We start from the raw sequence: 55243 nt of genomic DNA, 5'->3' as shown, positions 1-55243 counted from the left end.
TCGCCTTCATCGCGCGGGTGAAGAAGCGGCTGTACAGCAGGTGCAGGATCGCGTGCTCGACGCCGCCGATATACTGGTCGACCGGCATCATCCGGTTGGCGACCTCAGGCGTCGTCGGCGCGCTCTCGTTCCACGGATCGGTGAAGCGCGCGAAGTACCAGGACGAATCCACGAAGGTGTCCATGGTGTCGGTTTCGCGCGTGGCCTTGCCGCCGCATGTCGGACAGGTGACGTGCTTCCAGGTCGGATGATGGTCCAGCGCGTTGCCCGGCTTGTCGAAGGTGACGTCATCCGGCAGCACCACGGGCAGGTCCTTGGCCGGCACAGGCACGACATCGCACTTGGCGCAGTGGATCACCGGGATCGGGCAGCCCCAATAGCGCTGCCGCGAGATGCCCCAGTCGCGCAGGCGGAAATTGACCTGGCGCTCGCCGACGGCGGCACCGCCGCGCTGTTCGGTCTCCAGCCGCTTCGCGACCTCGTCCTTGGCCTGCGCGATCGTCATGCCGTCGAGGAAGCGCGAATTGATCAGGCGGCCGTCGCCGTCGAAGGCGGTGTCGGTGATGACGAAGCTCGCCGGGTCCTGTCCTTCCGGGCAGACCACCGGCGTGTTGCCGAGGCCGTATTTGTTGACGAAGTCGAGGTCGCGCTGGTCATGCGCCGGACAGCCGAAGATGGCGCCGGTGCCGTATTCCATCAGCACGAAGTTCGCGACATAGACCGGCAGGGTCCAGCTCGGGTCGAACGGATGCACGGCGCGGATGCCGGTATCGAAGCCCTGCTTCTCCGCGGTGTCGATCGCCTCCTGCGCGGTGCCGATGCGCTTGATCTCGGCGATGAACGCGGCGAGCTCGGGGTTCTTGGCGGCGGCCGCCTGCGCCAGCGGATGGTCCGCCGATATCGCCATGAACTTGGCGCCGAACAGTGTGTCCGGCCGCGTCGTGAAGATCTTCAGCTCGGTCTCGCCGGCGGGCGTGGTCGCCGCATCCAGCGCGAAGCGGATCAGCAGACCCTCGGAGCGGCCGATCCAGTTCCGCTGCATCAGCCGCACCTTGTCCGGCCAACGGTCCAGCCCGTCGAGCGCGTCCAGCAGCTCCTGCGAGTACTTCGTGATCTTGAACACCCACTGGTTCATCTCACGCTGTTCGACCACCGCACCTGAACGCCAGCCGCGGCCGTCGATCACCTGCTCGTTGGCGAGCACGGTCATGTCGACCGGATCCCAATTCACCTTGCGCTTCTCGCGCTCGACCAGCCCCGCCTGCATGAAGTCGAGGAACATCTTCTGCTGGTGCTTGTAGTAGGACGGATCGCAGGTCGCGAACTCGCGGGCCCAGTCGAGCGACAGGCCGATCGAGCGCAGCTGCTTCTTCATCGCTGCGATGTTGTCGTAGGTCCACGCCTTCGGCGCGACCTTGCGCTCGATCGCGGCGTTCTCCGCCGGCAGGCCGAACGCGTCCCAGCCCATCGGATGCAGCACGTTGAAGCCCTTGGCGCGCATGAAGCGCGCCAGCACGTCGCCCAGCGTATAATTACGGACATGGCCGATATGGATGCGTCCCGACGGGTAGGGAAACATCTCGAGTACGTAGTATTTCGGACGCGGATCTTCGTTCTTGGTGGCGAAAATCGCCTTCTCGTCCCACTGGCGCTGCCAGCGCGGCTCGGCTTCACGGGCGTTGTAGCGTTCGGTTGTCATGAAAATCGCTTGTAATTTTCGAGGATTCGCGTCGTTTTCGACGGCGGACTAGGCCACAAAAGCAGCACGCGGGTCAATGGGGCGGCAGATGATGATACCATTCCGTGCAGCTGCTAACTGGCGCTAATCGCAAGTTATTTTGCAGGCTCCGGCCGCACTGTCGGAGGTGGGATTGAGGCACGGTTAAGACTTGAATGGGAGACTGAGTGCATATTCAAGTCTTCAGCCCGCATCCTTGGATCACTCCGCATCGTGTCCGGCGCTACGTTCGACGAGCTCGACTTCGAGTATGCGACGACAGTCGCAGAGAAGGCCATGCGTTCCATGGCCCAGCAGCGCGTACCCCCCACGCCGAACAACTTCCATCTGTGGTTCAAGTACTCGCTGGGGTCGGCGTCGGACCTGAAGCGAGCTGTCGACATTCTCGTCAGCAACAAGCGCAAGTTCGACAAGACGACCAATCAGGCGCTGTTCGATACCTATATCGGTCAGCAGGGAACGGAAGCGGCCGTCGTCCACAAAGTCTCGCAGCAGTTGCATGGCGTCATGGACTCCGCCAAGCAGTATCTGACCGCCGCCATCGCCGACAACCGCACGCACATGGCGGCGATCGACGGCGTCGCCGAGCAGAACGAGCAGGGCGTCGATCCGAAGATCCTGATCGAGAGTCTGGTCAGCGAGCTGGCGCAGGCCACCGCGCGCGCGGCGAAGCTGGAAGCGAACTTCGCCGAAAAGTCGCGTGAGCTCGACACCATCAGGGACTCGCTCAACAAATCGGAGCAGCGCGCGCGCACCGACACCCTCACGGGTCTGCCGAACCGCCGCGCGCTCGAAGAGTTCTTCCGCCATGCGCAGATCGAGGCGATGGAGCGCGACGAGCCGCTCGCCATTCTCCTGATCGATGTCGATCACTTCAAGCGGTTCAACGACAGTTACGGTCACGGCGTCGGCGACCAGGTGCTGCGGCTCGTGGCCAAGGCGTTGCGCGAGCGCGTCCGCGACAACGATCTGCCGGCGCGCTACGGCGGCGAGGAACTGATCGCGGTGCTGCCGCAGACCGATCTCGAGGGCTGCACGGCCATCGCCGAACGCATCCGCCGCACGATCGCCGATTGCCAGTTCACGCGGCGCTCGACCGGCGAAGTGCTGCCGCAGATCACGGTGTCGATCGGCGTCGGTCAATTCCAGTTCGGCGAGTCGATGGCTGATCTGATCGATCGCTGCGATCGTGCGCTGTATCTCGCCAAGAAGCTCGGCCGCAATCGCGTCGTCACCGAGCTCGAGCTCGACCGCAAACTGGCCGTCGGCTGATCAGCTCGAGCTGATCGGTTCAAGGCTGCGGCTCAGCCGGTGCGCGCCACGTCCCTGCTCGCATTTGCGACGTCGCCGAAGCCGTGTCCGACGACCGTGTTGCGTCCGCGATGCTTGGCGGCATACAGCGCGGCATCAGCCGCCTCGATCAGATCCGCAGGAGTCAGCGAATCATTGGGCAGTGTGCACGCCACGCCCACGCTGACCGTGACACAACGATGCGCCGACGTTGCGTGCGGCAGTTCGAGCTCCAGCACGGCGGCGCGCACCCGCTCGCCGATTTCGAGCGCCTGCCTCGCGTTCATTCCCGGCAGCAGCAGGCAGAATTCCTCGCCGCCATAGCGGCCGGCAAAGGCCATGGTCGAGCCCGCGATCTCCGCCAGCGTCTCGCCCAGCCGTGACAGGCAGGCGTCGCCTTCGGGATGACCGTAGGTATCGTTGTAGAGCTTGAAATGATCGACATCGATCATCAGCAACGACAGCTCGCTGCCGGTCTGCTGCGCCCGCGCCCATTCGATATCGATGCGGTTCTGGAAGCCGCGCCGGTTGGCGAGCCCAGACAGCATGTCGATCGACGCCATCACCGTCAGCCGGTCGTTGGCGGCGACCAGCTCACGCTCGCGCTGGCCGAGTTTCGCCGCCATTGCATTGAACGATCTTGCCAGCGGCACGAATTCCGAAGGGAGATTCTTGGTGGCGACGCGGGCCGACCAGTGACCCAGGCCGAAGCGCTTGGCCGTCGCGGCGAGCATGTTGACCGGCTTGACGATCAGCTTTTCGGCGGCGATCAGCGCGCCGAGCAGCACGATCAGGCACACCAGGCCGGCCTGCACATAGGCATTGTGGATCTCGCGGTCGATCGCCGCGGTGACGCGGGTCTCGTCGATGCTGACGATCAGACGCGAGCCGGTATCGGCGATGCGGGTGAAGGTGATGGCCCGCTTCGATCCATCCGCTGCCGTGAAGCTCAACGTCTCGGTCGGCTTGCTGGAGCTCAGGGCGGTCTCCGTCACCGCCGACAACAGCGGCACGCTGTCGAGCGGTCGGCCGATCAGTTCCGCATACCCGGCCGGCGCGGCCAGCACGGTTCCCTCGCTGTCGATCAGCACCGCGGTGATGCCTGGACGGTTGCCAAGATTGCTCATGATCTTGGACATCCATTCCAGGTTCACGCTCGCGAGCATGACGGCGTCGGGCTCGCCGGTGAACGCGGCGACCGGATAGGCGGCCATCACGATCGGCACATGCGTCGGCTTCGACAGCAAATAATCGGAGAAGACGAAGTCGCGCGCTTCCTGGGCGCCGCGGAAATAGGGCCGGTCGCTGAAATCCAGCCCCACATACTGATTGTTGGTCGAGCACTGGATGCGGCCGTCGCGGCCGGCGATCATCAGCGTGCGGATCCAGGGCAAGGTCGCCGGCAGGCTGGCGCGCATCATGTCGCAGCTGCGGCTGATGCCGGCCGCGGACGCGCGGACATAGGCGGTCGACTTCAGCACGGTCTCGACCGACATGATGACTTCGCGCTGCATGTCGGCGCTTTGCCGAGCGAGCGCAAAGAACTCCTCGGACGCGAGCGCGATCTGGCGGGTCCGGGCGCCTTCCAGGGAGCGGGCGCGTTCCAGCATCAGCGGCGCGACCAGGATCAGGGCGAGCAGCGCCAGCCGGGCGCGAATCCCCATCAGCCGGTTCAGCTTCACTCTATTGCGATTGAAGCGGATGCTTGGCATTTCTTCCCCCTACCCCCGGCTGTGCAGGGTAAGGAGAAGGGCTCAAGAACCCTTTCTCGAACTCCGTAAAATTGCAGCTAAACCCGTAAATCTACCGGACCCGCGGACCCCTGATCGTGACCGATGCCCCCAACGCCCTGTCTTCGTCATCACAGACCGCGCTCGCCGCCGTCGAGCAGCAGATCCAGCGCGCCTGCAGCGACGCCCAGCGCGCGCGTGACTCGGTGACCCTGATCGCGGTGTCGAAGACGTTCGCGGCCGAGGCGATCGAGCCGGTGATCACGGCCGGGCAGCGCGTGTTCGGAGAGAACCGGGTTCAGGAGGCCAAGGGCAAGTGGCCGGCGCTGATGACTGCGCATCCCGGCCTGTCGCTGCACCTGATCGGGCCGTTGCAGTCCAACAAGGCAAAGGAGGCGGTGGCGCTGTTCGACGCCATTCACTCCGTCGATCGGCCGAGTCTCTGCACGGCGCTGGCCAAGGAAATCGCGGCTCAGGGCCGGCATCCCCAGCTCTTCGTCCAGATCAACACCGGCGAGGAGCCGCAGAAGGCCGGCATCGCGCCCGGCGACGCCGACGCCTTCCTCGCGGCCTGTCGCAAGGATTACGGGCTGGAGATTTCCGGCCTGATGTGCATTCCGCCGGTCGACCAGGCGCCGGGACCGCATTTCGCGCTGACCGCCAAGATTGCCGCCCGCAACGGACTGTCGAATCTTTCGATGGGCATGAGCGCCGATTTCGCCACCGCGATCCAGTTCGGCGCCACCCATGTGCGCGTCGGCTCGGCGATCTTCGGGCACCGCTGACGGTGCATCAATGTCAGGCTCCGTTATTCGAACCTGACGGACACCCGCCCGAGGTCGCCGAAATCCGCTTCCATCACGTCCCCCGGCCCGATCGGCAGCGGCGGATGGCAGGTGCCGGTGGTGACCACCTGCCCTGCCCGCGCGGTGATGCCGAGCTGGCGCAGCTCGTTGACCAGCCAGGCCAGGGCGATCCGGGGATCGCCAAGCACGTTGCGGCCATGGCCGGTGAAGGTGTCGCCGCGCAACGTGATGCGCGGCCGCTCGTCGACCAGGTCGCGGCCGCGCCAGTCGGCTGAGGTCGGCGCTCCCAGCACGAACAGATGGGCGCAGGCGTTGTCGGCGATCAGCTGCGCCTCCCCTGCGCTGACGAAATCAGCGAATCGCGAATCCGGAATCTCGATCGCCGGGTGCAGCGTGTCGACGGCCGCGAGCACCTCGGCGGCATCATAAGGTGTCGGTCGTGGCGGCAGGTCCCGTCCCAGGCGAAACGCGAATTCCGGCTCCGCGACCCGCATCTCGTTGCCTGCCATGGACGCGATGCCGCCGACCGGCAGCACGGTCTCGGCCAGGATGCGGCCGGCCATCGGACCGGCGACATTGATATGGCGCTGTCCCGCTTCGCTGGTGGCCGCGATCTTCCAGCCGAACAGCGGCTGGCGCGATTGGCGCTCGATCTCGGCCTGGATGGCGTAGCCCTCGGCACGGTCGTGGGGACGAAGATCCGGCGGCAATGCCGCCAGCTTGCGGCCTGATGTCCAGTGGTCGTTCAGAATGCCGGAAGCGCCGGCAAGCCTGTCCGCTGCGCGCATGATGTCCTCCCCGTCTCTGACCCTTCTTTTATTGAATGACGATCCTGGTGCGCGGACCGATCCTTTGCAACAGCCGCAGCATCGCCGGCCGGGTCATCGCCACGCAGCCGGCCGTCGGCCCGAAATTCGGCCGTGCGAGGTGCAGGAACACCGCGCTGCCCCGCCCCGCAATCCGCGGACGGGTGTTGTGGTCGATCTCGATGATGAAATCGTACAAATGGTCCTGCCGCGCGAGGCGGTCTCCGGGCTGGTCTCCGCACAGCTTCACCGGCTGGTTATAGTGCCGGTCGGCGGTGTCCTCGCACCAGGCGTCCTCGGGTCCGATCAGCCGGACCGGCAGAAAGGTCCGCGGGCGGGCATGCCGGTCCGCCCGCCACCAGAGACGGCGGGGGTAGAATGTGCCGCGCGGGGTACCGCCATCGCCCTCGCGCTTGTTGGCGAGGACGCCGCCGCGGCCGAGCGCCACCGGAATGATATGGCCCCAGATTGTCAGCCAGCCGCGCTGGCGGGAGCCCGCGGCGGTCCGAATCGACACAAGGGCTGCTGGCATGCCACGCGGCGAATTTGCTAATGTCATGAAACAACGTGCCTTTTCATTGCCATGCATTGCCCGTGAATTGCCTTATTGTCGGCAAATGGTCCGCTCCGCGAGTCGAACAGGACATTCATCTCATTCCCTGCCCAATTCTGGAGTACAGTGCTGGGCGCTTGTGAATCGATAACAGCCCCCTACTTCAAGACGGAACAGGGCTGATGAGCCTGTTTGCCCACCGTTGAAGGCGCCACCCACCTGATCCCGCCGGCGCCACCTAGAGGATTGTACAATGGCCAATGCCCGCAAGATCCTGATCGTGGATGACGACACCGATCTGCGCGACACCCTGATGGAGCAGCTCTCGCTGCATGATGAATTCGAGGCTCAGGCCGTCGATACCGGTGCCAAGGGTGCCAGCGCCGCAAAGGCCAATTCTCCCGATCTGGTGCTGATGGACGTCGGCCTGCCCGACACCGACGGCCGCGAGGTGGTGCGCAGCTTGCGAAAAGGCGGCTTCAAGGCCCCGATCATCATGCTGACCGGGCATGACACCGACTCGGATACGATCCTCGGGCTCGAGTCCGGCGCCAATGACTACGTCGCCAAGCCGTTCCGCTTCGCCGTGCTGCTCGCCCGCATCCGCGCCCAGCTTCGCCAGCACGAGGCCAGCGAGGACGCGGTGTTCTCGGTCGGCCCCTACAGCTTCCGCCCGGGCTCGAAGATGCTGACCGGCGCCAACGCCCGGAAGGTCCGCCTGACGGAAAAGGAAACCGCGATCCTTCGCTTCCTCTACCGCGCCGGCCAGCAGCCGGTGTCGCGCGAGACCCTGCTGCAGGAGGTCTGGGGCTACAATTCCGGCGTTACAACCCATACGCTGGAAACGCATATTTACCGTCTGCGGCAGAAGATCGAGAAAGATGCCGCGAATCCCGAGATTCTCGTCACCGAGGCCGGTGGATACAAGTTGGTACCGTGATAGGTTCGGGGATGGCGGTTTCGCCATTTATGTTATTGGTTCCATTCCGCCTTCCCCGGGCCCTAGATGTCGATCGAAGACGATATTGCGCTATTGGAGCGCGTCCCAACCTTGCGCCTTTTGGGAAGCGACTCACTGCGCATGATCGCGATCGGCTCCGAGCAGCGTAACGTCCAGAGCGGCGAAACGCTGTTCCGCGAGGGCGACACCGCCGATTGCGGCTATGTCGTCCAGCGCGGCGCGCTGCGCATCAATGACGAAGCCGGTGCCGAGATCGTCGCCACGCCGACGATGCTGATCGGCGAACTCGCGCTGCTGGTCGAGATGCGGCGCCCGGCCACCGCGACCGCCTTGGAATATTCGACCGTGGTGCGCATCTCGCGCAGCCTGTTCCAACGCGTGCTCGAAAGCGATGCGATGGCCGCCCGGCGGCTCCGCGACGAGTTCGCCCACCGCGCCAGCCGGATCGCCAACGACATCATGATGGCCGGCGCGAAGCTGATGTCGTGAGCGCACGGCTGAGAGAGCGGTTGCACATCTGATCCCCCGTCATTCCGGGGCAAGGCCGCAGGCCTTGAACCCGGAATCCCGAGCTTGTCTTGCGCCCATTTCAACAAGCTCGAGATTCCGGGTTCAATCGCCAAAGCGCCGTCGCTTTGCGACTGCGCCTTGTCGATTGCCCCGGAATGACGGCGAAGGCGCCACGAGTCAGCTCACACCGAAGCGGCTAACTACACGTCCAGCGTCACCGTCACCGGCACATGGTCCGATGGCCGCTCCCAGCTCCGCGCATCGCGCAGGATCTTGAAGTCGCTGACGCGGTCCTTCAGCGCCCGCGATACCCAGATGTGGTCGAGCCGTCGGCCGCGGTCGCCGACGGTCCAGTCGGCGGCGCGGTAGCTCCACCACGTGTAGACCTTCTCCGACATCGGGATGCGCTCGCGCGCGACATCGACCCATTCGCCATGGCTCTGCGCCGCCAGCAGCTTCTCGGTCTCGATCGGTGTGTGCGACACCACCTTCAGGAGTTGCTTGTGCGACCACACGTCGTGCTCATGCGGCGCGACGTTGAGATCGCCGACCAGGATGTGGCGGTCGTCGCCGCGCGGATGCAGCGGCTCGCACGCCTTCATCTCGTCGAGGAATTGCAGCTTGTGCTCGAATTTCGGATTGAGCGCGGGATCGGGAATGTCGCCGCCGGCCGGCACGTAGAAATTATGCAGCACCAGCGGCTGCGCGAGCTGCGCCTTCTCGCCGAACGCCACGCTGATGTGACGCGAATCCACCTTGTCGCAGAAGGTCCGGACGTTCGTCGTCTCGAACGGCCATTTCGAGATCACGGCGACGCCGTGATAGCCCTTCTGCCCGTTCAGCGCGATGTGCTCATAGCCGAGCCGCTTGAAGCGCTTCAGCGGGAAGGCATCATCGATGCACTTGGTCTCCTGCAGGCACAGCACATCGGGCCGGACCTGCTTGATGAGCTTGGCGACGAGATCGATGCGCAGGCGCACCGAATTGATGTTCCAGGTGGTCAGGACGAGACGCATGAGATCTGCGATAGCATGGATTGCACTGCCGTCAGCGCCCGAGCCTGGGCCGTGGCGCGGCCGATTGACTGCACCACGAGGGCTTTTCCCCAACTAACTGGATTGCGTGTTCAACGCCGCTTGGCCTCGATCACGTCCCACACGCGCGCCGCGATGTCGGGGCCGCCGAGCCGCGAGATCGCGCGGATGCCGGTCGGCGAGGTCACGTTGATCTCGGTGAGATTGCCGTCGATGACGTCGATGCCGACCAGCAGCAGGCCGCGGGCGCGCAGCTCCGGTCCGAGCGTGTCGCAGATCTCGCGCTCGCGCGGGCTGAGCTCGGTCGCCTGCGCGGCGCCGCCGCGCACCATGTTGGAGCGGAGGTCATCGGCGGCCGGCACGCGGTTGACGGCGCCGGCGAACTCGCCGTCGACCAGGATGATGCGCTTGTCGCCGTGCTTCACCTCGGGAAGGAAGCGCTGGATCACCCAGGGCTCCTTGAACGTCACCGAGAACATGTCGAACAGCGAGCCGAAATTCATGTCCTGCGGCATCACGCGGAAGACCGCCGCGCCGCCATGGCCATGCAGCGGCTTCATCACCACGGCGCCGTGCTGGTCGCGGAAGGCGTTGATCTCGTCGATATCCCGCGAGATCAAGGTCGGCGGCATCAGCTGCGGAAAATTCATCACGAACAGCTTTTCCGGCGCATTGCGCACGCTGGCGGGATCGTTGACCACCAGCGTCTTCGGATGGATGCGCTCGAGGAAATGCGTCGAGGTGATGTAGGCGAGATCGAACGGCGGATCCTGCCGCAGCAGCACGACGTCGAACGAGGTGAGCGCGGTCGGCTTCGGCTCGCCGAGCGTGAAGTGATCGCCGACCTCGTCGCGCACCGTCAGCGCCTGCACCGGCGCGTACAGCTCGTCGCCGCGCAGCGACAGCTTGTCCGGCGTGTAGTAGCACAGCCCGTGGCCGCGCCGCTGCGCTTCGAGCAGCATCGCAAACGTCGAGTCGCCGCGGATGTTGATGCGCGCGATCGGGTCCATCTGGACGGCGACATTCAGTTTCATGGGCAGGTCCCGGTCTCTGTCGTGTGAGTTCTGGTCGTATGGCTCATGTCAGGTGCTGGCGTCGAAGGCTGCGATCAGATGGCGCGGCAGGCTGCGCGGCGCAACCAGAATCGCGTCGAACCGCAGCTCCAATTCGGCATGGTCGGGATGCGCCGCCAGCCAGGCCTGCGCGGCAGCGATGATGCGCTGCTGCTGGCGCGGCGTCACCGCGTAGGCGGCATCGTCGAGCGAGGCGCGGGCCTTGACCTCGACGAAGGCAACCAGGCCGCGCTTGCGCGCGATGATGTCGATCTCGCCATGCGGCGTGCGGAAGCGTTTGGCGAGGATGCGATAGCCCTTGGCGATCAGCAGCGCCGCCGCGCGCGCCTCCGCCGACAGGCCGGTGCGGAAGGCGGCGACGCGCTCGGGGGCGGCCGTCTTGGCGGGCTTGCCGGCCGCAGGCTCAGTCTTCGCCATCGGCCGTGTCCTTGGCGAGCTCCAGCGCGCGTGCGTAGACTTCGCGCCGTGGGCGGCCCGAGAGTTCGACGGCATGCATCACGGCGTCCTTGACGCTTGACCGCTGCAGCAGGTCTCTCAGGACCGCATCCAGCGCATCCTGCGTCAACACCTCGGCATCGCGCGGCGGCGGGCCGATGACCAGCACGAACTCGCCGCGCGTCTCGAGCTCAGCGGCCCCGGCCGCGAGCTCGCCGACGGGTCCGCGCAGAACTTCCTCGTGCAGCTTGGTCAGCTCGCGGCAGATCGCGGCGTTGCGTCCCTTCATCGCGTCGGCGAGATCAGCCAGCGTGTCCTGAACACGGCTGCCCGCCTCGAACACCACCACCGTCGCTTCGATGCGCGCGAGCTCCGACAGCCGCGTCCGCCGCGCCTGCTGCTTGGCCGGCAGGAAGCCCTCGAAGAAGAAGCGGTCGGTCGGCAACGCGGCCACGGTGAGCGCGGCGAGCACGGCGGAGGGTCCGGGCAGTGCCGTGACCGAGTGGCCCGCGTCACAGGCCGCGCGCACCAGCTTGTAGCCGGGATCGGAGATCAGCGGGGTTCCGGCGTCGGACACCAGCGCGATCGCCGCGCCCTCGGCCAGCCGCTGCAAGATCTTCGGCCTGACGGCCTCGGCATTGTGCTCGTGATAGGCGGCGAGCTCCGCGGACAGGCCGTAGCGCTCGGCGAGACGCCGGGTGATTCGCGTGTCCTCGCAGAAGATCATGTCGGCGCCGGCGAGCGTGTCCAGCGCGCGCAGGGTGATATCGCCGAGATTGCCGATCGGGGTTGCCACGAGATGCAGCCCCGGACGTGCCCTGGCCGCCGCAACGGCCTGCCCCGCCACCAGATAGGTCGGCGTGCTGGAAGATTTGCCGTCACCCGGCGGCGTGTTCGGGATTGCGTTGGCGCCCATCGCGGTAATTTAAAGGGCGCGTCGCGGGAATGCCATAAGGGAACGATCGGGCGGGCGGGTCGAAGTTCCCGGCCGCGCATGCCGTTCATCGCAGCTTCAAGTTCGAACCCGCACAAATCCGGTGTTGCGTGAGAGCAGGGGATAGCGCGTGCAAAACGCCGAATTGATCCGCCGTGTGGCGCTGACAGCCTTTTGTTTTGCTTAACTATTCGTCGACAATATGAGTGAATCAGCACGGCCTGGGGGGCGTGCGTTTGGGGAACTTCTGGCCGTAACAGGCCGAACGAAGAGATGCCATGGTGGGCCCGCGTGATCCCAACTCTCTCCGTCCGGGACCCCATGGGGTTGCCCGGCGAACGGCGCTGGGTCTGATCCTGGGCGCGCCGATCCTGTCGGCGTGCTCGAGCGTGCAGAACCCCTTCGAGCAGGCGACGGCGCCCGCCGGCCCGCCGCAGCAGCCGGCGGTGGCCGGCAACGGTCAGGTCAAGGTCGGTCTGATCCTGCCGCTGTCGGCGTCCGGCAATGCCGGCGTCGCGGCGCAGTCGATGAAGAACGCCGCCGAGATGGCGCTCGCCGAGTTTCAGAATCCCAACATCCAGCTTCTGATCAAGGACGATGCCGGCAGCCAGCCGGGTGCGCAGCAAGGCGCCCAGCAGGCCTCCGACGAGGGCGCCGAAATCATCCTGGGTCCGCTGTTCGCCGGATCAGTCCCCGCGGTGGCCCAGGTGGCGCGAACCCGCAACATCTCCGTGATCGCCTTCTCGACCGATTCGAGCGTCGCCGGGCGGGGCGTCTATCTGCTCAGCTTCCTGCCGGAATCCGATGCGACGCGGATCGTCGACTACTCCGCCGGCGTGGGCAAGCGCTCCTTCGCGGCGCTGCTGCCCGACAATGCCTATGGCACCGTGGTCGAAGGCGCGTTCAAGACCGCCGTCAGCCGGCGCGGCGGACGCATCGTGGCGTTCGAGAAGTATTCCGGCGATCGGACCGGGCCGGCGCGCACCGTCGCACAGGCGCTCGGCGGCGCCGATGCGTTGCTGCTCGCCGATGACGGCGAATCGGTTGCGGCCACCGCCGATGCGCTGACCGCGGCCGGCGCGAACCTGCGCAACATTCAGCTGCTCGGCACCGGGCTGTGGGACAATCCGCGCGTCTATGCCAGCGCCAGTCTGCAAGGCGGCCTCTATGCCGCGCCGGACCCGTCCGGATTCCGCGCCTTCGCCGGGCGATACCGCACGCGCTTCGGCGGCGACCCCGTGCGCACGGCGACATTGGCCTATGACGCGGTGGCGCTGGTCGCCGCGCTGGCCCGCACCCAAGGCGCGCAGCGTTTCGCACCGGATGTGCTGACCAATGCCTCCGGCTTCGCCGGCATCGACGGGCTGTTTCGCTTCCGCAGCGACGGCACCAATGAGCGCGGACTCGCCGTGATGCGCGTCGCCTCGGGTGGTGGTCAGGCCATCGCCGGCGCACCCAAGAGCTTCAGCGCCACTTGAGAGAGTGCGCCGTCAGGCCGCGAGATCGGCGACGACGGCGTCGAGCACCGGGAAGCCGTCCTGGGTGACGCGCAGCCGTCCGTCCGGCTCGACCGCGATGGCGCCCTCCTCGCGCAGCAGCGCAATGCGGCGCGGATCGAGTGTGCGGCCTGAGATCGCGGCATAGCGCTGGGGATCGATACCTTCGCGCAGGCGCAGCCCCATCAGCAGGAATTCGTCGGCGCGCTCCTCGCTGTTGAGGAGGTCGTCGGTCATCACGCCGTGCCCGTTGGATTCGACCCGCATCAGCCAGGCCTCCGGCCGCTTGTCGGTCGCGGTCGCGTGCCTCAGACCGTCGATGTCGAGCCGCCCATGCGCGCCCGGGCCGATGCCGGCATATTCCTGGCCGCGCCAGTAGACCAAATTGTGCCGGCACTCCGCGCCAGGCCGCGCGTGATTAGAGATCTCGTAGGCCGGCAGCCCATGGCGCGCGCAGACCTCCTGCGTGACGTCATACAGCGTCCGCGCGAGCCCTTCGTCCGGCGTCTTCAGCTTGCCGGCGGCGTGCAGCCCGAAGAACGGCGTGCCCTCTTCGATCGTGAGCTGATAGAGCGACAGATGCTCGGCCGCCTCGCCGATCGCGCGGTTCAGCTCCTCGGTCCACATCGCTGGCGTCTGGTCAGGCCGCGCGTAGATGAGATCGAACGAATAGCGGTCGAACGCGCCGCGTGCGATGGCGACGGCCTTCATCGCCTCTTCGGCCGTGTGCAGGCGTCCCAGCATCTTCAGCGACGCATCGTCCATCGCCTGGACGCCGAGCGAGACGCGGTTGACGCCGGCTGCGCGGTAGCCCGCAAAGCGCGTCGCCTCGACGCTGGTCGGGTTGGCCTCCAGCGACACCTCGACGTCAGCGGCGACGCGCCAGTGCTTGCCGATCGCATCGAGAATGGCGCCGACCGTCTGCGGCTGCATCAGCGACGGCGTGCCGCCGCCGAGAAAGATCGAGGTGACGGTGCGTGGTCCGGTCCGCGCCGCCGTGGTCGCGATCTCCCGGGCGAAGGCGCGCGCGAAGCGGTCCTGGTCGATGGCGGCATGCCGGACGTGGCTGTTGAAGTCGCAATACGGACATTTCGACAGGCAGAACGGCCAGTGCACATAGACGCCGAACGCTTCGCTGTCAGCGCTGCTCAAGACAGATCTCCGCGAGTTTCACGAAGGCGCGGGCACGGTGCGACAGGCCAAGGCCCAGCGGCGGCAGGCCGTGCTTCTCGATGCTCGTCATCTCGCCGAAGGTCCGGTCATGTCCTTCGGGCAGGAACATCGGGTCATAGCCGAAACCGGCAGTGCCGCGGGGCGGCCAGACCAGGGTGCCGTCCACCCGCGCCTCGACCTCCTCGACGTGTCCGTCCGGCCAGGCGACGCACAGCGCCGAGACGAAATGCGCGGTGCGCTTGTCGGCGGTGACAGCGCCGCGCTCCTGCAGCAGGCGCTCGATCTGCGCCATCGCCGCGGCGAAATCCTTGGTCGGTCCGGCCCAGCGCGCGGAATAGATGCCCGGCGCGCCGTCGAGCCCATGGACGACGATCCCGGAATCGTCGGCGAAGGCCGGCAGCTGGGCGGCCTCGGCCGCGGCCACCGCCTTGATGCGGGCGTTCGCCTGGAAGGTGTCGCCAGTCTCCTCGGGTTCGCCGAGCCCGAGTTCGCCCGCCGAGACGGCCTCCACGCCATAGGGCGCCAGCAACTCGCGCATCTCGACGAGCTTGCCGGAATTATGGGTCGCAATGACGATGCGGCCAGTGATCGGGCGGTGTGGGCTGCTCACGCGACCGCCATCTTCTGCAGGTCGACCAGGCGGGCGACGCCCTTGCGGGCCAGCGCCATCAGCGCCAGGAACTCGGCTTCCGTGAACGGGGTCTTCTCGGCCGTGCCCTGCACCTCGATGATGCGGCCGTCGCCGGTCATGACGAAATTGGCGTCGGTCTCGGCCTCGGAATCCTCGGCATAGTCGAGGTCGAGCACCGGCGTGCCGTTGTAGATGCCACAGGAGATCGCGGCGACGTTGGCGCGCAGCACCTCGGCCTTGAGCATGTTCCGCGTCTTCATCCATTTGATGCAGTCGGCCAGCGCCACCCAGGCGCCGGTGATCGAGGCGGTGCGGGTGCCGCCGTCGGCCTGCAGCACGTCGCAATCGACCGTGATCTGGCGTTCGCCGAGGGCCTCCAGGTCGATCGCGGTGCGCAGCGAGCGGCCGATCAGGCGCTGGATCTCCACGGTGCGGCCGGTCTGCTTGCCGGCCGAGGCCTCGCGGCGGGTCCGTTCGGAGGTGGCGCGCGGCAGCATGCCGTATTCGGCCGTGATCCAGCCCCGGCCCTGCCCCTTGAGCCACGGCGGCAGCCGGTCCTCCAGGGTGGCGGTGACCAGCACATGGGTGTCGCCGAATTTCACCAGGCAGGAGCCTTCGGCGTATTTGACGACGCCGCGTTCCAGGCTCACGGGCCGCAATTCATCCGGTGCACGGCGGCTCGGCCGCATGGGTTCTCTCCGTGAATGGAAGGCGCAAGGGGTGTTGATCGGCCTTGTAGGAGCCGGGGCGGGACGCGGCAAGGGCTTATCGGGCCGCGGGGCGCGACCCATGACCCGCTTGCCACCGAGCCGCCGCATCGACACATTAGAGCGAGCTGGGAGGAGAGCTTCTGGTGGCCCACCACGATCCGATCAACCTGATGACACCGCCCGCCGGCCTGGCGCAGCTCAACGAGCGCTCGCGCGAGATCTTCAAGCAGATCGTCGAGAGCTATCTGGCGACCGGCGAGCCGGTCGGCTCGCGCAACATCTCGCGGCTGATCGCCGTTCCCCTGTCGCCGGCCTCCGTGCGCAACGTGATGGCCGATCTCGAACAGCTCGGCCTGATCTATGCCCCGCATACCTCGGCCGGGCGGCTGCCGACGGAAGCGGGGCTGCGCTTCTTCGTCGACGCCCTGATGCAGGTCGGCGACATGACCGAGGCCGAGCGGCAGTCGATCCAGAGTCAGCTCGCCGCCGTCGGCCGGGCGCAATCGGTCGAGGCGGCGCTGGACGAGGCGCTGACGCGGCTGTCGGGCCTCACGCGTGCTGCCGCCGTGGTGCTCACCGCAAAATCCAACACCCGGCTCAAGCACATCGAGTTCGTGCGCCTGGAGCCCGAGCGCGCGCTGGTCGTGCTGGTCGGCGAGGATGGGCAGGTCGAGAACCGCGTGCTGGCGCTGCCCCCCGGCGTGCCGTCGTCGGCGCTGACCGAGGCGTCGAACTTCCTCAATGCGCGGATCCGCGGGCGCACGCTGGCCGAGGCCCGTCTCGAACTCGAGACGGCACTGGCGGCCGATCGCGCCGAACTCGATCAGCTGACGCAGAAGGTGATCGCGGCCGGTGTCGCGAGCTGGTCCGGCGGCGACAGCGACGAACGCCAGCTCATCGTGCGCGGTCATGCCAATCTGCTCGAGGATCTGCATGCGCTCGATGATCTCGAGCGTGTGCGCAGGCTGTTCGACGATCTCGAGACCAAGCGCGGTGTCGTCGATCTGCTCGGGCGCGCAGAAAGCGCCGACGGCGTCCGCATCTTCATCGGTTCGGAGAACAAGCTGTTCTCGCTGTCGGGCTCGTCCACGATCGTCTCGCCCTATTCGGATGCAACGGGCCGTATCGTCGGCGTACTCGGCGTCATCGGTCCGACCCGGCTGAACTACGCCCGCGTGATTCCGACCGTCGATTATGCGGCGCGGCTCGTCAGTCGCCTGTTCGGTGGTTGAAACGTAACATGGTTAACCCGTCCGGCGCGGCGCAAGACCCCGCCGCTCGACCCCGCGCTTGATTTTCGCGGCTCAAAGCACGATATCCCGCCCGACATCCCCAAACCGCCGAACTTGCGAGAAGTCTGTCCATGACCGATCCCGACCTGCACAAGAATGATCCGGAAAACCCGGCGCAGGCCAGCGAACCCGTCGTCTCGAAACCCTACATCATGCCCGACGATCCCGAGACCGGCTCGGCCGAGGCCCTCGCCAAGGAAGCCGCCGACGCGCGGGACAAGATGCTGCGCACGCTGGCGGAGATGGAAAATCTGCGCAAGCGCACCGCACGTGAGGTCGCCGACGCGCGCATGTACGGCATCACCGGCTTCGCGCGCGACGTGCTCGATATCGCCGACAATCTGCAGCGTGCGCTCGATGCCGTGCCGGCCGAGACCCGCGAAAATGCCGATGCGGGCCTGAAGGCACTGATCGAGGGCGTCGAGCTCACCGAGCGCTCGCTGCTCAACACGCTGGAGAAGAACGGCGTCAAGAAGTTCGACCCGACGGGCCAGAAGTTCGACCCGAACTTCCAGCAGGCGATGTACGAGGTGCCGGATCCATCCGTGCCGTCGGGCACCGTGGTGCAGGTCGTGCAGGCCGGCTTCATGATCGGCGAGCGCGTGCTGCGCCCGGCCCTGGTCGGCGTGTCCAAGGGCGGCGCGAAGGCCGCGCCCGCGGCGAGCAACGATCAGTCGAATAGCGCAGCCTGAGTTTGAACGAGCGGTCCACGCGCGGACTGCTCCATGCAAAAACGCAAAAAAGCCACCGGCGGTACCGGTGGCTTTTTCGTTTACTGGAGCTCCGATGAGCTTGGACCCGCTCAGCCCCTCGGCTGGATGCCGTCGCGCACGGCGCGGAAGCGCGGGAAGGCGGCCGACCACTGGTCGCGCGGCGCGCTGCCGATGATCCGCAAGGTGCTCGGGCCGCTGAAGCGCAGCCACTGCACCACGGTCACCGGCGTATTGTCCTTGCCGCTGACCGCATCGATACGGGTCTCATAGGCCGGCAGGCCGTCGATGCGGATCGGCTCGGACATCGTGATTCGCGCCTCACGGACGCCGGGAATCGTGGTGGCCGCCTGCTGCGCGACGCGGGCGCGGTCGCCCGCTTCGGGCGCGACGCCGGCGACCAGCCCGATCACCACGAAGGGCGCGGCCTCGAAACCCTTCTCCTCGTCGCTGTCGCCGAGGATCAGCGCGCCCGGTCCGAGCGTGCGAACGGTCTTGAAGCCGGAGAGCTCGGTGACCTTGAACGGCATGATCCCAAGCTGCTCGTCGACCGGCACGTCCTTGCGGACCACGGCCGAGGCAAACATCTGGCGCACGGCGTCGTCGGTGTAGATCTTGCTCGCCGTTTCCGGCACCTGCACCGCGACATAGCCGGAGAAGCCGCTGCCGGGCAGGATCATCGAATAGCGCCGCACCGGCGTCGCGCCGTCGCGCCCGTTCTCGACCGTGTAGTAGGCGGTGCCCGCCGATGTCTCGATGCTCTCCGGCTTGATGTTGCCAGTGCCGCCGGGATTGGCGGTAAAGGCGTTCTTCACCTCGCCATAGGCGGCCGCCGGCAACTCGGTCAGCAGCACCTTCACGCTCTGGTCCTCGGTTTCGAAGCCGGAAAAATTCTTGGCCTTGCCGAGGCCGACCAGCGGCGCAAGCCCGATGCGCACACCGGGCGGGAAGATGGCATCCGCAGCCAGCGCCGGTCGCAGCAGCGAGATCGAGACCAGCGCCACGGCGAGAAGTCGGAAGAGCGTCATGAGGAAACTGCCTCGTTCAATGGACCAGTTCGACGGCCGCCATCCCCCGGTCACGACCATCCTCGAAAGAGACGCCTTTTAGCGGGTTTGCCGCGCCGGGGACAGGTCGGCAGGGTGCGACGTGAAGTTCCGGCCTAGCATCGTGATCGATCCGCGCTCGATTATGGCTTTGCTAAGGATGTTTGACGGTGCCGGAGGCCGGCGGCTTGGCGGCCGCGATTGGTGTCTGGCGCATCATTTCGCGGCACGTCCGGGCCATCCGCCAGCCTGCCTGGAAGTCTTGCATGGAAGTCTTGGGCCCGTCGTCTGACCTCCGCCGGTGGCGACGATCCGGACGCGGGAGAATCCGCGGTTTTTTCCGCGCGCCCGAGCCTCCTCCGGTCCTTGCGGGTGCCTCCCCCCCTCCTATATGACGCTCATCGTCGCAATATCGCGAGCATTTGATCTGAGGGGGTTTTGGATGGGGGCGCCGTCAGGGCCCCACCCAACCTGCCGCAAAAAGAAGGATATGAGACCATGGGAAAGGTCATCGGGATCGATCTCGGCACCACGAATTCGTGCGTGGCCGTCATGGACGGCAAATCGTCGAAAGTCATCGAGAACGCCGAGGGCATGCGCACGACGCCGTCGATCGTCGCCTTCAGTGACGATGGCGAGCGCCTCGTCGGCCAGCCGGCCAAGCGCCAGGCCGTCACCAACCCCGAGCGCACCTTCTTCGCAGTCAAGCGCCTGATCGGCCGCCGCTACGACGACCCGATGGTCGAGAAGGACAAGAAGCTCGTCCCCTACAAGATCGTCAAGGCCGGCAACGGCGACGCCTGGGTCGAGGCCGACGGTAAGACCTATTCGCCCTCGCAGGTCTCCGCCTTCATCCTGCAGAAGATGAAGGAGACCGCTGAGGCCCATCTCGGCCAGAAGGTCGACCAGGCCGTCATCACCGTCCCCGCCTACTTCAACGACGCCCAGCGCCAGGCCACCAAGGACGCCGGCAAGATCGCTGGCCTCGAAGTGCTGCGCATCATCAACGAGCCGACCGCAGCGGCGCTCGCCTATGGCCTCGACAAGACCAAGGCCGGCACGATCGCCGTGTACGACCTTGGCGGCGGCACCTTCGACGTCTCGATCCTGGAGATCGGCGACGGCGTGTTCGAGGTGAAGTCGACCAATGGCGACACCTTCCTCGGCGGTGAAGACTTCGACATGCGTCTGGTCAGCTACCTCGCCGACGAATTCCAGAAGGAGCAGGGCATCAACCTGCGCAACGACAAGCTCGCTCTGCAGCGCCTCAAGGAAGCTGCCGAGAAGGCCAAGATCGAGCTGTCGTCGACCACGCAGACCGAGATCAACCTGCCCTTCATCACCGCGGACCAGTCCGGTCCGAAGCATCTGACGATGAAGCTGACCCGCGCCAAGTTCGAGGCGCTGGTGGCCGACCTCGTCGAGAAGACCATCGAGCCGTGCCGCAAGGCGCTGAAGGATGCCGGCCTCACCGCCGGCGAGATCGGCGAAGTGGTGCTGGTCGGCGGCATGACCCGCATGCCGAAGATCCAGGAGATGGTGAAGCAGTTCTTCGGCAAGGAGCCGCACAAGGGCGTCAACCCCGACGAGGTGGTGGCGATCGGTGCCGCGATTCAGGCCGGCGTGCTGCAGGGCGACGTCAAGGACGTGCTGTTGCTCGACGTGACCCCGCTGTCGCTGGGCATCGAGACCCTGGGCGGCGTGTTCACCCGCATCATCGACCGCAACACCACGATCCCGACCAAGAAGAGCCAGGTGTTCTCGACCGCCGAGGACAATCAGAACGCGGTCACCATCCGGGTCTTCCAGGGTGAGCGCGAGATGGCGGCCGACAACAAGATGCTCGGCCAGTTCGACCTGATGGGCATTCCGCCGGCCCCGCGCGGCATGCCGCAGATCGAGGTGACGTTCGACATCGACGCCAACGGCATCGTCAACGTGTCGGCCAAGGACAAGGCCACCGGCAAGGAGCAGCAGATCCGCATCCAGGCCTCGGGCGGTCTGTCGGAGGCCGACATCGACAAGATGGTCAAGGACGCCGAGGCGAACGCCGCGGCCGACAAGAAGCGCCGCGAGGCGGTCGATGCCAAGAACCATGCCGACGCGCTGGTGCACTCCACCGAGAAGGCGCTGGCCGAGCATGGCTCGAAGGTCGCCGATACCGAGCGCCGCGCCATCGAAGACGCCGTCAGCGATCTGAAGGAAGCGCTGAAGGGCGACGATGCCGAGGCGATCAAGGCCAAGACCAACACCCTGGCCCAGGCCTCGATGAAGCTCGGCGAGGCCATGTACAAGCAGCAGGCCGAGAGCGATGCGGCCCGCGACGCCGCCAAGGATGATGTGGTCGACGCGGAGTTCACCGAGGTCGACGACGACAAGAAGAAATCTGCTTAATCGACGGTAGAGGCTGATAGCCATGACCCCCATGCCAAAGAGCGCAGCCAGCGTCTCGTTGGATGGGGGTCATTTTCTTTGAACCGGCGCGCGGCGTGCGCGCGAGCCGTTGAGGTCTGACGATGTTCGGGCGGGTTTGATTGATGTCCACCAAGCGCTGCTACTACGAGACCCTGGAAGTCGAGCGCGACGCCGACGAGACCAAGCTGAAGTCGGCCTTCCGCAAGCTCGCGATGAAATGGCATCCGGACAAGAATCCGGGCGATGCCTCCAGCGAGGTCAAGTTCAAGGAGATCAACGAGGCCTATGAGGTGCTGCGCGACGCCGACAAGCGCGCCGCCTACGACCGCTACGGCCATGCCGCGTTCGAGCAGGGCGGCGGCGGTGGCCCGCACGGCTTCGGCGCCGGTTTCGCCTCGTCCTTCTCCGACATTTTCGAAGACCTGTTCGGCATGGCCGGACAGCGGCGCGGCGGGACGGGGCGCGAGCGCGGCGCCGACCTGCGCTACAATATGGAGATCACGCTCGAGGAGGCGTTCCTCGGCAAGACCGCGCAGATCGAGATCCCGGTTTCGGTCACCTGCGAGCCTTGCTCCGGCACCGGCGCCAAGGCCGGCACCAAGCCGAAGACCTGCGCGATGTGCGGCGGCGCCGGCCGGGTCCGCCAGGCGCAGGGCTTCTTCACCTTGGAGCGCACCTGCCCCGGCTGCCATGGCCGCGGCCAGATGATCGAGGATCCCTGTCCGTCCTGCTCCGGCACCGGCCGGGTGACGCGCGACCGCACGCTGTCGGTCAACATTCCCCAGGGCGTCGAGGACGGCACCCGCATTCGTCTCGCCGGCGAGGGCGAGGCCGGCCTGCGCGGCGGCCCGCCCGGCGATCTCTACATCTTCCTGTCGCTGACCGGCCACGAGTTTTTCCAGCGCGACGGCGCCGACCTGCATTGCCGGGTACCGATCTCGATGGTGACCGCGGCGCTCGGTGGCGAGTTCGAGGTGCCGACGATCGACAGCGGCAAGACCAAGGTGAAGATTCCCGCCGGCACCCAGTCCGGCCGCCGCTTCCGGATCGCCGCCAAGGGCATGCCGGTGCTGCGCTCGCGCCAGACCGGCGACATGTATGTCCAGGTCGTGGTCGAGACGCCGCAGAACCTCACCAAGAAGCAGCAGGAGCTGCTGGCCGAGTTCGAGAAGCTGTCGTCCGGCGCCACCCAGCCGGAGGCCGCGGGCTTCTTCACCAAGGTCAAGGATTTCTTCGGCAAGGCCGCGAGTTGAGCGCGGCGCGCTCGGCCATTTTGGCCGGGCGGCCAGCGTTGTGCGGATGCCGCGATTTTGCTGCTCCGCACATGCAAAAAATTATTACATTCAACTGTAAGTCCACGGACCCGGCAGCCTTAATCGTGAGTTACGGTTCGGCTTGACCGCCCCGCCTGCGACCTATACGTCTTTGTGACTCTTTTCTGACATCGCCGTGAAAACGGTCCCGTCCGGTACTGAGATGCCCTTGCAAACGTCCGTGCGTGCGTCGAAAAAACCTCTTCGTCTCGACGATGAGGTGCGATTCCTCCGCTCATGGATCGAGAAACCGCTGCATATGGGCGCCGTCATGCCGTCGGGACGGCTGCTCGCGCGCACCATGGCACAGTATGTCGATCCTCATGGCACCGGCCCGGTGATCGAGCTCGGGCCCGGCACCGGCGCCATCACCAATGCGCTGGTCGAGCATGGCGTCGATCAGAAGCGGCTCGTCCTGGTCGAATACAATCCGAGCTTCTGCGCGCTGCTGCGCGACCGCTACCCGCAGGCCAAGGTCGTCCAGGGCGATGCCTACCGCCTGCGCGACACGCTGTGGAACGTGCTGGGCGGGCCGGCCTCGGCCGTCGTCTCGGGCCTGCCGCTCGTGACCAAGCCGATGCTCACCCGCATGAAGCTGGTGCGCGATGCCTTCGCGGCGATGGCGCCCAACGCGCCGTTCGTGCAGTTCACCTATTCCGTTGTTCCGCCGATTCCGAAGTCGCTGCCCGGCGTCACCACCGAGGCGTCCGAGCGGATCTGGATGAACCTTCCGCCGGCCCGCGTCTGGGTGTATCGCAAGCCCTGACCGGCAGCCGCGGTTTGCGCGGCGGGTCGCACACCCGTCCGCCCGATGTCCGCGCTGAAGATCCTCATCATCCCCGGCTCGACCCGGGCCGGCTCGCACAATGCGCGGCTTGCCGCGGCCGCCGCCTATCAGTTCGTGCAGGCCGACGCCGACATCACCCGCATCTCGCTCGCCGATTTTCCGCTGCCGATCTACGACGCCGACCTCGAAGCCCAATCCGGCGTGCCGCGCGCGGCCGTCAATCTGGCGCGCATGATCGGCGGGCATGACGCGGTGCTGCTGGTGACGCCGGAATACAACGCCTCCGTGCCGCCGTTGCTGAGCAACGCCATCGCCTGGCTGTCGCGGCTCGACCTGCCGCTGGAGGGCCGCGGCGCGGTGTTTCGCAACAGGCCGTTCGCGATCGCCGCCGCCTCCGAAAACCGCTTCGGCGGCGAGCGCGCGCTCGCGGCGCTGCGCCTGATGCTGACGGCCTGCAACGCCACGGTCATCCCGAGCCAGCTCGCGCTCGGCTTTGCCGACAAGGCGTTCAACGACATGGACCGGCTGAGGCTGCCGGCCGATGTGGCCGCGCTCGATGCGCTGGTCGAGCAGTTGATCGAAACCGCCCAACAGACCACGTGAGGTGACATGCCGACCGAGATTGCTGCCCGCGACCGCCTGATCGTCGCCCTCGACCTTCCCAGCGTGGCGGACGCCGAGGCGATGATCACAACGCTCGGCGACAGCGTGACGTTCTACAAGATCGGTATGGAGCTGACCTATGCCGGCGGCCTCGGCCTCGCCGAGCGCCTCGCCGCGGATGGCAAGCACGTCTTCATGGACCTCAAGCTGCACGACATCCCCAACACCGTCGAACGCGCCACCCGCCAGATCGCCAGGCTCGGCGCCCGCTTCCTCACCGTGCACGGCTTCTCGCAGAGCATGAAGGCCGCGCTCGCCGGCGCCGCCGGCTCCTCTCTCGAGCTGCTCGCAGTCACTGTCATGACCTCCTACGACGATGCCGACCTCGCCGCCGCCGGCTACGCGATGACCGTCAAGGAGCTCGTCGCCCACCGCGCCGTGCAGGCCAGGGACATCGGCATCCACGGCCTGATCCTGTCGCCCGAGGAGACGCAGCTGGTCCGCCCGCTGGTCGGCCCCGGCATGCAGCTCGTCACTCCCGGGATCCGTCCGGCGGGCTCGGACGTTGGCGACCAGAAGCGTATCATGACGCCTGCGCTCGCCATCGCCGGCGGTGCCGACCGTCTCGTCGTCGGCCGCCCGATCACCGGCGCCGCCGATCCCGCCGCCGCTGCGGAGGCCATCGTCGCCGACATCGCCGCGGCCGTCGCGCTGGTCGGCAAGACCAACCGCGCTTAAGCAACAGCTGATCACACCAAGGAGACCCCAGGGATGCCCAAGGCCTATTGGATCGCCCGCATCGACGTGCACAACATGGACGGCTACAAGGAATACGTCGCGCAGAACGGCGCGGTGTTCCATCAGTACGGCGCCAAGTTCCTGGTCCGCGGCGGCCAGTACGAGACCCGCGAAGGCACCTCGCGCTCGCGCAACGTCGTGATCGAGTTCAAGGACTACGCCACCGCGCTCGCATGCTACAATTCCCCGGAGTACCAGCGCCTGGTCGCGATGCGGTCGCCGCATTCGGAAGGCGACCTGGTCATCATCGAGGGCTATGACGGCCCGCAGCCGTGACGCGCAGGCCGGCCCCGCTGCAGCCTCGGTTGCCGGCACCAGCGCCCCCGGCTATAGCCCCTGACGGGGCGGAGGAGCAGAGATGTCGAAGATGCGCTTGATCGTTGCAGGAGCCGGCGGCCGCATGGGCCGGGCGCTGGTGCGCGCCATCGCCGACAGCGACGGCGCTGTGCTTGCCGGCGCGCTCGAAGCCCCGGGCTCCGAGCTGATCGGCAAGGATTCCGGCCTGCTCGCAGGTCTCCCCGCCAACAACATCAAGCTGTCGGGCGACCTCTGGACGATGTCGGCCGAGGCCGACGGCATCCTCGATTTCACCGTGCCGGCCGCCACCATCGCCAATGTCGCCATCGCCGCCGAGCGTGGCATCGTCCATGTCGTCGGCACCACCGGCCTGTCGGCGTCGGACGACGCCGTGATCAAGAGCGTCACCAAGCGCGCCATCGTGGTGCAGTCCGGCAATATGAGCCTCGGCGTCAATCTGCTGGCGGCCCTGGTCAGGCAGGTCGCGAAGTCGCTCGACGCGAATTTCGACATCGAGATCCTCGAGATGCACCACAAGCACAAGGTTGACGCGCCCTCCGGCACCGCCTTGATGCTCGGACGCGCCGCCGCCGACGGTCGCGGCATCTCGCTGGAGGATCACTCCGCCCGCGGCCGCGACGGCATCACCGGCGCGCGCCGCAGCGGCGACATCGGCTTCGCCTCGCTGCGCGGCGGCACCGCGGCCGGCGATCACAGCGTCATCTTCGCGGGTCCTTCCGAGCGCCTCGTGCTGTCGCACCAGGCCGAGGACCGCATGATCTTCGCCCATGGCGCGCTGAAGGCGGCGCTGTGGGCGCATGGCAAGCCGCCGGGCTACTACACGATGGACGACGTGCTCGGCCTCAAGGACCTGTTCTAATCAAACCAAGTGGATCTCATAGCAATGAGCGAACGTCTCCTGGTGCTGGTGCGCCACGGCCAGAGCGAGTGGAACCTGAAGAACCTGTTCACCGGCTGGAAGGATCCTGACCTCACCGAGCAGGGCGTCAGCGAAGCCAAGGACGCCGGCCGCAAGCTGAAGGCACATGGCCTGTCGTTCGACGTCGCCTTCACCTCCGAGCTGACCCGCGCCCAGCACACCTTGAAGCTGATCCTCGACGAGCTCGGCCAGCCCGGCCTGCCGACGTCGAAGAACCTCGCGCTCAACGAGCGCGACTATGGCGACCTCTCCGGCCTCAACAAGGACGACGCCCGCGCCAAATGGGGCGAGGAGCAGGTCCACGTCTGGCGCCGCTCCTACGACGTCCCACCGCCCGGCGGCGAAAGCCTCAAGGACACCCTCGCCCGCGCGCTGCCCTACTACGTGCAGGAGATCCTCCCCGGCGTCCTCAACGGCCAGCGCACCCTGGTGGCGGCCCACGGCAATTCGCTCCGCGCTTTGATCATGGTGCTGGAGAAGCTGACGCCGGAAGGCATTTTGAAGCGCGAGCTGGCGACGGGCGTGCCGATCATCTACCGGCTGAAGGCGGATTCGACGGTGGAGTCCAAGCTGGACCTGGCGGGCTAGTCGTCGCACGCCGCGACCAGCCCAGCAGTGGACGGCGCCCCTTGTGAGTCACGGCGCCCTTTGTGAGTTGAAGCCCCACTCGCGCCCCACCACCGGTGCGCCCCCTCGCCCCGTTCTTACGGGGAGAGGGTTGGGGTGAGGGGCCGCCCCACGGGCAGTACCTCCTAACCACGTCCTCAAACGACCCAGCTAATCAGCTACTCGTCATGCCCGGGCTTGACCCGGGCATCCATCCCCTTCGCGAGACTCTTTCCAAGAAGCTGGATGGCCGGGTCAAGCCCGGCCATGACGCACCCGTGAGACGAACGCTGGCCGGCTGCATCTTTGAATTCGGAAAATTAAAAATACGCCTTGCTAAATTTCCGAATCCATGATTATCTCCCCCGCATCCCGTCTCACCGAGTGGGGCGTAGCGCGCGATCGTCACGACACGCGAGGCGGGGATGCGATGGCCGCGGTGTTGCCGCAGCGTAGCTTGCTACGCCGACGAACGGCTTGCTGCGGACGTGAAGTCGCAGGGTCCTGATACCCCGAAGCTGGTATCACGCGCCGATGCGCAAGCATCGTGCGCCATGGTGGCCAACAAGCCGGCGCACCAGGGAGACTGCGTATAAGCGTGAAGACCATCGCGCAGGGAATGCCGGTTGTTCTCGGCTGAACCTGTGGTGACTGCCGCCTGCTTTTCTTGCTGCAGGCGGGCCATGGGTGCGGCCAGCATCCGGCATTCCCTGCGCCCTCTCGACCTCGGAGGGACACGTTAGATGCAGACCTCGGGCGCTATTCGCCGCGAGATCGCGCAAGCATGTTCCGTGCTGTTTGAACCGTGAATGTTCGCCCGTCGAGGTCTCTTGGGAGACTCCGAAAGTGGCCGTGCCTCGTGCTTGCTGCTCCGAGCTGCTGGGTGCGTTGCAAGCAGATCTGGCGTCGTATGAATGGGAGGCCTCACTCACTACAGAGGCAATCCAATGCGACTCACTCCATGGCTCAACGTCCTTCCCGCCGTTCAGAACGGTTGGACACTCGCCGCGTTTCTTGCGCTGTTGGCTGTTGCGGTCTGGCTCAGCCGGCGCTGACGCTTAGGCATGATCGCCTTTGAGGGCAGCAGGTGGGAGATCCTACCCCATCCCCACCTGCCCCGCCTCCCACCCGATCATCGCCTGCTTGCGCGTCAGCCCCCAATGATACCCCGTCAGCGCGCCGGTCTTCCCCAGCGCGCGATGGCACGGCACCACGAACGAGATCGGGTTCTTGCCCACCGCCGCGCCGACCGCGCGCGAGGCCTTCGGCGACTCCAGCCTTGTCGCGATGTCGGAGTAGCAGACGGCGCGGCCCATGGGGATCTTGAGCAGGGCTTCCCAGACGCGGACCTCGAAATCGGTGCCGATCAGGACGACGCGTAAGGGTTGCTCGGGGCGCCAGTGGTTCTTGTCGAAGATGCGCTGCGCCAGCGCCGCGGTGCCGGGGACGTCCTCGACGTAGGTGGCGCGGGGCCAGCGGCTCTTCATGTCGGCGAGCGCGCCAGCCTCCTCGCCGGGGTCGGCGAAGGCGAGGCCGGCGAGACCGCGCGGGGTGGCCATCACCAGGGCCATGCCGAACGGGCAGGGGTGGAAGCCATAGCGCAGCGTGGTGCCGGAGCCGCCGGTCTTCCATTCGCCGGGCGACATCGCCTCGTGGGTGACGAACAGATCGTGCAGGCGGCCGGGGCCCGACAGGCCGGAGTCAAGCGCGGCGTCGAGCACGCTCGCTGAGCCCTTCAGCAGGCCCTTGGCGTGGTCGAGCGTCAGCGCCTGCATGAACGCCTTCGGCGTCAGCCCGGCCCAGCGCCGGAACAGATGGTGCAGCTCGTCCGGCGTCAGGCTGGCGGCGTCGGCCATGTCCTCGATGGTCGGCTGCCGGCGCCAATGCTCGGAGATGAACGCGATCGCGCGGCGCACGGCGTCGTAATCGCGCAGGGCTGCGGATTGTTGCGGGCCCGGCTTGGCCAGGGCGGAATTTTGAATGGCGAGGGTCATCATGAGTCCGGATGTAGGGCGGCCGGGGAGGGCACTCCACCCGATTTCTGATCGGGGGGCTAGGGGGTGGATGTGAGTGGTCTCGACCCGTGCCCGTGGTTGGTTTGCTCCGTCATTCCGGGGCATTCGCGCGCAAGCGCGAATGAGCCCGGAATCCATAACCACAGGATGATGTGTGAGGCGAGATGCCCACCAACCGCGTGCGCTACACGACGTCCTGTGGGTATGGGTTCCGGGTTCGCGCTGCGCGCGCCCCGGAACGACGGCGGAGATGATGCCGCTGCTTCCGCCTGGGCGGCGGCGATGGACCTCTCGCCGCGCGCGGGGAGAGGTCGGATTGCATCGAAGATGCAATCCGGGTGAGGGGGGCTCTCGGCACGGTCGGTGGGTGGGGCGCCCCTCACCCCGACCCTCTCCCCGTGAAGGACAGGGAGAGGGAGCGCACCGGTGTTGGGGCGAGCACTGCGGTCGACATCCTCGTCGTCATTCCGGGACAATCGGCAATGCGCGGCAGCGCATTGGCGATTGAACCCGGAATCTCGAGGTGGTTGGAAAAGAACGCAAGGCAAGCTCGGGATTCCGGGTTCAAGGCCTGCGGCCTTGCCCCGGAATGACGGTGGGTGTGGCGGGTCGACCCCAGTTAGTTACAGCGGATTGAGCACCGGGCCGCGTTTTGCGGCCTGCAACCCCGCCGTCAGCGCCTTCGCGAAGCTCGCCTTCTCCTCCGGCCCCAGGAAGCTCGCGATCGACACGCGCTGGCCGCGGGCGACCAGGTAGAGGTGCTCGATGCCGAACTCCTCGTGGGTTTCCTGGTCGAGGCGGACCCAGAGCGGGTTGAAGCGCCATTCCATGACGTGGCCCTTGTGGCTGACGCGGCGCAGGCGCAGCTCGGTCAGCGTGATCGTCACGTCCTCATAGGCGTTGGCGCGGCGGAAGTTGACGCGGAAGGCCCAGTAGATCGCCAGCGCGTCGAGGCCGAAGAAGCCGAGCACCGGCCAGGCGCCCATCATGACCGAGGCGATCCCGCCGATGAAGCTGATGGCGCAGACCACGGCCATCAGCACGATGAAGCCGGTGCGGCCGAGCGAGCGATGCGGCGTCAGCCGGGCCGAGAACAGCTCGGGATCAGCGGCGGCGTTGCCGGTCTCCTGATACGCAAAAGCATTGCCTGGCGTCATGGGGCCTCAGTATACCCGGATCATGGCCAAAATCACCCGCCCCCAACGCGCCAAGCCGGTCCCGGTTCGCAGTCCCGCCAAAAAGGCGGCCAAGGCCGCGCCAGGAGCAGCGTCCAAATCCGCATCCAAAACGGCGAAAAAGGCTGCCAAGATCAGCCCGGCGGCCAAGCTGAAGGCAGGCTCGGTCAAGCCGGTCAAGAAAGCGTTGAAGGCGACAAAACCTTGGACACCCGCCGAAATCCGCGAGGCCTTCAGCCGGTTCGCGCAGGCCAATCCGGAGCCGAAGGGCGAGCTCGAACACGTCAACCCCTACACCTTGCTGGTCGCCGTGGTGCTGTCGGCGCAGGCGACCGACGCCGGGGTCAACAAGGCGACGCGGCCGCTGTTCGCGGTCGCCGACACGCCGCAGAAGATGCTCGCGCTCGGCGAGGACGCGGTGCGCGATTACATCAAGACCGTCGGCCTGTTCCGCACCAAGGCCAAGAACGTGATCGCGCTGTCGCAGAAGCTGATCACGGACTTCGGCGGCGAGGTGCCGCGCACGCGGCCCGAACTGGAGTCGTTGCCGGGCGCGGGGCGCAAGACCGCGAATGTCGTGCTCAACATGGCGTTTGGCGAGCACACGATGGCCGTCGACACCCACGTGTTCCGCGTCGGCAACCGCACCGGGCTGGCGCCCGGCAAGACGCCGCTGGAGGTCGAGCTAGGGCTGGAGAAGGTGATCCCGGCGGAGTTCATGCTGCACGCCCATCACTGGCTGATCCTGCACGGCCGCTACACCTGCCTCGCCCGCAAGCCGCGCTGCGAGCTGTGCCTGATCAAGGACCTCTGCCGCTGGCCGGAGAAGACGGCCTGACGTGGCGCGCAGCTGTTAGGCCGGCCCCGCTGCCACCCTCCCTTGGACGGGGAGGGCGATTGCATGTGGAAATTCCGGGCTGTCGCGACGAACGATCCTGCAAGTTAGTTGCTCCGTCATGCCCGGGCTTGTCCCGGGCATCCACGTCGTTCTCAGCATGCCGACCGACGTGGATGGCCGGGACTAGCCCGGCCATGACGACGTGGAGAGAGACGAGCACAAAACGGCGATCGCACATGTACGCCGCGGCGGACGAGATTGAACCGTGATGTCACGGCGTACTGGATCGTCCGCCGGAGCCTCTCATCCGGCCGGCCGAAGGCCGGACCGGGTGGCGGACGATGACAGCGGGGCCTACGTGAATCTCCCTTTCAGGTTGCAGCTCCAAATCGCATTTGACAGTCACTTTAGCGTCACGCCGCGACGCCGTCTCACCATGGCCGGGCCACATCGCCGCCCGCATTGGTCATAAGATGAAACCCGTCATCCGGGCGAAGTGAGTGGCGCGTGACTGAACCCCGCGTTCTCGGACGTCTGCTGCGCCGGGACGTGGGGAAGGATCAGTTGCATGGACAATACCGCCGCGCTCGTGTCGCTCGCGACCGCTGTGCCGCCGCATCAGTTTCGCCAGAACGAGGTGATGGAGGCCGCACGCGTCGTGCTGTCGCCGCGCTTTCCGCAGTTCGACACGATGGCCAGCCTGTTCGCCAACACCGGCATCCGCGCCCGCTACGGCGTCAAGCCGATCGAATGGTACATGGAGCGACGGGGCTGGCCGGAGCGCACCGAGGCGTACCTCGACGGCGCGGAGGCGCTGTTCGTCGAAGCGACCAACAAGGCGCTGGCGCAGGCCGATCTCAGAGCTGATGAGATCGACACCATCGTCAGCGTGAGCTCGACCGGCATCGCGACGCCGACCCTAGAAGCGCGTGTCGCCGGCCGCATGGGGTTTCGCTCCGACGTCTCGCGCGTGCCGGTGTTCGGGCTCGGCTGCGCCGGCGGCGTCTCCGGCCTGTCGATTGCGGCACGGCTGGCGCAGGCGCGGCCCGGCACCAATGTGCTGTTCGTGACGTTCGAATTGTGCACCCTCGCCGTGCGCCATGACGAGCTGAGCAAAGCGAACATCGTCGCGCTGAGTTTGTTCGGCGATGGCGCGGCGGCGGCGATCCTGCGCGCCGGCGACGGCGGCCAAACGCGCGTCGAAGCGACCGGCGAGAAGCTGTGGCCGGATACGCTCGACATCATGGGCTGGAGCGTCGATCCCGAAGGCTTTGGCGTGATCTTCCAGCGCACCATTCCGGACTTCGTCACCGAGAACATGGGCCCGGCCGTCAACGAGATCCTCGGCAACATGAAGCTCGCGCCCGCTGACGTCGATCGCTTCGTCTGCCATCCCGGCGGCGCCAAGGTGATCACGGCGCTGGAGCGCGCGCTGTCGATCGGGCAGGGCACGCTCGATCATGAGCGCGAGATCATCGCCGATTACGGCAACATGTCGGCGCCGACCGTGCTGTTCGTGCTGGAGCGCGCGCGGGCGAAAGGCTTGCCGGCGCGCTCGCTGCTCACCGCGCTCGGACCGGGTTTCACCGCAAGCTGCGTTTCACTGAGGCACGCCGCATGACCTTCGCCGCTTTCGTCCTCGCCCTCGTCACCATGCAACGGCTCGGCGAGCTCGTGCTCGCCCGCCACAATACCCGCCGCCTGCGCGCCATGGGCGCGGTCGAGGTCGGCGCCGATCATTATCCGCTGATGATCTCGATGCATGCGGCCTGGCTGGTATCGTTGTGGCTGCTCGGCATCGACCAGGAGGTCGATCCCTGGCTGCTCACGGGCTTCGTGGCTTTGCAGGGCCTGCGCTGGTGGGTGCTGGCGACGCTCGGCCCGCGCTGGACCACGCGCATCATCATCCTGCCGGGCGCGCCGCTCGTCACCGACGGACCCTATCGCTACATCTCGCATCCGAACTACCTGGTGGTGACCGCCGAGATCGCGCTGCTGCCGCTGGCTCTGCATCTGCCGCTGATCGCGCTGATCTTCTCCGGCCTCAATGCGGCCGTGCTGTTCATCCGCATCCGCGCCGAATCCGAGGCGCTGTCCGGCGTCTCCGGCGGCGGCATCGGTGGCGGCCAGACCGCATGAGCGCAGCCGCCGCGCCGGAGGATAAGCCCAGCCTCGCCACCTGGCTCGGCTTCGTCCTGATGTGCGTCGGCATGTTCATGGCGATCCTGGACATCCAGGTGGTGGCGACGTCGCTGCCGACCATCCAGGAAGCGCTCGGCATCACGCCGGACGCAATGAGCTGGATCCAGACCGCGTATCTGATCGCCGAGATCATCGCCATTCCGCTGACCGGCCTGCTGACGCGCGTGTTGACCCTGCGCTGGCTGTTCGTCGGCGCCGTCAGCGTGTTCACACTGGCGTCGCTCGGCTGCGCGTTCAGTGTCAGCTTCCACATGCTGCTGGCGTTCCGCGTGCTGCAGGGCTTCTTCGGCGGGCTCCTGATTCCCGTGGTGTTCTCCGCGGTGTTCCTGCTGTTTCCGGCGCGGCTGCATGCGGTGGCGACGACGATCGGCGGCGTTGTCGCGGTGCTCGCGCCGACCATCGGTCCCGTGGTCGGCGGCTTCATCACCAACACCTGGTCGTGGCCCTGGCTGTTCCTGATCAACATCGTGCCCGGCATCATCGCCGCGCTGATGACGCCGAGCCTGCTGCCGGCGCAGGACATGGAGCTCGAGGAGCTCGACAAGCTCGACCTGCTGGCGCTGCTGCTGCTCGCGGTGTCGCTCGCAAGCCTCGAGCTCGGGCTCAAGGAGGCGCCGAAGGGCGGCTGGCTGTCGTCGAACTGCATCGCGCTGCTGGTGCTCAGCGCGTCCTGTCTCACCCTGCTGATCCAGCGCCTGCTGGCGTCATCCGATCCGATCCTGCGCATCGGCAGCTTCCAGCGCCGCTCGTTCACGCTCGGCTGCCTGTCGAGCTTCTGCCTCGGCATCGGCCTGTTCGGTTCGGTCTATCTGATGCCGGTGTTCCTCGCCTTCGTGCGCGGCCACGACGCGTTCGAGATCGGCAAGATCATGCTGGTGACGGGCGTCGCGCAACTGGTCGCCGCGCCGGTCGTGACCGCGCTCGACGGCAAGGTGGATGCACGCGCGCTGACCGCGTTCGGCTTCGCGCTGTTCAGCGTGGGCCTCGCCGCCAGCGCCTTCCAGCCGCCGACCGCGGATTTTCAGGAGATGTTCTGGCCGCAGGTGGTACGCGGCGTCGGCATCATGTTCTGCCTGCTGCCGCCGACGCGGATCGCGCTCGGCGACCTGCCGCAGGCCGAGGTCGCCGACGCCAGCGGCCTGTTCAATCTGATGCGCAATCTCGGCGGCGCGATCGGCATCGCGCTGATCGACACCATCATCTATGGCCGCGTGACGCTCCACGCCCAGGCGTTTCGCGACCGGTTGATGGCCGGCGACAGCGCCGCCGCCAAGGCGATCGGGCTGGCGCCGGAACTGCTGCGCAACCGGCCCCGCAACATCTCGGAGGAGCAGGCGATCGCCTATGTGCGGCCGCTGGTCGAGAAGGCGTCGCTGGCGCTGTGCGTCAATGAGGCCTGGGCGCTGCTCGCCGCCGTTGCGCTGCTCGGCTTCGTGCTGATCCCGTTCGCGCGCAGCAAGCCGGCGGCGAGCGTGTCGCCGCAGCTGATGGCGCTAGAGGCTGCGCAGCCGGCGCTCCGGCGACGGCTCGATCAGCTCGGGCCGCGGCCCCGATAGCCGCTTGTGCAGGTGGACCATGAAGGCCATGCCGAACAGCGGCGTCGCCAGGTTCACGATCGGAATGGTGACGAAGGCGGCGATGATCAGCCCCGCGGTGAACACCGTGACCGCATTGTCGCGCCGCATCGCCTTGGCCTCGGCGGGCGGACGGAAGCGCATCGCGGCGAGCTCGAAATATTCGCGGCCGAGCAGCCACGCCGTGGCGATGAAGAAGATCACGAGGCCGGCGCCGGCCAGGAACACGAAGGGCAGGGCGACCAGATAGACCAGGATGGTGAGGCCGGCGGCCTTGAGGCCCTCGAGAATGGCGATGCCGAACGGCAGCGCGACGCCGGGCCGCTCGGCCGGATAATGCTCGCGCTCGACCAGATCGGCGACGTCGTCGACGAAGAGACTGGCGATCAGCGAGGTGATCGCGGGCATCAGCATGATGCCGCCGAACACGACGCCGAAGCCGGCCGCGATCGAGATGATCCAGGTCAGCACTTCGAGCGTGCCGTGCGAGCCCGGCCCGAGCATCGCCTCGGCCCAGCCCTCGCCCGCGGTGGCGAGCCAGCTCAAGAGCCGCTGCAAGCCGATCGCCAGCACCGTGACCAGCACCAGCGCCAGCCCGATCGAGCGCCACAGGATCGAGCGCATCGGCGGCGACAGAATCTGCGAAAGCGCCTTGATGGCGGCGTCGATCATGGCGGTGGAACCTCTCTGCGAGACACGCGACAGGAGTTAGAGATGCCGGCGGGCTTCGGCAAGCCCATCCTCCCCACCCACCGCGGACGCGCCCCAGCTGCTTCCCCGTCATTGCGAGCGCAGCGAAGCAATCCAGGGTGGCGGGCGGGACTCTGGATTGCTTCGCTGCGCTCGCAATGACGTGGAGAGACCATTTGCGAAGCTAAACCCTCATGGTGAGGAGCGCGCCGCTTGGCGCGCGTCTCGAACCATGAGGCCCCGATGCTGTCTCACAGCCGCGTCGCCCGCAGCCGCAGCGCATTGCCGACAACGCTCACTGACGACAGCGACATCGCGGCGGCGGCGATGATCGGCGACAGCAGGATGCCGAACACCGGGTAGAGAATACCCGCCGCGATCGGGATGCCGGCCGCGTTGTAGATGAACGCGAAGAACAGGTTCTGGCGGATGTTGCTCATCACGGCGGCCGACAGTTTTCGCGCCCGCGCGATGCCGCCGAGATCGCCCTGCAGCAGGGTGACGCCGGCGCTCTCCATCGCCACATCGGTGCCGGTGCCCATGGCGATGCCGACATCGGCCGCCGCCAGCGCCGGCGCGTCGTTGACGCCGTCGCCGGCCATCGCCACCACCTTGCCGCTGGCGCGGAGACGCGCGACCACTGCGCTCTTCTGCTCCGGCAGCACCTCAGCCTCGACCTCGGTGATGCCGATTTTCCGCGCCACCGCGGTCGCCGTGGTGCGGTTGTCGCCGGTCAGCATGATCACCTTGATGCCGTCGGCCGCCAACGCCTTCAGCGCCTCCGACGTCGATGCCTTCACCGGATCAGCGATCGCGAACAGCGCTGCCGGCCTGCCGTCGACGGCCATCGTGATGACAGTCGCACCATCCTCGCGCAGCCGCTTGCTCGCGACGCCCAAGGTGTCGGTAATGATACCGAGCGAGGCGAGATAGGTCGGGTTGCCGAGCACGACCGCCTTGCCCTCGACCTCGCCACGCGCGCCCTTGCCGGTCGGCGCGTCGAAGCACTTGACGTCGGCCAGCCTGAGCTTGCGCTCGCTGGCGTGACGGACGATCGCCTCGGCGAGCGGATGCTCGCTGGCGCGCTCGACGCTGGCGGCGAGCCTGAGCGCCTCGGCCTCGTCGACGCCTTGAGCGGTGACGATCGAAGTGACTTTCGGCTTGCCTTCGGTGAGCGTGCCGGTCTTGTCGACCACCAGCGTATCGACCTTCTCCATGCGCTCCAGCGCCTCGGCGCTCTTGATCAGCACGCCGGCCTGCGCACCGCGCCCGACGCCGACCATGATCGACATCGGCGTCGCCAGGCCCAGCGCGCACGGGCAGGCGATGATCAGCACACTCACGGCGGCGACGAGGCCGAACGCGAAGCGCGGCTCGGGGCCGAATGCGTACCACGCGACGAATGCGGTGATCGCGGCGGCGATCACCGTCGGCACGAACCAGCCCGCGACCTGGTCGGCGAGCCGTTGGATCGGCGCGCGCGAGCGCTGCGCATCGGCGACCATCTGCACGATCTGCGACAGCAGCGTCTCGCGTCCGACCTTGTCGGCGCGCATCACGAAACTGCCGGTCTGGTTCAAGGTGCCGGCGATGACGCGCTCGCCTTCGTCCTTGGTGACCGGCATCGATTCACCGGTGACCAGCGATTCGTCGAGTGACGAACGGCCCTCGAGAATGATGCCGTCGACCGGCACCTTCTCGCCGGGACGCACGCGCAACCGGTCGCCGGCCGCGAGCTCGGCGATTTCGACCTCATGATCGTTGCCGTCGGCATCGAGCCGCCGCGCCGTCTTCGGCGCGAGCTGCAACAGCGCCTTGATCGCGCCTGACGTGGCCTCGCGTGCGCGCAACTCCAGCACCTGGCCGAGCAGCACGAGGATGGTGATCACCGACGCCGCCTCGAAATACACCGCGACAGTGCCGCCATGCCCGCGGAAGGCCGGCGGGAACGCCTGCGGCATCAAGGTCGCGATCACGCTGTAGACATAGGCGACACCCGTGCCCATCGCGATCAAAGTGAACATGTTGAGATTGCGGGTCTGGACCGACTGCCAGCCGCGCACGAAGAACGGCCAGCCGGCCCACAGCACCACCGGCGTCGCCAGCGCGAACTGAATCCAGTTTGATAGCATGGGGTCGATCAGCCCGTGACCGCCGACGAGATGGCCGCCCATCTCCAGCACCACCACGGGCGCGGCGAGCACCGCGCCGATCCAGAACCGCCTGGTCATGTCGGCGAGTTCGGGATTGGGTGCGTCGTCGAGACTGATGACATCAGGCTCCAGCGCCATGCCGCAGATCGGACAGGTGCCAGGCCCCTCTTGCCTAATCTCCGGATGCATCGGGCAGGTGTAGATCGTGCCCGCCGGCATCTCCGCCGGCGGCGCGCGCTCGCCGAGATATTTGTCGGGCTCAGCTGCGAATTTGGTGCGGCAGCCGGCGGAGCAGAAGTGGAAGGTGTGACCCTGATGATCGAAGCGATGCTTCGACGTCGCGGGATCGACGCTCATCCCGCAGACGGGATCGATGACCTTGGCGTGGTCGTGCTGATGGGAGTGGTGATCGTGTCCACCACAGCACGAGTCCGCAGCCGCCACTGCGAGGTATTTGGCGGGATCGGCCGCGAACTTGGACCGGCAGCCCGCGGAGCAGAAGTGGAAGGTCTCGCCGCCATGCTCGAAATGATGCTTCGACGTCGCCGGATCGACCGACATGCCGCAGACGGGGTCCGTCACCTTCATCGTCTTGGCCGCGACGTGATCCTGGCCGCCGCAGCAGGCATGGGCGCTCTCAGGCTCGGGACCGGCACGATCGCTGCAACACGCCTCTACGGGCGCCTCGCTTTGTCTGGTTTCCACCGCGCTCGCGCGCGATCCGCAGCCGCATCCACCCGATTGCACCGCTGCGGCACCATGCCCGTGTTCGGTTTCCGACATGCCAGCCTCGCCTCTTGAAACCTATACCCTATAGGGGTATATAAAGCCCATGCGCGACGACATCAAGACTTCCTGCCAGAAACGTTTGAGCCGGATCGAAGGGCAGGTCCGGGGCCTGTCCAAGATGGTCGAGGACAACCGCTACTGCATCGACATTGTGACTCAGATCTCCGCGGTGCGCGCGGCGCTCCGCCGCGTCGAGGAGGAGATCCTGCGCGATCACGTCTCGCATTGCGTCGAACACGCGATCGCGTCCGGCGACAAAGCCGATCAGCGGCAGAAGATCGCGGAGCTGATGGATGTGATCAGCCGGTCGGATCGGTGACTTGAATACGTAGTCCCGGCTGCCGGCGGCGCTGGCAGCTTACCTCGCCCCGCTTGCGGGGAGAGGTCGGATGGCATCTGCAGATGCCATCCGGGTGAGGGGGCTCTCCGCGAGTCCGGTGCTTGTGGCTGCCCCTCACCCCAACCCTCTCCCCGTAAGAACGGGGAGAGGGAGCACACTGCCTAATGGGCGCGTGCTCGAATCCAACTAATATTGAGTCAGTGCGAACTTAGACCGCAACCTTGTTGCGGCGGCGTACGGCCGGACGGGCAGCCAGCGTCCGCACAGGCTCGGCGACGAGAAAATGCTCGTTGACCACGAGCCGCTCGATCACCTTCTCGGCAATCACTTCCTCAGCCGCAACCTGCTGCGCCGTTTCTTCGTCAGCCGTCTCAGGAACGAGCGGCGGCGCAACGACAGATCCTGGAAACACGGCGAACTCGCCCGCTACCTCCGCGAGCGGCTTCTGCTTGTCGGCCCAGTGCAAGGTCGTGTAGTCGAAGCCGTTGACGATGGTCGGCTTGACGATCTCGAAATACGGCGAGATGTCGAAGTCGCGCGGCATGTACAGCGACGAATCGCGGATGTGGAGGATCTCGCGCTTGGCGCGTCGCGACGGCGCCCGCGTGATCTTCGGCAGGATCGGATAGCGCACCGCGTCGAACGCCTGCGCGATCAAGGCCGAGCAGATCATCTTGGTCGGATCGCCCGAGCCCAGCGCGATCATGCGCCGCCGCCAGCGTTGCGGGATCGGCATCGGGATCAAATAGCGCATCAGGTCGATGATGTTCTTGGTGTCGTAGCCGAAGCCGATCCGGTTGATGGCATAGCGGCACACCGTATGGCGATCCTCGAAGGTCAGCCCCACGGGGCGGCACACCCGTGTGTGATAGGAGAAGTATTTCGACAGCGGCGCCGAGATCACGCCGTCGCCGACATAGGCCTCCACCAGCACATGCGGCTCGCCGTCGGGCTCGACGGCGCCATCGATCGGGCCGACATAGAGCGCCGCATGCGACCAGGTCGACTGCGTGAGATATTTGATGATGCCGGAGATGCGGCTGTTTCCTTCGACCAGCAGCACGTCGCCCGGCTGCATGTCCTTGCGCAGGTAATCCGGATCGCTTGGGGTGAACGGCTCATAGCCCGGTATCTCCTTCTGGAGATAGGCGGCAATCAGCTTGCCGATCTGGTCGAGCACGATACCCATGACGCTCCCCGGTCGGCCTTGTCCGGCCGCCTGCTTTTCCCTTCTTCCATGATGGTCGATTGCGGTTGCAATTTGGTTCATAGTCGAACTGATTTAGACGGTATGGGATTCACCACCCGGTTGCCGCAGCGCGGCAGATGCGGCAAATTCCGACCGAACGCGTTCTTTCAAAGCTTTCGGAAACCATGTCATGAGCTTTACGCGCCGCGGCTTCCTGACCGCTTCCGCGGCGCTGGCCGCGCTGCCCGTCTTCAGCCGCTCGGGCCGAGCCGCGGTTCCGCGCGATGCTGACATCGTCGTGATCGGGGCGGGCGCGGCAGGCATTGCCGCGGCGCGCCGCATCGCGGCCGCCAATCGCAAGGTCGTGCTGCTCGAAGCGGCGTTGCAGATCGGCGGCCGCTGCAGCACGGATGCTGCCACTTTCGGCGTGCCGTTCGACCGCGGCGCGCGCTGGCTGCTTAATGCCGAGACGAATGCGATCGGCAAGCTGGCCCGCGGCGTCGGTCTCGACGTGATCGCCGCGCCGGTCGGCCAGAAGATCCGCGTCGGTCGGCGCAATGCGCGGCCGGGTGAAACCGAGCAGTTCCTCGCCGGCCTCGTTCGCGCCAACCGCGCCATCGACGAGGCCTCTCGCGGCAAGCTCGACACCTCCTGCGCCGCAGCTTTGCCCAAGGATCTCGGCGACTGGGCCGGGACAACCGCCTTCGTGCTCGGCGCCAGCGCCACCGGCAAGGACCTCGCCGATCTCTCCGCAATCGACAAGGCCCGCGGCCAGGATCGCAGCGCGCCGCTCGCTTGCCGCCAGGGGCTGGGCACGCTCGTCAGCAAGCTTGGCGAGTCCCTGCCGGTGGCGCTGGCGACGCCGGCCACGCGGATTGTGTGGGGCAACCGTGACGTGGCCGTGGAAACCCCGGCCGGCCGCATTGCGACGCGTGCCGTCATTCTCACGGTGTCGACCAACGTGCTCGCATCGGGCGCCATCAAGTTTGCTCCGGAACTGCCGAAGCGACAGCTCGACGCCGCCGCGAAGCTGAGCCTGGGCAGCCTCGATCACATCGCACTGATGCTGTCCGGCAATCCGCTCGGCCTGTCTCGCGACGAGGTCATCGTCGAGCAGAGCAATTCGAACCGCACCGGTCTGTTGCTTGCCAATATCGGCGGCTCCTCACTGTGCACCGTCGACGTTGCCGGCAGCTTCGGCCGGGATCTCTCCGCGCAGGGCGAGGCGGCGATGACCGCTTTCGGCAAGGAGTGGATCGGCAAGCTGTTCGGCAGCGAAGCGGCCGCCGCAGTGAAGTCGTCGTCGGCCACCCGCTGGAATCAGGTGCCGGGCGTGCTTGGGGCGATGTCCGCGGCCGCACCCGGTGGCCAGGGCGCGCGCAAGATCCTCGGCGAGCCGCTGGGACCGTTGTTTCTCGCTGGTGAAGCGACGCATGAGACGCTGTGGGGCACGGTCGATGGCGCCTGGGAGTCCGGCGAGCGCGCTGCGGAAGCCGCGCTTCGCCGCATCGGTGCGTTGAAGGATCCCGAGCCGGAGCCGACGAGCGAGCGCCAGCGTGGTCGTCGTCGCAAGGTGCGGTCGGCCTCGCCGGAGGATTGATCTCGAACGCATCGCTAAGATCGCAACAAGATGCGGTGGGATTGACTGCGCCCTCTCCCCTTGTGGGACAGGGCATGTAGGAAAGTTCAGCAGGCTCGGTTGGGTGAGGGGTATCTCACCGCGAATGTCACTGGCTGAGAGTACCCCTCACCCAACCGCATTCGCGGATAGGCCGTCGATGCCCTCTCCCACAAGGGGAGAGGGCGCATTCATGACCATCGCACCGGCATCTTGAGCCGTGCTTCGATTGAGAAATTTGTAGTTCCAAAGTCAACTACACCGGCAGCTTCAGCTCCATCAGATCCTTCGCGACCACGATGCGGCCCGTGTAGTTCTTCTTGACGTCGCGGGTCCAATCCTCGTCGGTCACCTCGGGATCGTCGCCCGGCACGAAGTGACTGAGCACAAGCACCTTCACACCGGCCGCAGCCGCGACGCGGCCCACGTCCTCCGTCGTGGTGTGGCTTTCCAGCAGATGCTTCTTCAACGTCGATCCGTTCTTGGTCTTGAGGACGAGACGATCGACCGCCGGCACGTAGAGACATTCGTGCACCAGCACGTCAGCGCCCTTGGCGAACTCCGCAAGCTTCGGGTTGTAGGCGGTGTCGCTGGAGAACACGATGGTGCCGTCCGGCGTCTCGAACTTGTAGGCGAAATTATCGGTGATCGGCGGATGCGGCGTGCGGAACGCGGTCACCGTCACGTCGGCCGTCTTCACGACGACGCCGTCAGTATCGATATCCTTGGCAATCAGCAGCGGCCTCGGATCTGGCCGGCCCTCGTCATCGATGCGGGTGTCGACGTCGAGCTTGTTGGTCTCCCAGAAGCTCCGCGTCATCGCCTCCAGGCCTTTCGGCCCGAACGACTGGATCGGCGTTGACAGCCCTGCGGCCCAGGCGTTGTAGAACAGGTTGCCGTATTCCAGATTGTGATCGGAATGATGGTGGCTGATCAGGATGTATTTGATCGACGGGATCGGCACGCCGGCGCTGACCAGCTGTCGGCTGACTCCCATGCCGCAATCGATCACGAACGGCGTGCCGTTGACGACGACGAGATTGGCGGGGTTCGAGGCGCCGACACCGACGCGAGGCCCGCCCTTGGTGCCGAGGAACACGATGCGTGTTCCGGCCTTGGCGCCTTGCGCGAACGCCGATGGCGCCGCGATGGCCCCGGCTGAGCCCAACGCAAGCGACAGCATCGTTCGACGATTGATCATGGCGTCCTCCCGCGGGTCTCGTTGCGCGGAAGCTAGCCCCGGCCGAGCACGCCGTCGAGGGCCGGAAGCCCGAAGATCACGGCGATCGCGATCAGCGCATAGCAGATGATGCGGAACACGCGCTCGCTGGCGCGGCCGAACAGTGAGGCGCCGAAAGCGACGCCGATCGCGTAGACCGGCCCGATGAGCAAGGAGAGCTTGAGCGAGTCCCAGGTGATCAGGCTGCTGGCGGCGTAGCTGACCATCGCGAAGCCGTCAGAGGCACCAAAGAACAGCACGATGTTCGCCCGCGCGACCTTCGGCTCGATCGGGCGTCCCAGCCAGTAGCCGACGATCGGCGGCCCACCGGTCTGCGCCACGCCGCTGCAGAAGCCGGACACGGCGCCGACGGCGACCGACAGCGCCGTGTAGTCCTTGCCGCGATAGCGCCAGCCGGAGATCAGCAGCGCAAGGAGTGCGACGACGAAGCTCGTGATGATCCAGCGCACGGTGACGGGATCGAGCCGGGAGAGGAAGTAGGTGCCGAGCGGCACCCCGACCAGCGCGCCGGCAACGATCACCGCCGTCGCCTTGCGGTCGGCATCGCGCCAGGCGTTGGGCACCGTCGGCGCCATCGCCACGAAGTCGATCACCAGCAGCAGCGGCGCGACGAGCCGTGGCGCGGCAAAGCTGCTGGCCAGCGGCATGAAGATGAGCGCCGCGCCGAAGCCGGAGAAGCCGCGCGCGGTCGCTGCGATGAAGGCAACGACCGCCACAGCGATCGTCGCGAACAGGCTGAGTTCGGCAGGGATGAGCCCGGAGAGGCTCATCCGCGCAACGTGCCGCCGGTCTTCTTGGCCACGTCGGCGGTGATCTTGGCCGCGACGGCGTCGATCTCTTCATCCGTCATGGTCTTGTCGCGCGGCTGCAGGGTGACGGCGATCGCGACCGACTTCTTGCCGTCCTCGATGCCCTTGCCCTCGTAGATGTCGAAGACGGTGACGTCGGTGATCAGCTTCTTGTCGACGCCCTGCGCTGCCTTCACGATGTCGCCGGCCTTGACCTTGCGGTCGACGATGAAGGCGAAGTCACGCGACACCGGCTGGAACGCGGAGAGCTCCAGCACCGGCTTGGCGCGAGTGGGCTTTGCCTTGGCAGCCGGGACGCGATCGAGGATGACCTCGAACGCAACCAGTGGACCGTCGGCCTTGAGCACTTCCAGCGTGCGCGGATGCAGCTCGCCGAAATGTCCGAGCACGTTCTGCGGTCCCATCTGGATCGTGCCGGAGCGTCCCGGATGCATCCAGGCAGGTCCGCCGGCGACGATCTGCACCGAGGCCATCGGCGCGCCGGCGGCCGCGAGCACGGCGAGGGCATCAGCTTTGGCATCATAGGCGTTGGCCGTCTGCGAACCCGTCCAGTGCCGGCCGAGACCCTTCGACGAGGCGATGCCACGGCGGATGCCGCTGGCGGCGACGAATTGGTCCTCCGGACGGTCGCCCTTGAAGACCTGTCCGACTTCGAAGATCGCGGCATCGCCGAAGCCGCGATCGGCGTTGGTCTGCACGGTGGCGATCAGGCCGGGCAGCAGGCTCGGGCGCATGTCGGAGAGATCGGCGGCGATCGGATTGGCGAGCGCGAGCTCGGGCTTGCCGCCGCCGAACAGCTCGGCGGCCGGCTTGGAGATGAACGACCAGGTGACGGCCTCGACCATGCCGCGCGCCGCCAGCGCGCGCTTGGCGCGGCGGGTGCGCAGTTGCAGCGGCGTCAGCACCGGCTTGCGCGGCGCATCGCCACGCTCGAACGGCGTCATCGGCACCTTGTCGACGCCGACGATGCGGACGATCTCCTCGACGATATCAGCCTTGCCATGGACGTCGCTGCGCCACGAGGGCACCGCGACCTTCACGACCGGGCCGGTGCCGGCCAGGGTGAAGCCGAGATGGGTGAGGATGCGGCGCATCTCGGGGAAAGGCACCTCGATGCCGGCGAGGCGCTTCACCTCGGTGACGGGGAAGTCGATGATGCGGTCGTCGCCATAGGCGTTGCCGACGACGACGTTGTCGGACGGCGTGCCGCCGCAGAGCTCAAGCACCAGCTTGGTCGCCATCTCCAGGCCCGGCACCATGAAGGCCGGATCGACGCCGCGCTCGAAGCGGTAGCGCGCGTCGGAATTGATGCCGAGCTTGCGGCCGGTCTGGGCGATGTTGATCTCGTTCCACAGCGCCGATTCGATCAGCACGTCAGTGGTGCCTTCGTCGCAGCCCGACGCCTCGCCGCCCATGATGCCGGCGAGCGATTCGACGCCGGCGTCGTCGGCGATCACGCACATCGAATTGTCGAGCGTGTAGGTGCGGCCGTCGAGCGCCAGCAGGGTCTCGCCATCGCGGGCGCGGCGGACGACCAGATTGCGCTTGACCTTCTTGGCGTCGAACACGTGCAGCGGCCGCGCGCGGTCGAATGTCATGTAGTTGGTGATGTCGACCAGCGCGTTGATCGGGCGCAGCCCGATCGAGGTCAGCCGCTGCTGCAGCCATTTCGGTGACGGACCGTTCTTGACGCCACGCACCAGCCGCAGCGCGAAGCCCGGACACAGCTTCTCGTCCTCCACCGCGACCTTCACGGGGCAGGCGAATTCGCCCTTGATCGGCTTGATGGCGGGATCTTTCAGCTTGCCCATGTCGGCGGCGGCGAGATCGCGCGCGATGCCGTGAACCCCGGTGCAGTCCTGGCGATTCGGCGTCAGGTTGATCTCGATCATGGGATCGCCGAGGCCTGCCCATTCCGCATAGGGCTTGCCGATCGGCGCATCCGCCGGCAGCTCCATGATGCCGTCGTGATCGTCGGAGATCTGCAGTTCGGCCGCCGAGCACAGCATGCCGCGGCTCTCGACGCCGCGGATCGTGCCGACCGACAGCGTGATGTTCTTGCCGGGAATGTAGGTGCCCGGCGGCGAGAACACCGACACCAGCCCCGCGCGGGCATTCGGCGCGCCGCAGACGACCTGCACCGGTGCGCCACCGTCGCCGGTGTCGACCATGCAGACCCGCAGCCGGTCCGCATTCGGATGCTGCTCGGCGGAGACGACGCGCGCGATTTTATACGGCGCGAGCAGCTTCGCCTTGTCCTCGAGATGCTCGACCTCGAGGCCGATCATCGTGAGCTTGTCGGCGAGCTTCTCCACCGGCTCATCGGTGTCGAGATGGTCCTTCAGCCAGGACAGCGTGAATTTCATGGCTGCATGCCTCGGATCTTGCTGTTGTTCGTATCGTGCGAATTGTCTTGGCCGCTTGCACCGCTCTCTCTGCTCCCTCCCCCCTTGTGGGGGAGGGTCGGGGAGGGGGGTAAGCCGCGGGCGCGGTCGTTGAGGACTTGGCGGATGGCTTCAACAACGCCTTCCAAGTTTGACGTCACCTGCTCGTTGGTGAAACGGAGGACTTCAAACCCTTCGGTAGCGAAAAACGCATCGCGTTTGGCGTCTTTTGCTTGCCGTTCGTCAAAGTCATGCGACTCGCCGTCTAGTTCGATCACGAGCTTTGCCGAAAAGCAGACGAAGTCTGCGATGTAGTTCTGAATCGGGACTTGGCGCCGAAAGCCGGCGTCATCGATCCGGTTTGCCTTGATATAGCGCCACAGCAGCGTCTCAGCGTGCGTCATCGCATGGCGAAGTTGCTTCGCTCTGTTGCGCTGGCGCTCGCTGACGTCTGCGTGCGGCATCCTGGGCTACCCCCCTCCCTGACCCTCCCCCACAAGGGGGGAGGGAACGGAAAGACCGGTTCCTGTTGAACCAAGCATACGGAGGAGCCAGCCCTCCCCCGCAGGCGGGAGAGGGAGTCCGACTGTCCGAGTCGAGAGATCGGGGCTCATCAGGCTCACGTGCTCAATCCTCCCGCGAGGGTCGGCACCTCCAGCGGCTTGAAGCCGTAGTGGGACAGCCAGCGGACGTCGCCTTCGAACAGCTGGCGCAAATCGCTCATGCCGTATTTCAGCATGGCGATGCGGTCGATGCCCATGCCCCAGGCAAAACCCTGGTACTCGTCGGGATCGATGCCGCAGGCGCGCAGCACGTTCGGATGCACCATGCCGCAACCGAGAATCTCCAGCCAGTCCTCGCCCTCGCCGAAGCGGATCTCGCCCTTGTCGCGGCGGCACTGGATGTCGACCTCGAGCGACGGTTCGGTGAACGGGAAGAACGACGGCCGGAACTTCATGTTGATGTGGTCGACCTCGAAGAACGCCTTGCAGAACTCGTGCAGGATCCATTTGAGGTGGCCGAGATGCGAGCCCTTGTCGATGACGAGGCCCTCGACCTGGTGGAATTGCGGCGTATGGGTCGCATCCGAATCGATGCGGTAGGTGCGGCCCGGGCAGATCACGCGGATCGGCGGCTTCTGGGTCAGCATCGTCCGAACCTGCACCGGCGAGGTATGGGTCCGCAGCAGCATGCGCGAGCCGTCCTCCTTCGGGTTGAAGAAGAAGGTGTCGTGCATCTCGCGCGCCGGATGGCCTTCGGGGAAGTTCAGCTTGGTGAAGTTGTAGTCGTCGGTCTCGACATCGGGGCCTTCCGCGATCGAGAAGCCCATATCGGCGAAGATCGTGGTCAGCTCGTCCATCACCTGGCTGAGCGGATGAATGCGGCCGCTGTCGGCCGGCGCATCCTGCAGCGGCAGGGTGACGTCGATGGTCTCGGCGGCGAGGCGCGCATCGAGGGCTGCGGCCTTCAGCACGTCGCGGCGCGTGGTCAGCGCCTGCGTGACCTTGTCCTTGGCGAGGTTGATCGCGGCGCCTTGCGTCTTGCGCTCGTCCGGCGACATTTTGCCGAGCGTGGCCAGCAACGCCGAGATCGAGCCCTTCTTGCCGAGCGCGGCGACGCGGACGGCTTCCAGCGCAGCTTCATCGCCGGCGGCGGCGATCTGGTCGAGGATCGAGGTTTCGAGCGAAGCGAGATCGGACACGGGCAAAATCTCCGCAGGGCAAAGGCGGCTGGGTTGTCGCCGCGCCGGCGACAGGGGTCAAGCGAAAGCAGCGATGGCACCGGACAGCAAAAAGCGGCCGAGAGCGTCGGCCGCTTTTGAAGTCCTCACGATGAGGAAGGCGATCAGGCGGCGAGCGCGGCCTTGGCCTTCACAACGATCGCCTCGAACGCGGCGGGCTCGTTGATCGCGAGATCCGACAGCACCTTGCGGTCGACGGTGATGCCGGACTTGGACAGGCCGTCGATAAAGCGGCTGTAGGTCAGCTCGAATGGACGCACGGCGGCGTTCAGGCGCTGGATCCAGAGCGCGCGGAAGGTGCGCTTCTTGCGCTTGCGATCGCGGAACGCATACTGGCCGGCCTTCTCGACGGCGGCCTTGGCGGCGCGGATGGTATTCTTGCGGCGGCCGTAGAAACCCTTGGCGGCCTTGTAGACCTTCTTGTGCTTGGCGTGGGCGGTCACACCGCGTTTGACGCGAGACATGACGGAAATCCTTGATCAGAGGTGATGAAGAGCCGCGTCGCGCGCGGCCGAGGGTTCGGAAGCGAGAGGCCGGTCAGGCGTTCGGCAAGAAGTACTTCTTGACGTTGTCGCCGTCGGTCTTGAACAGCACGCGGGTGCCGCGCAGCTGCCGGATCTGCTTCTTGGTCCGCTTGATCATGCCGTGGCGCTTACCGCGCTGAGCGTGCATCACCTTGCCGGTCCCCGTCACCTTGAAGCGCTTTTTAGCGCCGGATTTGGTCTTCAGCTTGGGCATTTGGCTCTCCTTGATGCCAACGGCAAGCCGCCCGCGAAAGCGGCGCCATCCGGCGAAAATGCTCGTTAGAGCGTTGGTTGTGCTCAGGTTTCGGGTCCAAACGAGGACCCACCCGCACAGGGACATCGCCACGGCAGCCCTTGATCAGCCGGGCGACGAAGGCCGCGCTTATGCCAGAGACAAAGGGCCTTGGCAACGTCGAACCATGGAATCAGCTATTCCGACCCATGATCAGCTTTCGTTAACCAAGCCGAGGTCCGCCATGGTCCGTTTCCTTCTGACCGCCGCCGCCGTCGTGACCGCGATGTCCACGTCCGCCCCGGCGCAAGCCGTCGGCTTCGATGGTCCCTGGACCGTCCTGATCATCACCGAGGCCGGCAGTTGCGATCAGGGCTACAGCTTCCCGGTGCAGATCAGCGGCGGGCGGGTGACCTCGGCCGGCTCCGCCAATATCACCGGCACGGTCGGCCGCGGCGGTGCCGTCACGGTGCGGGTCTCGCAGGGCGGCTCGTCGGCCAGTGGTAATGGGCGGTTGGGCGCGACCTCGGGCTTCGGCCGCTGGAGCGGCAAAGGCTCCGCCGGCACCTGCAGCGGGCGGTGGCAGGCGACGCGGTCCTGATACCGTCCAAAAGAACGGCCGTGATCCGTCCCCTCAAGAGAAAAGCCCGCCAACGCGTGGCGGGCCCGGTTTGAAGCGTGGTCCCTCGCCTCTCAGCGCGGGGCCAGAACCATGACGACCTGACGGCCCTCGAACTTGGCGTCCTGCTCGACCTTGGCGAACGCCGCCACGTCGGACTTCACCTTGTCGAGCAGCTTGGTGCCGATCTCCTGGTGCGCCATTTCGCGGCCGCGATAGCGCAGGGTGATCTTGACCTTGTCGCCCTCTTCGAAGAAGCGCTGCATCGCCCGCATCTTCACGTCGTAGTCGTGGTCATCGATCATCGGACGGAGCTTGATCTCCTTGATCTCGACGACCTTCTGCTTCTTGCGGGCCTCGGCGGCCTTCTTCTGCGCCGAATATTTGTACTTCCCGTAGTCCATGATCTTACAGACGGGAGGCGAATTGTTCGGCGAAATCTCGACCAGGTCCATGCCGGCCTCGGCCGCCATCTTGATCGCGACAACGGTCTCGACGACACCACGGTTGGTGCCTTCGGCGTCGATCAGCTGGATCTGCGCATTGCGAATCTCATCATTGGTGCGCGGCCCGTCTTTGACGGCAGCGGGCGGGGCTCGATTAGGGCGGCGAATGGGTAGTTCTCCAAGGTTGTGGAAGAAGGCGGCTAGTTTGAAGGAAGATGCCTTTGCGGGCAAGGTCGCGCAGGCCCGGTGCGTCGAAATTCCGCCCGGCAATTGCGGCACTTGCGTCGCACGCGCAGGATGTCGGCGTGGCGGCGTATTCCCCCAAAGGAGACCAACTGGCCAGGCGGGCGCGAACGCGCGGGTCCAGCCTTGTGGTTCCGCCCGCGGACATAGAGTGCGCGACACGCTTTCGCAAGCGGCAGCGTCGCTCCAAGCCGATTGACGGACACGGCCGGCTCCCCCACACAACGTCCGCCATTGGGTAACGATCCATGAACCAACCAATCGAATCGACCGACCTCCCAGCCTTCATCTCTGTCGGCGCCGGCGATGCCGCACGCCAGATCGCTGTACGGGCCCGCCCGGGGACTGCGCCGGGGCTGTTCTGGCTCGGCGGCTTCAATTCCGACATGAAGGGCACCAAGGCGGTGGCGCTCGAGGCCTGGGCGGCCGAACGCGACCGCGCCTGCGTTCGGTTCGACTATTCCGGCCACGGCGAATCCGGCGGGCGCTTCGTCGACGGCACCATCGGCCGCTGGCTCGAGGAGAGCGTGGCCGTGTTCCGGCAGTTCTGCCGCGGGCCGCAGGTGGTCATCGGCTCGTCGATGGGCGGCTGGATGGCGCTGCTGCTGGCGCGCGAACTGCTGAAGCAGCCCGGCGAGGCTTCGCTGGCGGGTCTGGTGCTGATCGCGCCGGCGCCCGATTTCACCGAGGAGCTGATGTGGAAGGGTTTTTCGGCTGATATCCGCCGGGAGATCGAGACCAACGGCGTCTGGATGCGTCCGTCGGAATATGGCGAGCCCTATCCGATCACGCGGGCGCTGATCGAGGACGGACGGAATCACCTGCTGCTCGGCAGCGCCATCAATGTCGGCTGCCCCGTCCGCATCCTGCAGGGCGCGCAGGATCCCGACGTGCCCTGGCAGCACGCCTTCGCGTTGGCGCACCGGCTGCCGGCGGAGGACGTCGTGCTGACCATGATCCAGGACGGCGATCACCGGCTGTCGCGGCCGCAGGACATCGCGCGGATGCTGGCCGCCGTCGGCGAGATGGGTTGACGCCGGCCGCGTCAGCATCGGGTTTGCCACTCCGCGCGGACGTTGTCGTCGGTTTCGGTGGCGAGCGCGGCCTCGGCCGTTTTCGTGAAGGTCTGCGGGTCGAGCAGTTCTCCGAGCGCCCAGGCCGCCGCGCCCCGCACCAGTGGATTCGGATCACGGGCGAGCCGTTCGGCCCCCGGGATCAGCGCGGCTTCGCCGGAGTTGCCGATGGCGATCAGCACGTTGCGCAGGAAGCGGTCGCGGCCGATGCGCTTGATCGGTGACTTCGTGAACAGTGCGCGGAAGGCGGCGTCGTCGAGGCCAGCCAACTCGGCCAGCTCAGGCGCGCGTAGCGCGTCTCGCGCCGCCAGCTTCGCCTCGCGCCCCTCCTGCGCGAACTTGTTCCAGGGACAGGCGGCGAGGCAGTCGTCGCAGCCATAGACGCGGTTGCCCATGGCCTTGCGGAATTCGCGCGGGATCGGACCCTTGCTCTCGATGGTCAGATACGAGATGCAGCGCCGCGCATCGAGGCTGTAGGGCGCCGGGAACGCCGCGGTGGGACAGCTGTCGAGGCAGGCCCGGCACGAGCCGCAATGATCGCGCTCCGGCGTGTCCATCGGCAGCGCGAGCGTGGTGTAGATCGCGCCGAGGAACAGCCAGGAGCCGAAGCCTGATGACACCAGGTTGGTGTGCTTGCCCTGCCATCCCAGGCCCGCCGCTTCCGCAAGCGGCTTCTCCATCACGGCGGCGGTATCGACGAACACCTTCACGTCGCCACCTGCGTTGGCGACCAGCCAGCGCGCCAGCGTCTTGAGGTTCTTCTTGATGACGTCGTGATAGTCGTCGCCCCGCGCATAGACCGAGATCGCGGCACGGCTGCGCTGGTCGAGAATCGTGAGCGGGTCCTCGTCGGGCCCGTAATTGACGCCAAGCATGATGACGCTGCGGACCTCGCTCCACAGCACCAGTGGATCGGTGCGTCGCGACGGCTCGCGGGCGAGCCAGTCCATGTCGCCGTGCCGGCCCTCGGCGAGGAAGCGCTCGAAGGCGGCGATTCGCTCAGCGCTCACCACCGGCACGGTGATGCCGATGCAATCGAAGCCGAGCTTAAGCGCCTCGGCTGCCAGCGCCGCCTTGAGGGCGTCTGGCGCGTTGGCGCTCAGAAGTCGAGATCCACGTAGGTCCGCGACGCCGGCACGCCGGCCAGCCAGTCGGACAGCAGCGGCCGGAACGACGGCCGCGACTTCACCCGCGCATACCACGCCTTCGCGGCATCGTCCTCGATCCACGGCACGTCGCCGAGATAGTCGATCGCCGAGAGATGCGCGGCGGCGGCAAGGTCGGCATAGGTCAGGCGGTCGCCGGCGAGGAAATTGCGCCGCTGCGCCAGCCAGCCGATATAGGCGAGGTGATAGCGCACATTGGTCTTGGCGGCGCGAATCACGTCGGTCGACGGCGGCCCGCCGCCATCCTCCTCGCTCATGAAGCGCTTGTAGATGCGCTCCGTGACCAGCAGGTTCGAGGCCTCCTCGAAGAACTTGGTGTTGAACCAGTCCATCAGACGGCGCACCTCGACGCGCTCGGCCGGCGATGATGGCATCAGCCGGCGGTCGCCGGCGTCCGGCCCGCAGGTCTCGTCGAGGAATTCGGCGATCACGCCGACGCCGGGCACCGGCGGCATATCGTCGACCGACAGCACCGGCGTCGTGGCCGCCGGATTGAGCACGAGGAACGCCTCGCGACGTTCCCAGGCGCGTTCCTCCACCAGGCGCAGATCGAGCCCGTATTCGCCGAGCACCAGGCGGACGAAACGCGAATGCGGGCAGAAGGGATGGTGGTAGAGCGTGTACATGAAGCCTTTCGACGATTCCGCAGCCACTGCGCTTAACGAACGATCAACCACCGGCTTGCGCCGATGCATCGTCCCGATACCGCCGGGCGGTGGCCCTCGCGAATCGGACCATTAGCGCATGGTCGGCGAAAGTGTAAGCAGTAGGGCTGCGGGCCGGCATGCTGGAAACGACGCTCCGGGGAACAACGCGCCAGATCCGCCGCCCGGCCGTGCGCCCTCTTGATTCGTATGGCCGATCACGCACCGGTTCATTCTTCCGATGTGGCCGCTCGCAGCGCTTTTTGCAATTGCGGGCGTGGGCCGAATAGGCGAGAAGGGCGGCGTTTTGCCGGCAAGGTTGGATCGGATCAATGATGTCAGACACGCTGCGGGCGGTGATTCTCGGGATCATCGAAGGCGTCACCGAATTCCTCCCGGTCTCCTCGACCGGCCATCTGCTGCTCGCGGAGCGCTTCTTCGGCCTCGGCGACGAGGGCTTCTGGAAGAGCTTTGCGATCCTCATCCAGCTCGGCGCCATCCTCGCGATCGTGGCGCTGTACTTCTTCAAGCTGTCGCGCGTCGCCGTGGGCGCCCTTACCAACCCCGACGACCGCCGCTTCATCATCGGCGTGCTGATCGCCTTTCTGCCCGCCGTCATTATCGGACTCATCGCCGGCAAATACATCAAGGCGCTCCTGTTCGACCCCTGGGTCGTCTGCTTCTCGCTGATCGTCGGCGGCGCCATCCTGCTGTGGGTCGACCAGATCGACCTGAAGCCGCGGGAGCATGACGCCACGCGCTATCCGCTGCTGATGTATCTCTGGATCGGCGTCGCGCAGTGCATGGCGATGATCCCCGGCGTGTCGCGCTCCGGCGCCACCATCGTGGCGGCGATGCTGCTCGGCGGCGACAAGCGCTCGGCCGCGGAGTTCTCCTTCTTCCTGGCGATCCCGACCATGGTCGGCGCCTTCGTCTACGACTTCTACAAGAGCCGCGCCGAGATGACGTCCGATCATCTCGGCCTCATCGCGATCGGCTTCGTCGTCTCCTTCATCACCGCGATGATCGTGGTGAAGGCCTTCCTCGGCTACGTCACCCGCCACGGCTTCGTGCTGTTCGCCTGGTGGCGCGTCGTCGTCGGCACACTCGGCCTGATCGCGCTGGCGCTGGGGAAGTAGTCCGCCGCTCTATCCGCTCGTCATTGCGAGCGTAAGCGAAGCAATCCAGAATCGCACGTGACGCCCTGGATTGCTTCGCTACGCTCGCAATGACGGCGGTTAACAGTTGTGCCTCTCACGCATTCTTGCGCTGAAACTGCCCCGCGGGGCGGAAGCGCCAGAGATATTGCGGGCCGACGGCTTCCAGCGAATCCGGCGTGATACCGAGGCCCTGAAGCGTGAGTCCGGCCGCCTTCGCGGCCTCCGACACGACGTTGTCACGACGCAGCAGCTCGACCTGGTCCGGCGTCAGCTTCAGCGGGCCCGGCGCGAACTGCAGGAACGCGGCCTGCAGCTTCGCCAGCCCGAACGGCAGCGGCAGCAGCATGCGATCGCGGTCGGTGATGTCGAGGATGATCTTGAGGATCTCGCGGAAGCTCAGCACCTCCGGTCCGCCAAGCTCATAGGTTGCGCCGGCCTGCGCCTTGCCGTCGACAGCGTCGGCCACGGCATTCGCGACGTCGCCGACATAGACCGGCTGCATCTTGGTCTCGCCGCCGCCGACCAGCGGCAGGAACGGCGCGATGCGGGCGAGTCCCGCGAAGCGGTTGGTGAACTGGTCCTCGGGGCCGAACACCACCGACGGCCGCATGATCACGGCCTCCGGCACCGCGGCCAGCGCGGCGGCTTCGCCGGCGGCCTTGGCGCGCGCGTAAGCCGAGGCCGACTCGGCATCGGCGCCGATCGCCGACACGTGCACCAGCCGGGCGCCCGCGGCGGCCGCGGCCTTGGCGACGGTGGCGGCGCCTTCCGCCTGCACGGCGTCGAAGGTCTGCGCGCCGCTCTCGGTCAGGATGCCGACGAGGTTGATCGCGACATGGCTGTCGCGCAACGCGGCAGCCACCGAGTCGGGATAGCGCAGATTGGCCTGCACGGTGTGGATCTGGCCGACGCGGCCGAGCGGCTGCAGGTGGCCGGCGAGCTCCGGCCGGCGCACCGCGACGCGGATGCGATAGTCGCGCTTGGCCAGCGCCCGGACCACGTTGCGGCCGACGAAGCCGGAGCCGCCGAACACGGTGACGAGGGTGTCCAGATTCGATGCCATTGGGATCATTCCTGGGATAGCCGGGCGGTCGATCCGCCCCGGACGAGAAGCCTGTCAGCGGCGATTCGCACCCCGCGGCCCGCCATCTTGGACCGCTGTATAGCCCATCGCCCGCATCGCGGAAAAGGGAGCCGTGTTTTTGCGCCTGGGGTGAGAAAAATTGTCATCTTGGGCTCGGAGTGGTTTGACAAGCCGCCGTTCGATCCGTACACACCGCCTCCACATGCCCAGGTGGCGGAATTGGTAGACGCGCTGGCTTCAGGTGCCAGTGGCTTAACGGCCGTGAAGGTTCGAGTCCTTTCCTGGGCACCACGCTTCGCTCTTCGAGCTCCGCGTGGCGCCGCCGAGCTGAGGCTCGGATTGTGAATTTTCCCCTGACATCGCTGTAGCTGCCGACGACGCGGGACCACGCATTCCGTGGGTCGCAGACGCTTCGTCTCGCACTGGCGGCTTTCGCCGTAAGCTCCATTCGAGCCATGACATCATCTCGTTGCACCACCTCGTTGCAGTTCTCGATCTCGCCGCGCTGACGGTCTGCTCCCCTCCCCCTTGCGGCTGTCCTATTCACAGATCTTGCCAAGTGTTTTGATTGCTGATTCCGTGGGTTAGGCAACGACGCGCGGGAAGAG

General features: G+C 66.5%; 52 protein-coding genes and 1 tRNA gene (1 of these 53 cut by a window edge). 25 read left to right on the top strand and 28 right to left on the bottom strand.

What is annotated here, in order from left to right; translation table 11 throughout:
- On the bottom strand, window positions 1–1699 hold the 5' portion of the coding sequence (gene leuS / locus ACQR1Y_RS18650) for a leucine--tRNA ligase (RefSeq protein WP_434877773.1). Its footprint begins 926 nt before the window's first position; only the first 1699 of its 2625 coding nucleotides appear in the window; it begins with the start codon at window positions 1697–1699; its stop codon lies off the left edge, out of view.
- Between the two features lie 324 nt (window positions 1700–2023).
- Here leuS and ACQR1Y_RS18645 point away from each other — a divergent pair, with 324 nt between their 5' ends.
- A complete protein-coding gene (locus ACQR1Y_RS18645) occupies window positions 2024–3010 on the top strand; it encodes a GGDEF domain-containing protein (RefSeq protein ID WP_434858291.1) in 987 nt (328 codons plus the stop codon).
- Window positions 3011–3042: 32 nt separating this feature from the next.
- Here the strand turns inward: ACQR1Y_RS18645 and ACQR1Y_RS18640 are convergent, their stop codons facing one another.
- Window positions 3043–4740, bottom strand: a complete 1698-nt coding sequence (locus ACQR1Y_RS18640; protein ID WP_434877774.1) for a sensor domain-containing diguanylate cyclase — start codon at window positions 4738–4740, stop codon at window positions 3043–3045.
- Window positions 4741–4856: 116 nt separating this feature from the next.
- On the opposite strand from ACQR1Y_RS18640, the gene ACQR1Y_RS18635 reads away from it, so the two are divergent.
- Complete coding sequence (locus tag ACQR1Y_RS18635; RefSeq protein ID WP_434877775.1) at window positions 4857–5543, top strand: YggS family pyridoxal phosphate-dependent enzyme; 687 nt, start codon at window positions 4857–4859, stop codon at window positions 5541–5543.
- Window positions 5544–5566: 23 nt separating this feature from the next.
- Here ACQR1Y_RS18635 and ACQR1Y_RS18630 read toward each other — a convergent pair whose 3' ends face one another.
- Together ACQR1Y_RS18630 and ACQR1Y_RS18625 are read right to left on the bottom strand one after the other, a co-directional pair.
- Window positions 5567–6352: a 2-keto-4-pentenoate hydratase gene (locus tag ACQR1Y_RS18630; protein WP_434877776.1), complete on the bottom strand. Its 786-nt coding sequence runs from the start codon at window positions 6350–6352 to the stop codon at window positions 5567–5569.
- 28 nt (window positions 6353–6380) lie between these two features.
- Window positions 6381–6902, bottom strand: coding sequence for a L,D-transpeptidase family protein (locus ACQR1Y_RS18625; RefSeq protein WP_434877777.1), 522 nt, complete (start codon window positions 6900–6902; stop codon window positions 6381–6383).
- 274 nt (window positions 6903–7176) lie between these two features.
- On the opposite strand from ACQR1Y_RS18625, the gene ACQR1Y_RS18620 reads away from it, so the two are divergent.
- Both ACQR1Y_RS18620 and ACQR1Y_RS18615 read left to right on the top strand, forming a co-directional pair.
- Entirely contained in the window at window positions 7177–7863 is a 687-nt protein-coding gene (locus ACQR1Y_RS18620) for a response regulator transcription factor (RefSeq protein WP_006612692.1), read from the top strand.
- A gap of 66 nt (window positions 7864–7929) precedes the next feature.
- Window positions 7930–8373, top strand: a complete 444-nt coding sequence (locus tag ACQR1Y_RS18615; RefSeq protein ID WP_434857961.1) for a cyclic nucleotide-binding domain-containing protein — start codon at window positions 7930–7932, stop codon at window positions 8371–8373.
- 221 nt (window positions 8374–8594) lie between these two features.
- Here the strand turns inward: ACQR1Y_RS18615 and ACQR1Y_RS18610 are convergent, their stop codons facing one another.
- From ACQR1Y_RS18610 to rsmI, 4 genes are all read right to left on the bottom strand, one after another.
- Window positions 8595–9410: an exodeoxyribonuclease III gene (locus ACQR1Y_RS18610; protein ID WP_434877778.1), complete on the bottom strand. Its 816-nt coding sequence runs from the start codon at window positions 9408–9410 to the stop codon at window positions 8595–8597.
- A gap of 110 nt (window positions 9411–9520) precedes the next feature.
- Complete coding sequence (gene gshB / locus ACQR1Y_RS18605; RefSeq protein ID WP_434857963.1) at window positions 9521–10462, bottom strand: glutathione synthase; 942 nt, start codon at window positions 10460–10462, stop codon at window positions 9521–9523.
- A gap of 48 nt (window positions 10463–10510) precedes the next feature.
- Entirely contained in the window at window positions 10511–10918 is a 408-nt protein-coding gene (locus tag ACQR1Y_RS18600) for a YraN family protein (protein ID WP_434877779.1), read from the bottom strand.
- Window positions 10905–11852, bottom strand: a complete 948-nt coding sequence (gene rsmI / locus ACQR1Y_RS18595; protein WP_434877780.1) for a 16S rRNA (cytidine(1402)-2'-O)-methyltransferase — start codon at window positions 11850–11852, stop codon at window positions 10905–10907. Before rsmI ends, ACQR1Y_RS18600 begins: the two co-directional genes overlap by 14 nt.
- Before the next feature lie 296 nt (window positions 11853–12148).
- On the opposite strand from rsmI, the gene ACQR1Y_RS18590 reads away from it, so the two are divergent.
- Window positions 12149–13348, top strand: coding sequence for a penicillin-binding protein activator (locus ACQR1Y_RS18590; RefSeq protein WP_434877781.1), 1200 nt, complete (start codon window positions 12149–12151; stop codon window positions 13346–13348).
- A 12-nt stretch (window positions 13349–13360) separates the two neighbouring features.
- Here ACQR1Y_RS18590 and hemW read toward each other — a convergent pair whose 3' ends face one another.
- From hemW to rph, 3 genes are read right to left on the bottom strand one after another with little or no spacing between them, the layout of a single operon-like run.
- A complete protein-coding gene (gene hemW, locus ACQR1Y_RS18585; protein WP_434877782.1) occupies window positions 13361–14518 on the bottom strand; it encodes a radical SAM family heme chaperone HemW in 1158 nt (385 codons plus the stop codon).
- Window positions 14505–15149 (bottom strand): RdgB/HAM1 family non-canonical purine NTP pyrophosphatase, encoded by a 645-nt coding sequence (gene rdgB / locus ACQR1Y_RS18580; protein ID WP_434877783.1) that lies wholly within the window; start codon window positions 15147–15149, stop codon window positions 14505–14507. Before rdgB ends, hemW begins: the two co-directional genes overlap by 14 nt.
- On the bottom strand, window positions 15146–15859 hold the full coding sequence (gene rph / locus ACQR1Y_RS18575) for a ribonuclease PH (protein ID WP_434857969.1): 714 nt from the start codon (window positions 15857–15859) through the stop codon (window positions 15146–15148). The genes rdgB and rph overlap by 4 nt, the downstream gene beginning before the upstream one ends.
- Window positions 15860–16023: 164 nt before the next feature.
- Here rph and hrcA point away from each other — a divergent pair, with 164 nt between their 5' ends.
- Both hrcA and grpE read left to right on the top strand, forming a co-directional pair.
- Window positions 16024–17112 carry a heat-inducible transcriptional repressor HrcA gene (hrcA, locus tag ACQR1Y_RS18570; RefSeq protein WP_434857970.1) on the top strand — a complete coding sequence of 363 codons (1089 nt, stop codon included), beginning with the start codon at window positions 16024–16026 and terminating at the stop codon, window positions 17110–17112.
- 131 nt (window positions 17113–17243) lie between these two features.
- Complete coding sequence (grpE, locus tag ACQR1Y_RS18565) at window positions 17244–17864, top strand: nucleotide exchange factor GrpE (RefSeq protein ID WP_434877784.1); 621 nt, start codon at window positions 17244–17246, stop codon at window positions 17862–17864.
- 110 nt (window positions 17865–17974) lie between these two features.
- On the opposite strand, the gene ACQR1Y_RS18560 is transcribed toward grpE, so the two are convergent.
- The gene (locus ACQR1Y_RS18560) at window positions 17975–18910 is read right to left on the bottom strand and encodes a hypothetical protein (protein WP_434857972.1); all 936 of its coding nucleotides are present in this window, start codon (window positions 18908–18910) and stop codon (window positions 17975–17977) included.
- A gap of 516 nt (window positions 18911–19426) precedes the next feature.
- Between ACQR1Y_RS18560 and dnaK the strand changes: the two genes are divergently transcribed.
- The 8 genes from dnaK (at window position 19427) to ACQR1Y_RS18520 (ending at window position 26669) form a co-directional block, all read left to right on the top strand.
- Window positions 19427–21322, top strand: a complete 1896-nt coding sequence (gene dnaK / locus ACQR1Y_RS18555) for a molecular chaperone DnaK (protein WP_012040546.1) — start codon at window positions 19427–19429, stop codon at window positions 21320–21322.
- A 143-nt stretch (window positions 21323–21465) separates the two neighbouring features.
- On the top strand, window positions 21466–22596 hold the full coding sequence (dnaJ, locus tag ACQR1Y_RS18550; RefSeq protein ID WP_434857973.1) for a molecular chaperone DnaJ: 1131 nt from the start codon (window positions 21466–21468) through the stop codon (window positions 22594–22596).
- A gap of 223 nt (window positions 22597–22819) precedes the next feature.
- Entirely contained in the window at window positions 22820–23422 is a 603-nt protein-coding gene (locus tag ACQR1Y_RS18545; RefSeq protein WP_434857974.1) for a class I SAM-dependent methyltransferase, read from the top strand.
- A 45-nt stretch (window positions 23423–23467) separates the two neighbouring features.
- Complete coding sequence (locus tag ACQR1Y_RS18540; protein ID WP_434877785.1) at window positions 23468–24046, top strand: NADPH-dependent FMN reductase; 579 nt, start codon at window positions 23468–23470, stop codon at window positions 24044–24046.
- Between the two features lie 6 nt (window positions 24047–24052).
- Window positions 24053–24784, top strand: coding sequence for an orotidine-5'-phosphate decarboxylase (pyrF, locus tag ACQR1Y_RS18535; RefSeq protein WP_434877786.1), 732 nt, complete (start codon window positions 24053–24055; stop codon window positions 24782–24784).
- Window positions 24785–24817: 33 nt separating this feature from the next.
- Window positions 24818–25120, top strand: coding sequence for a DUF1330 domain-containing protein (locus tag ACQR1Y_RS18530; protein WP_006613255.1), 303 nt, complete (start codon window positions 24818–24820; stop codon window positions 25118–25120).
- Between the two features lie 82 nt (window positions 25121–25202).
- Window positions 25203–26021, top strand: a complete 819-nt coding sequence (gene dapB / locus ACQR1Y_RS18525; RefSeq protein ID WP_434877787.1) for a 4-hydroxy-tetrahydrodipicolinate reductase — start codon at window positions 25203–25205, stop codon at window positions 26019–26021.
- A gap of 24 nt (window positions 26022–26045) precedes the next feature.
- The gene (locus ACQR1Y_RS18520) at window positions 26046–26669 is read left to right on the top strand and encodes a 2,3-bisphosphoglycerate-dependent phosphoglycerate mutase (protein WP_009031322.1); all 624 of its coding nucleotides are present in this window, start codon (window positions 26046–26048) and stop codon (window positions 26667–26669) included.
- Window positions 26670–27784: 1115 nt separating this feature from the next.
- Here the strand turns inward: ACQR1Y_RS18520 and ACQR1Y_RS18515 are convergent.
- Entirely contained in the window at window positions 27785–28684 is a 900-nt protein-coding gene (locus ACQR1Y_RS18515) for a methylated-DNA--[protein]-cysteine S-methyltransferase (RefSeq protein ID WP_434877788.1), read from the bottom strand.
- A gap of 641 nt (window positions 28685–29325) precedes the next feature.
- The gene (locus tag ACQR1Y_RS18510) at window positions 29326–29859 is read right to left on the bottom strand and encodes a DUF2244 domain-containing protein (RefSeq protein ID WP_434877789.1); all 534 of its coding nucleotides are present in this window, start codon (window positions 29857–29859) and stop codon (window positions 29326–29328) included.
- A gap of 22 nt (window positions 29860–29881) precedes the next feature.
- Between ACQR1Y_RS18510 and nth the strand changes: the two genes are divergently transcribed.
- From nth to ACQR1Y_RS18490, 4 genes are all read left to right on the top strand, one after another.
- The gene (gene nth, locus ACQR1Y_RS18505) at window positions 29882–30715 is read left to right on the top strand and encodes an endonuclease III (protein ID WP_434877790.1); all 834 of its coding nucleotides are present in this window, start codon (window positions 29882–29884) and stop codon (window positions 30713–30715) included.
- A 568-nt stretch (window positions 30716–31283) separates the two neighbouring features.
- On the top strand, window positions 31284–32336 hold the full coding sequence (locus ACQR1Y_RS18500; protein WP_434877791.1) for a type III polyketide synthase: 1053 nt from the start codon (window positions 31284–31286) through the stop codon (window positions 32334–32336).
- Window positions 32333–32854, top strand: a complete 522-nt coding sequence (locus ACQR1Y_RS18495) for an isoprenylcysteine carboxyl methyltransferase family protein (RefSeq protein ID WP_434877792.1) — start codon at window positions 32333–32335, stop codon at window positions 32852–32854. The genes ACQR1Y_RS18500 and ACQR1Y_RS18495 overlap by 4 nt, the downstream gene beginning before the upstream one ends.
- Window positions 32851–34473: a DHA2 family efflux MFS transporter permease subunit gene (locus ACQR1Y_RS18490; protein ID WP_434877793.1), complete on the top strand. Its 1623-nt coding sequence runs from the start codon at window positions 32851–32853 to the stop codon at window positions 34471–34473. The genes ACQR1Y_RS18495 and ACQR1Y_RS18490 overlap by 4 nt, the downstream gene beginning before the upstream one ends.
- Here the strand turns inward: ACQR1Y_RS18490 and ACQR1Y_RS18485 are convergent.
- Both ACQR1Y_RS18485 and ACQR1Y_RS18480 read right to left on the bottom strand, forming a co-directional pair.
- Window positions 34411–35163, bottom strand: a complete 753-nt coding sequence (locus ACQR1Y_RS18485) for a sulfate transporter family protein (protein ID WP_434877794.1) — start codon at window positions 35161–35163, stop codon at window positions 34411–34413. The genes ACQR1Y_RS18490 and ACQR1Y_RS18485 overlap by 63 nt on opposite strands.
- Window positions 35164–35432: 269 nt before the next feature.
- Complete coding sequence (locus ACQR1Y_RS18480; RefSeq protein ID WP_434877795.1) at window positions 35433–38117, bottom strand: heavy metal translocating P-type ATPase; 2685 nt, start codon at window positions 38115–38117, stop codon at window positions 35433–35435.
- Window positions 38118–38166: 49 nt separating this feature from the next.
- On the opposite strand from ACQR1Y_RS18480, the gene ACQR1Y_RS18475 reads away from it, so the two are divergent.
- On the top strand, window positions 38167–38442 hold the full coding sequence (locus tag ACQR1Y_RS18475; RefSeq protein ID WP_006613634.1) for a metal-sensitive transcriptional regulator: 276 nt from the start codon (window positions 38167–38169) through the stop codon (window positions 38440–38442).
- 229 nt (window positions 38443–38671) lie between these two features.
- Here ACQR1Y_RS18475 and ACQR1Y_RS18470 read toward each other — a convergent pair whose 3' ends face one another.
- Complete coding sequence (locus tag ACQR1Y_RS18470; RefSeq protein ID WP_434877796.1) at window positions 38672–39652, bottom strand: YiiX/YebB-like N1pC/P60 family cysteine hydrolase; 981 nt, start codon at window positions 39650–39652, stop codon at window positions 38672–38674.
- Between the two features lie 190 nt (window positions 39653–39842).
- Between ACQR1Y_RS18470 and ACQR1Y_RS18465 the strand changes: the two genes are divergently transcribed.
- Window positions 39843–41252, top strand: a complete 1410-nt coding sequence (locus ACQR1Y_RS18465) for a flavin monoamine oxidase family protein (RefSeq protein WP_434877797.1) — start codon at window positions 39843–39845, stop codon at window positions 41250–41252.
- Window positions 41253–41526: 274 nt separating this feature from the next.
- Here ACQR1Y_RS18465 and ACQR1Y_RS18460 read toward each other — a convergent pair whose 3' ends face one another.
- The 7 genes from ACQR1Y_RS18460 to rpmI all read right to left on the bottom strand — a co-directional run bounded on the left by ACQR1Y_RS18460 (window position 41527) and on the right by rpmI (window position 48182).
- Window positions 41527–42471: an MBL fold metallo-hydrolase gene (locus tag ACQR1Y_RS18460; protein ID WP_434877798.1), complete on the bottom strand. Its 945-nt coding sequence runs from the start codon at window positions 42469–42471 to the stop codon at window positions 41527–41529.
- A 32-nt stretch (window positions 42472–42503) separates the two neighbouring features.
- Window positions 42504–43280, bottom strand: coding sequence for a sulfite exporter TauE/SafE family protein (locus tag ACQR1Y_RS18455; RefSeq protein ID WP_434877799.1), 777 nt, complete (start codon window positions 43278–43280; stop codon window positions 42504–42506).
- Window positions 43277–45685 carry a phenylalanine--tRNA ligase subunit beta gene (gene pheT, locus ACQR1Y_RS18450; RefSeq protein ID WP_434877800.1) on the bottom strand — a complete coding sequence of 803 codons (2409 nt, stop codon included), beginning with the start codon at window positions 45683–45685 and terminating at the stop codon, window positions 43277–43279. The genes ACQR1Y_RS18455 and pheT overlap by 4 nt, the downstream gene beginning before the upstream one ends.
- The gene (locus ACQR1Y_RS18445) at window positions 45682–46167 is read right to left on the bottom strand and encodes an endonuclease domain-containing protein (RefSeq protein WP_434877801.1); all 486 of its coding nucleotides are present in this window, start codon (window positions 46165–46167) and stop codon (window positions 45682–45684) included. Before ACQR1Y_RS18445 ends, pheT begins: the two co-directional genes overlap by 4 nt.
- Before the next feature lie 155 nt (window positions 46168–46322).
- A complete protein-coding gene (gene pheS, locus ACQR1Y_RS18440; RefSeq protein ID WP_434877802.1) occupies window positions 46323–47405 on the bottom strand; it encodes a phenylalanine--tRNA ligase subunit alpha in 1083 nt (360 codons plus the stop codon).
- 143 nt (window positions 47406–47548) lie between these two features.
- Window positions 47549–47908, bottom strand: a complete 360-nt coding sequence (gene rplT / locus ACQR1Y_RS18435) for a 50S ribosomal protein L20 (protein WP_006612326.1) — start codon at window positions 47906–47908, stop codon at window positions 47549–47551.
- Between the two features lie 73 nt (window positions 47909–47981).
- Window positions 47982–48182 carry a 50S ribosomal protein L35 gene (gene rpmI / locus ACQR1Y_RS18430; protein WP_006612327.1) on the bottom strand — a complete coding sequence of 67 codons (201 nt, stop codon included), beginning with the start codon at window positions 48180–48182 and terminating at the stop codon, window positions 47982–47984.
- A 262-nt stretch (window positions 48183–48444) separates the two neighbouring features.
- On the opposite strand from rpmI, the gene ACQR1Y_RS18425 reads away from it, so the two are divergent.
- On the top strand, window positions 48445–48801 hold the full coding sequence (locus tag ACQR1Y_RS18425; RefSeq protein WP_434877803.1) for a hypothetical protein: 357 nt from the start codon (window positions 48445–48447) through the stop codon (window positions 48799–48801).
- Between the two features lie 92 nt (window positions 48802–48893).
- Here ACQR1Y_RS18425 and infC read toward each other — a convergent pair whose 3' ends face one another.
- Window positions 48894–49433, bottom strand: coding sequence for a translation initiation factor IF-3 (gene infC / locus ACQR1Y_RS18420; RefSeq protein WP_085963464.1), 540 nt, complete (start codon window positions 49431–49433; stop codon window positions 48894–48896).
- 323 nt (window positions 49434–49756) lie between these two features.
- Between infC and ACQR1Y_RS18415 the strand changes: the two genes are divergently transcribed.
- Window positions 49757–50542: an alpha/beta hydrolase gene (locus tag ACQR1Y_RS18415; RefSeq protein WP_434877804.1), complete on the top strand. Its 786-nt coding sequence runs from the start codon at window positions 49757–49759 to the stop codon at window positions 50540–50542.
- A gap of 11 nt (window positions 50543–50553) precedes the next feature.
- Here the strand turns inward: ACQR1Y_RS18415 and queG are convergent, their stop codons facing one another.
- Together queG and ACQR1Y_RS18405 are read right to left on the bottom strand one after the other, a co-directional pair.
- Window positions 50554–51732 carry a tRNA epoxyqueuosine(34) reductase QueG gene (gene queG, locus ACQR1Y_RS18410; RefSeq protein WP_434877816.1) on the bottom strand — a complete coding sequence of 393 codons (1179 nt, stop codon included), beginning with the start codon at window positions 51730–51732 and terminating at the stop codon, window positions 50554–50556.
- Complete coding sequence (locus ACQR1Y_RS18405; protein WP_434877805.1) at window positions 51681–52373, bottom strand: glutathione S-transferase family protein; 693 nt, start codon at window positions 52371–52373, stop codon at window positions 51681–51683. Before ACQR1Y_RS18405 ends, queG begins: the two co-directional genes overlap by 52 nt.
- A 350-nt stretch (window positions 52374–52723) precedes the next feature.
- On the opposite strand from ACQR1Y_RS18405, the gene ACQR1Y_RS18400 reads away from it, so the two are divergent.
- Window positions 52724–53530, top strand: coding sequence for an undecaprenyl-diphosphate phosphatase (locus ACQR1Y_RS18400; protein WP_434877806.1), 807 nt, complete (start codon window positions 52724–52726; stop codon window positions 53528–53530).
- Window positions 53531–53645: 115 nt separating this feature from the next.
- Here ACQR1Y_RS18400 and ACQR1Y_RS18395 read toward each other — a convergent pair whose 3' ends face one another.
- On the bottom strand, window positions 53646–54614 hold the full coding sequence (locus ACQR1Y_RS18395) for a complex I NDUFA9 subunit family protein (RefSeq protein WP_434877807.1): 969 nt from the start codon (window positions 54612–54614) through the stop codon (window positions 53646–53648).
- A 225-nt stretch (window positions 54615–54839) separates the two neighbouring features.
- Here ACQR1Y_RS18395 and ACQR1Y_RS18390 point away from each other — a divergent pair.
- Window positions 54840–54926 (top strand) — tRNA-Leu (locus tag ACQR1Y_RS18390).
- The last annotated feature ends 317 nt before the right edge of the window (window positions 54927–55243 follow it).

The organism is Bradyrhizobium sp. HKCCYLRH3099, assembly GCF_051167855.1.
GTDB lineage: Bacteria > Pseudomonadota > Alphaproteobacteria > Rhizobiales > Xanthobacteraceae > Bradyrhizobium.
This window is presented reverse-complemented; position numbering and strand designations above follow the sequence as displayed.

Excerpts from the sequence above, each read along its gene's own strand:
- nth (WP_434877790.1), top strand. The coding sequence starts at position 29,882 with ATGGCCAAAATCACCCGCCCCCAACGCGCCAAGCCGGTCCCGGTTCGC.
- ACQR1Y_RS18520 (WP_009031322.1), top strand. The coding sequence starts at position 26,046 with ATGAGCGAACGTCTCCTGGTGCTGGTGCGCCACGGCCAGAGCGAGTGG.
- ACQR1Y_RS18590 (WP_434877781.1), top strand. The coding sequence starts at position 12,149 with ATGGTGGGCCCGCGTGATCCCAACTCTCTCCGTCCGGGACCCCATGGG.
- ACQR1Y_RS18485 (WP_434877794.1), bottom strand. The coding sequence starts at position 35,163 with ATGATCGACGCCGCCATCAAGGCGCTTTCGCAGATTCTGTCGCCGCCG.
- ACQR1Y_RS18455 (WP_434877799.1), bottom strand. The coding sequence starts at position 43,280 with ATGAGCCTCTCCGGGCTCATCCCTGCCGAACTCAGCCTGTTCGCGACG.
- ACQR1Y_RS18445 (WP_434877801.1), bottom strand. The coding sequence starts at position 46,167 with ATGCCGCACGCAGACGTCAGCGAGCGCCAGCGCAACAGAGCGAAGCAA.
- dapB (WP_434877787.1), top strand. The coding sequence starts at position 25,203 with ATGTCGAAGATGCGCTTGATCGTTGCAGGAGCCGGCGGCCGCATGGGC.
- dnaJ (WP_434857973.1), top strand. The coding sequence starts at position 21,466 with ATGTCCACCAAGCGCTGCTACTACGAGACCCTGGAAGTCGAGCGCGAC.
- ACQR1Y_RS18530 (WP_006613255.1), top strand. The coding sequence starts at position 24,818 with ATGCCCAAGGCCTATTGGATCGCCCGCATCGACGTGCACAACATGGAC.
- ACQR1Y_RS18600 (WP_434877779.1), bottom strand. The coding sequence starts at position 10,918 with ATGGCGAAGACTGAGCCTGCGGCCGGCAAGCCCGCCAAGACGGCCGCC.
- ACQR1Y_RS18560 (WP_434857972.1), bottom strand. The coding sequence starts at position 18,910 with ATGACGCTCTTCCGACTTCTCGCCGTGGCGCTGGTCTCGATCTCGCTG.
- ACQR1Y_RS18625 (WP_434877777.1), bottom strand. The coding sequence starts at position 6,902 with ATGCCAGCAGCCCTTGTGTCGATTCGGACCGCCGCGGGCTCCCGCCAG.
- ACQR1Y_RS18610 (WP_434877778.1), bottom strand. The coding sequence starts at position 9,410 with ATGCGTCTCGTCCTGACCACCTGGAACATCAATTCGGTGCGCCTGCGC.
- ACQR1Y_RS18425 (WP_434877803.1), top strand. The coding sequence starts at position 48,445 with ATGGTCCGTTTCCTTCTGACCGCCGCCGCCGTCGTGACCGCGATGTCC.
- ACQR1Y_RS18615 (WP_434857961.1), top strand. The coding sequence starts at position 7,930 with ATGTCGATCGAAGACGATATTGCGCTATTGGAGCGCGTCCCAACCTTG.
- ACQR1Y_RS18515 (WP_434877788.1), bottom strand. The coding sequence starts at position 28,684 with ATGATGACCCTCGCCATTCAAAATTCCGCCCTGGCCAAGCCGGGCCCG.
- rph (WP_434857969.1), bottom strand. The coding sequence starts at position 15,859 with ATGCGGCCGAGCCGCCGTGCACCGGATGAATTGCGGCCCGTGAGCCTG.
- ACQR1Y_RS18460 (WP_434877798.1), bottom strand. The coding sequence starts at position 42,471 with ATGATCAATCGTCGAACGATGCTGTCGCTTGCGTTGGGCTCAGCCGGG.
- ACQR1Y_RS18495 (WP_434877792.1), top strand. The coding sequence starts at position 32,333 with ATGACCTTCGCCGCTTTCGTCCTCGCCCTCGTCACCATGCAACGGCTC.
- grpE (WP_434877784.1), top strand. The coding sequence starts at position 17,244 with ATGACCGATCCCGACCTGCACAAGAATGATCCGGAAAACCCGGCGCAG.
- gshB (WP_434857963.1), bottom strand. The coding sequence starts at position 10,462 with ATGAAACTGAATGTCGCCGTCCAGATGGACCCGATCGCGCGCATCAAC.
- ACQR1Y_RS18545 (WP_434857974.1), top strand. The coding sequence starts at position 22,820 with ATGCCCTTGCAAACGTCCGTGCGTGCGTCGAAAAAACCTCTTCGTCTC.
- ACQR1Y_RS18490 (WP_434877793.1), top strand. The coding sequence starts at position 32,851 with ATGAGCGCAGCCGCCGCGCCGGAGGATAAGCCCAGCCTCGCCACCTGG.
- ACQR1Y_RS18415 (WP_434877804.1), top strand. The coding sequence starts at position 49,757 with ATGAACCAACCAATCGAATCGACCGACCTCCCAGCCTTCATCTCTGTC.
- ACQR1Y_RS18405 (WP_434877805.1), bottom strand. The coding sequence starts at position 52,373 with ATGTACACGCTCTACCACCATCCCTTCTGCCCGCATTCGCGTTTCGTC.
- ACQR1Y_RS18640 (WP_434877774.1), bottom strand. The coding sequence starts at position 4,740 with ATGCCAAGCATCCGCTTCAATCGCAATAGAGTGAAGCTGAACCGGCTG.
- ACQR1Y_RS18470 (WP_434877796.1), bottom strand. The coding sequence starts at position 39,652 with ATGGGTATCGTGCTCGACCAGATCGGCAAGCTGATTGCCGCCTATCTC.
- rplT (WP_006612326.1), bottom strand. The coding sequence starts at position 47,908 with ATGTCTCGCGTCAAACGCGGTGTGACCGCCCACGCCAAGCACAAGAAG.
- ACQR1Y_RS18480 (WP_434877795.1), bottom strand. The coding sequence starts at position 38,117 with ATGTCGGAAACCGAACACGGGCATGGTGCCGCAGCGGTGCAATCGGGT.
- ACQR1Y_RS18400 (WP_434877806.1), top strand. The coding sequence starts at position 52,724 with ATGATGTCAGACACGCTGCGGGCGGTGATTCTCGGGATCATCGAAGGC.
- rpmI (WP_006612327.1), bottom strand. The coding sequence starts at position 48,182 with ATGCCCAAGCTGAAGACCAAATCCGGCGCTAAAAAGCGCTTCAAGGTG.
- ACQR1Y_RS18500 (WP_434877791.1), top strand. The coding sequence starts at position 31,284 with ATGGACAATACCGCCGCGCTCGTGTCGCTCGCGACCGCTGTGCCGCCG.
- pyrF (WP_434877786.1), top strand. The coding sequence starts at position 24,053 with ATGCCGACCGAGATTGCTGCCCGCGACCGCCTGATCGTCGCCCTCGAC.
- ACQR1Y_RS18475 (WP_006613634.1), top strand. The coding sequence starts at position 38,167 with ATGCGCGACGACATCAAGACTTCCTGCCAGAAACGTTTGAGCCGGATC.
- pheT (WP_434877800.1), bottom strand. The coding sequence starts at position 45,685 with ATGAAATTCACGCTGTCCTGGCTGAAGGACCATCTCGACACCGATGAG.
- ACQR1Y_RS18645 (WP_434858291.1), top strand. The coding sequence starts at position 2,024 with ATGGCCCAGCAGCGCGTACCCCCCACGCCGAACAACTTCCATCTGTGG.
- rsmI (WP_434877780.1), bottom strand. The coding sequence starts at position 11,852 with ATGGGCGCCAACGCAATCCCGAACACGCCGCCGGGTGACGGCAAATCT.
- ACQR1Y_RS18630 (WP_434877776.1), bottom strand. The coding sequence starts at position 6,352 with ATGCGCGCAGCGGACAGGCTTGCCGGCGCTTCCGGCATTCTGAACGAC.
- ACQR1Y_RS18510 (WP_434877789.1), bottom strand. The coding sequence starts at position 29,859 with ATGACGCCAGGCAATGCTTTTGCGTATCAGGAGACCGGCAACGCCGCC.
- ACQR1Y_RS18395 (WP_434877807.1), bottom strand. The coding sequence starts at position 54,614 with ATGGCATCGAATCTGGACACCCTCGTCACCGTGTTCGGCGGCTCCGGC.
- ACQR1Y_RS18465 (WP_434877797.1), top strand. The coding sequence starts at position 39,843 with ATGAGCTTTACGCGCCGCGGCTTCCTGACCGCTTCCGCGGCGCTGGCC.
- ACQR1Y_RS18540 (WP_434877785.1), top strand. The coding sequence starts at position 23,468 with ATGTCCGCGCTGAAGATCCTCATCATCCCCGGCTCGACCCGGGCCGGC.
- dnaK (WP_012040546.1), top strand. The coding sequence starts at position 19,427 with ATGGGAAAGGTCATCGGGATCGATCTCGGCACCACGAATTCGTGCGTG.
- ACQR1Y_RS18620 (WP_006612692.1), top strand. The coding sequence starts at position 7,177 with ATGGCCAATGCCCGCAAGATCCTGATCGTGGATGACGACACCGATCTG.